The sequence below is a fragment of the Micromonospora coxensis genome (assembly GCF_900090295.1).
Lineage (GTDB): Bacteria > Actinomycetota > Actinomycetes > Mycobacteriales > Micromonosporaceae > Micromonospora > Micromonospora coxensis.
In genome coordinates, this window is sequence record NZ_LT607753.1 from 6,123,168 (window position 1) to 6,180,838 (window position 57,671).

General features: G+C 71.6%; 53 protein-coding genes (2 of these 53 cut by a window edge). 26 read left to right on the forward strand and 27 right to left on the reverse strand.

Annotation, left to right across the window (positions count from 1 at the left end; all coding sequences use genetic code 11):
• Together GA0070614_RS27940 and GA0070614_RS27945 are read right to left on the reverse strand one after the other, a co-directional pair.
• Positions 1–631, reverse strand: partial view of a GntR family transcriptional regulator gene (locus GA0070614_RS27940; RefSeq protein WP_088978748.1) — the 5' portion only. It extends 161 nt beyond the left edge of the window; only the first 631 of its 792 coding nucleotides appear in the window; its start codon is at positions 629–631; its stop codon lies beyond the left edge, outside the window.
• A gap of 180 nt (positions 632–811) precedes the next feature.
• Entirely contained in the window at positions 812–1,681 is an 870-nt protein-coding gene (locus GA0070614_RS27945) for a PAC2 family protein (RefSeq protein ID WP_088978749.1), read from the reverse strand.
• A 311-nt stretch (positions 1,682–1,992) separates the two neighbouring features.
• Between GA0070614_RS27945 and metH the strand changes: the two genes are divergently transcribed.
• Positions 1,993–5,508 carry a methionine synthase gene (gene metH / locus GA0070614_RS27950; RefSeq protein ID WP_172892520.1) on the forward strand — a complete coding sequence of 1,172 codons (3,516 nt, stop codon included), beginning with the start codon at positions 1,993–1,995 and terminating at the stop codon, positions 5,506–5,508.
• Between the two features lie 57 nt (positions 5,509–5,565).
• Here metH and GA0070614_RS27955 read toward each other — a convergent pair whose 3' ends face one another.
• The 3 genes from GA0070614_RS27955 to GA0070614_RS30375 all read right to left on the reverse strand — a co-directional run bounded on the left by GA0070614_RS27955 (position 5,566) and on the right by GA0070614_RS30375 (position 9,265).
• Positions 5,566–6,126: a tyrosine-type recombinase/integrase gene (locus GA0070614_RS27955; protein ID WP_331715120.1), complete on the reverse strand. Its 561-nt coding sequence runs from the start codon at positions 6,124–6,126 to the stop codon at positions 5,566–5,568.
• Between the two features lie 19 nt (positions 6,127–6,145).
• Entirely contained in the window at positions 6,146–6,700 is a 555-nt protein-coding gene (locus GA0070614_RS27960; protein ID WP_088978750.1) for an HD domain-containing protein, read from the reverse strand.
• A 96-nt stretch (positions 6,701–6,796) separates the two neighbouring features.
• Entirely contained in the window at positions 6,797–9,265 is a 2,469-nt protein-coding gene (locus GA0070614_RS30375) for a hypothetical protein (protein ID WP_157745105.1), read from the reverse strand.
• 557 nt (positions 9,266–9,822) lie between these two features.
• On the opposite strand from GA0070614_RS30375, the gene GA0070614_RS31325 reads away from it, so the two are divergent.
• Positions 9,823–10,683, forward strand: a complete 861-nt coding sequence (locus GA0070614_RS31325) for a hypothetical protein (RefSeq protein WP_231933413.1) — start codon at positions 9,823–9,825, stop codon at positions 10,681–10,683.
• 1,225 nt (positions 10,684–11,908) lie between these two features.
• On the opposite strand, the gene coaD is transcribed toward GA0070614_RS31325, so the two are convergent.
• The 5 genes from coaD to GA0070614_RS28000 all read right to left on the reverse strand — a co-directional run bounded on the left by coaD (position 11,909) and on the right by GA0070614_RS28000 (position 18,892).
• Positions 11,909–12,340 carry a pantetheine-phosphate adenylyltransferase gene (gene coaD, locus GA0070614_RS27980; protein WP_088978753.1) on the reverse strand — a complete coding sequence of 144 codons (432 nt, stop codon included), beginning with the start codon at positions 12,338–12,340 and terminating at the stop codon, positions 11,909–11,911.
• A 182-nt stretch (positions 12,341–12,522) separates the two neighbouring features.
• Positions 12,523–16,779, reverse strand: a complete 4,257-nt coding sequence (locus GA0070614_RS27985; RefSeq protein ID WP_088978754.1) for an nSTAND1 domain-containing NTPase — start codon at positions 16,777–16,779, stop codon at positions 12,523–12,525.
• Positions 16,769–17,080 (reverse strand): CU044_2847 family protein, encoded by a 312-nt coding sequence (locus tag GA0070614_RS27990; RefSeq protein ID WP_172892521.1) that lies wholly within the window; start codon positions 17,078–17,080, stop codon positions 16,769–16,771. The genes GA0070614_RS27985 and GA0070614_RS27990 overlap by 11 nt, the downstream gene beginning before the upstream one ends.
• A gap of 180 nt (positions 17,081–17,260) precedes the next feature.
• Complete coding sequence (locus GA0070614_RS30385) at positions 17,261–17,737, reverse strand: hypothetical protein (RefSeq protein ID WP_157745107.1); 477 nt, start codon at positions 17,735–17,737, stop codon at positions 17,261–17,263.
• A gap of 108 nt (positions 17,738–17,845) precedes the next feature.
• On the reverse strand, positions 17,846–18,892 hold the full coding sequence (locus GA0070614_RS28000) for a sigma-70 family RNA polymerase sigma factor (RefSeq protein ID WP_231933785.1): 1,047 nt from the start codon (positions 18,890–18,892) through the stop codon (positions 17,846–17,848).
• Positions 18,893–18,973: 81 nt separating this feature from the next.
• Between GA0070614_RS28000 and GA0070614_RS28005 the strand changes: the two genes are divergently transcribed.
• Positions 18,974–19,807: an alpha/beta fold hydrolase gene (locus GA0070614_RS28005; protein WP_088978758.1), complete on the forward strand. Its 834-nt coding sequence runs from the start codon at positions 18,974–18,976 to the stop codon at positions 19,805–19,807.
• 8 nt (positions 19,808–19,815) lie between these two features.
• Here GA0070614_RS28005 and GA0070614_RS28010 read toward each other — a convergent pair whose 3' ends face one another.
• From GA0070614_RS28010 to GA0070614_RS28020, 3 genes are all read right to left on the reverse strand, one after another.
• Positions 19,816–21,057 carry an RNA polymerase sigma factor gene (locus tag GA0070614_RS28010; RefSeq protein ID WP_088978759.1) on the reverse strand — a complete coding sequence of 414 codons (1,242 nt, stop codon included), beginning with the start codon at positions 21,055–21,057 and terminating at the stop codon, positions 19,816–19,818.
• The gene (locus GA0070614_RS28015) at positions 21,054–21,446 is read right to left on the reverse strand and encodes a YciI family protein (protein WP_231933786.1); all 393 of its coding nucleotides are present in this window, start codon (positions 21,444–21,446) and stop codon (positions 21,054–21,056) included. The genes GA0070614_RS28010 and GA0070614_RS28015 overlap by 4 nt, the downstream gene beginning before the upstream one ends.
• Positions 21,447–21,548: 102 nt before the next feature.
• Positions 21,549–22,358 (reverse strand): class I SAM-dependent methyltransferase, encoded by an 810-nt coding sequence (locus GA0070614_RS28020; RefSeq protein WP_088978761.1) that lies wholly within the window; start codon positions 22,356–22,358, stop codon positions 21,549–21,551.
• 38 nt (positions 22,359–22,396) lie between these two features.
• On the opposite strand from GA0070614_RS28020, the gene GA0070614_RS28025 reads away from it, so the two are divergent.
• The 3 genes from GA0070614_RS28025 to GA0070614_RS28035 all read left to right on the forward strand — a co-directional run bounded on the left by GA0070614_RS28025 (position 22,397) and on the right by GA0070614_RS28035 (position 24,432).
• Positions 22,397–22,597, forward strand: a complete 201-nt coding sequence (locus tag GA0070614_RS28025; protein ID WP_088978762.1) for a hypothetical protein — start codon at positions 22,397–22,399, stop codon at positions 22,595–22,597.
• Positions 22,598–22,906: 309 nt separating this feature from the next.
• Positions 22,907–23,662 (forward strand): neutral zinc metallopeptidase, encoded by a 756-nt coding sequence (locus GA0070614_RS28030; protein ID WP_088978763.1) that lies wholly within the window; start codon positions 22,907–22,909, stop codon positions 23,660–23,662.
• Positions 23,663–23,784: 122 nt separating this feature from the next.
• Complete coding sequence (locus GA0070614_RS28035; RefSeq protein WP_088978764.1) at positions 23,785–24,432, forward strand: HAD family hydrolase; 648 nt, start codon at positions 23,785–23,787, stop codon at positions 24,430–24,432.
• 54 nt (positions 24,433–24,486) lie between these two features.
• Here GA0070614_RS28035 and GA0070614_RS28040 read toward each other — a convergent pair whose 3' ends face one another.
• The 5 genes from GA0070614_RS28040 to GA0070614_RS28060 form a co-directional block, all read right to left on the reverse strand.
• Complete coding sequence (locus GA0070614_RS28040) at positions 24,487–27,036, reverse strand: ABC transporter permease (RefSeq protein ID WP_088978765.1); 2,550 nt, start codon at positions 27,034–27,036, stop codon at positions 24,487–24,489.
• Positions 27,036–27,803, reverse strand: a complete 768-nt coding sequence (locus GA0070614_RS28045) for an ABC transporter ATP-binding protein (protein WP_088978766.1) — start codon at positions 27,801–27,803, stop codon at positions 27,036–27,038. The genes GA0070614_RS28040 and GA0070614_RS28045 overlap by 1 nt, the downstream gene beginning before the upstream one ends.
• Positions 27,804–28,119: 316 nt before the next feature.
• Complete coding sequence (locus GA0070614_RS28050) at positions 28,120–28,806, reverse strand: response regulator (RefSeq protein ID WP_088978767.1); 687 nt, start codon at positions 28,804–28,806, stop codon at positions 28,120–28,122.
• A 52-nt stretch (positions 28,807–28,858) separates the two neighbouring features.
• Positions 28,859–30,052, reverse strand: coding sequence for a sensor histidine kinase (locus tag GA0070614_RS28055; protein ID WP_088978768.1), 1,194 nt, complete (start codon positions 30,050–30,052; stop codon positions 28,859–28,861).
• A gap of 95 nt (positions 30,053–30,147) precedes the next feature.
• On the reverse strand, positions 30,148–31,065 hold the full coding sequence (locus GA0070614_RS28060; protein WP_088978769.1) for a RecB family exonuclease: 918 nt from the start codon (positions 31,063–31,065) through the stop codon (positions 30,148–30,150).
• Between the two features lie 81 nt (positions 31,066–31,146).
• Between GA0070614_RS28060 and GA0070614_RS28065 the strand changes: the two genes are divergently transcribed.
• From GA0070614_RS28065 to GA0070614_RS28075, 3 genes are all read left to right on the forward strand, one after another.
• A complete protein-coding gene (locus GA0070614_RS28065; protein ID WP_408630717.1) occupies positions 31,147–32,301 on the forward strand; it encodes a site-2 protease family protein in 1,155 nt (384 codons plus the stop codon).
• Positions 32,298–33,311 (forward strand): tRNA (adenine-N1)-methyltransferase, encoded by a 1,014-nt coding sequence (locus tag GA0070614_RS28070; RefSeq protein ID WP_408630718.1) that lies wholly within the window; start codon positions 32,298–32,300, stop codon positions 33,309–33,311. The genes GA0070614_RS28065 and GA0070614_RS28070 overlap by 4 nt, the downstream gene beginning before the upstream one ends.
• Positions 33,312–33,392: 81 nt before the next feature.
• Positions 33,393–33,965 carry a hypothetical protein gene (locus GA0070614_RS28075; RefSeq protein WP_088978770.1) on the forward strand — a complete coding sequence of 191 codons (573 nt, stop codon included), beginning with the start codon at positions 33,393–33,395 and terminating at the stop codon, positions 33,963–33,965.
• A 63-nt stretch (positions 33,966–34,028) separates the two neighbouring features.
• Here the strand turns inward: GA0070614_RS28075 and GA0070614_RS28080 are convergent, their stop codons facing one another.
• Positions 34,029–34,325 carry a ferredoxin gene (locus GA0070614_RS28080; RefSeq protein WP_088978771.1) on the reverse strand — a complete coding sequence of 99 codons (297 nt, stop codon included), beginning with the start codon at positions 34,323–34,325 and terminating at the stop codon, positions 34,029–34,031.
• A 178-nt stretch (positions 34,326–34,503) separates the two neighbouring features.
• On the opposite strand from GA0070614_RS28080, the gene arc reads away from it, so the two are divergent.
• From arc to prcA, 7 genes are all read left to right on the forward strand, one after another.
• A complete protein-coding gene (arc, locus tag GA0070614_RS28085) occupies positions 34,504–36,285 on the forward strand; it encodes a proteasome ATPase (protein ID WP_088978772.1) in 1,782 nt (593 codons plus the stop codon).
• Positions 36,286–36,434: 149 nt separating this feature from the next.
• Positions 36,435–38,501, forward strand: coding sequence for a hypothetical protein (locus GA0070614_RS28090; protein WP_157745108.1), 2,067 nt, complete (start codon positions 36,435–36,437; stop codon positions 38,499–38,501).
• A gap of 60 nt (positions 38,502–38,561) precedes the next feature.
• Entirely contained in the window at positions 38,562–40,079 is a 1,518-nt protein-coding gene (gene dop, locus GA0070614_RS28095) for a depupylase/deamidase Dop (protein WP_088978773.1), read from the forward strand.
• 106 nt (positions 40,080–40,185) lie between these two features.
• The gene (locus GA0070614_RS28100) at positions 40,186–40,401 is read left to right on the forward strand and encodes a ubiquitin-like protein Pup (protein ID WP_036375672.1); all 216 of its coding nucleotides are present in this window, start codon (positions 40,186–40,188) and stop codon (positions 40,399–40,401) included.
• A gap of 211 nt (positions 40,402–40,612) precedes the next feature.
• Positions 40,613–40,915, forward strand: coding sequence for an endonuclease VII domain-containing protein (locus GA0070614_RS31330; protein ID WP_231933415.1), 303 nt, complete (start codon positions 40,613–40,615; stop codon positions 40,913–40,915).
• On the forward strand, positions 40,834–41,673 hold the full coding sequence (gene prcB / locus GA0070614_RS28110) for a proteasome subunit beta (protein ID WP_172892522.1): 840 nt from the start codon (positions 40,834–40,836) through the stop codon (positions 41,671–41,673). The genes GA0070614_RS31330 and prcB overlap by 82 nt, the downstream gene beginning before the upstream one ends.
• Positions 41,674–41,738: 65 nt before the next feature.
• Complete coding sequence (gene prcA / locus GA0070614_RS28115) at positions 41,739–42,572, forward strand: proteasome subunit alpha (RefSeq protein WP_088978775.1); 834 nt, start codon at positions 41,739–41,741, stop codon at positions 42,570–42,572.
• 358 nt (positions 42,573–42,930) lie between these two features.
• Here the strand turns inward: prcA and GA0070614_RS28120 are convergent, their stop codons facing one another.
• The 6 genes from GA0070614_RS28120 to rfbB are packed head-to-tail and all read right to left on the reverse strand — an operon-like array spanning position 42,931 to position 48,225.
• A complete protein-coding gene (locus GA0070614_RS28120) occupies positions 42,931–43,959 on the reverse strand; it encodes a glycosyltransferase family 2 protein (RefSeq protein ID WP_088978776.1) in 1,029 nt (342 codons plus the stop codon).
• A complete protein-coding gene (locus GA0070614_RS28125) occupies positions 43,956–45,263 on the reverse strand; it encodes a lipopolysaccharide biosynthesis protein (protein WP_231933416.1) in 1,308 nt (435 codons plus the stop codon). Before GA0070614_RS28125 ends, GA0070614_RS28120 begins: the two co-directional genes overlap by 4 nt.
• Positions 45,263–45,964, reverse strand: a complete 702-nt coding sequence (locus tag GA0070614_RS28130; RefSeq protein WP_088978777.1) for a glycosyltransferase family 2 protein — start codon at positions 45,962–45,964, stop codon at positions 45,263–45,265. The genes GA0070614_RS28125 and GA0070614_RS28130 overlap by 1 nt, the downstream gene beginning before the upstream one ends.
• Positions 45,957–46,343 (reverse strand): DUF2304 domain-containing protein, encoded by a 387-nt coding sequence (locus GA0070614_RS28135; RefSeq protein WP_088978778.1) that lies wholly within the window; start codon positions 46,341–46,343, stop codon positions 45,957–45,959. The genes GA0070614_RS28130 and GA0070614_RS28135 overlap by 8 nt, the downstream gene beginning before the upstream one ends.
• Entirely contained in the window at positions 46,340–47,227 is an 888-nt protein-coding gene (gene rfbD / locus GA0070614_RS28140; RefSeq protein WP_088978779.1) for a dTDP-4-dehydrorhamnose reductase, read from the reverse strand. Before rfbD ends, GA0070614_RS28135 begins: the two co-directional genes overlap by 4 nt.
• On the reverse strand, positions 47,224–48,225 hold the full coding sequence (gene rfbB / locus GA0070614_RS28145; protein WP_088978780.1) for a dTDP-glucose 4,6-dehydratase: 1,002 nt from the start codon (positions 48,223–48,225) through the stop codon (positions 47,224–47,226). The genes rfbD and rfbB overlap by 4 nt, the downstream gene beginning before the upstream one ends.
• A gap of 88 nt (positions 48,226–48,313) precedes the next feature.
• On the opposite strand from rfbB, the gene rfbA reads away from it, so the two are divergent.
• From rfbA to GA0070614_RS28170, 5 genes are all read left to right on the forward strand, one after another.
• Positions 48,314–49,198, forward strand: coding sequence for a glucose-1-phosphate thymidylyltransferase RfbA (rfbA, locus tag GA0070614_RS28150; RefSeq protein WP_088978781.1), 885 nt, complete (start codon positions 48,314–48,316; stop codon positions 49,196–49,198).
• Positions 49,199–49,253: 55 nt separating this feature from the next.
• Complete coding sequence (locus GA0070614_RS28155; protein WP_088978782.1) at positions 49,254–49,877, forward strand: dTDP-4-dehydrorhamnose 3,5-epimerase family protein; 624 nt, start codon at positions 49,254–49,256, stop codon at positions 49,875–49,877.
• Positions 49,878–49,945: 68 nt separating this feature from the next.
• Entirely contained in the window at positions 49,946–51,304 is a 1,359-nt protein-coding gene (gene pafA / locus GA0070614_RS28160) for a Pup--protein ligase (protein WP_088978783.1), read from the forward strand.
• A 62-nt stretch (positions 51,305–51,366) separates the two neighbouring features.
• Positions 51,367–51,564 (forward strand): hypothetical protein, encoded by a 198-nt coding sequence (locus GA0070614_RS28165; protein WP_088979720.1) that lies wholly within the window; start codon positions 51,367–51,369, stop codon positions 51,562–51,564.
• Positions 51,565–51,690: 126 nt separating this feature from the next.
• Positions 51,691–52,239 carry a carboxymuconolactone decarboxylase family protein gene (locus tag GA0070614_RS28170; RefSeq protein ID WP_088978784.1) on the forward strand — a complete coding sequence of 183 codons (549 nt, stop codon included), beginning with the start codon at positions 51,691–51,693 and terminating at the stop codon, positions 52,237–52,239.
• A gap of 22 nt (positions 52,240–52,261) precedes the next feature.
• Here the strand turns inward: GA0070614_RS28170 and GA0070614_RS28175 are convergent, their stop codons facing one another.
• Positions 52,262–53,347 (reverse strand): DUF3866 family protein, encoded by a 1,086-nt coding sequence (locus tag GA0070614_RS28175; RefSeq protein WP_088979721.1) that lies wholly within the window; start codon positions 53,345–53,347, stop codon positions 52,262–52,264.
• Between the two features lie 191 nt (positions 53,348–53,538).
• Here GA0070614_RS28175 and GA0070614_RS28180 point away from each other — a divergent pair, with 191 nt between their 5' ends.
• The 5 genes from GA0070614_RS28180 (at position 53,539) to tatC (ending at position 57,330) form a co-directional block, all read left to right on the forward strand.
• Positions 53,539–54,537 carry a helix-turn-helix transcriptional regulator gene (locus GA0070614_RS28180; protein ID WP_088978785.1) on the forward strand — a complete coding sequence of 333 codons (999 nt, stop codon included), beginning with the start codon at positions 53,539–53,541 and terminating at the stop codon, positions 54,535–54,537.
• Positions 54,534–55,553, forward strand: coding sequence for a helix-turn-helix transcriptional regulator (locus GA0070614_RS28185; RefSeq protein WP_088978786.1), 1,020 nt, complete (start codon positions 54,534–54,536; stop codon positions 55,551–55,553). Before GA0070614_RS28180 ends, GA0070614_RS28185 begins: the two co-directional genes overlap by 4 nt.
• A 10-nt stretch (positions 55,554–55,563) precedes the next feature.
• Positions 55,564–55,812: a hypothetical protein gene (locus GA0070614_RS28190; RefSeq protein WP_088978787.1), complete on the forward strand. Its 249-nt coding sequence runs from the start codon at positions 55,564–55,566 to the stop codon at positions 55,810–55,812.
• 213 nt (positions 55,813–56,025) lie between these two features.
• Positions 56,026–56,358 (forward strand): Sec-independent protein translocase subunit TatA, encoded by a 333-nt coding sequence (tatA, locus tag GA0070614_RS28195; protein ID WP_088978788.1) that lies wholly within the window; start codon positions 56,026–56,028, stop codon positions 56,356–56,358.
• 18 nt (positions 56,359–56,376) lie between these two features.
• Entirely contained in the window at positions 56,377–57,330 is a 954-nt protein-coding gene (gene tatC / locus GA0070614_RS28200; protein WP_088978789.1) for a twin-arginine translocase subunit TatC, read from the forward strand.
• A gap of 131 nt (positions 57,331–57,461) precedes the next feature.
• On the opposite strand, the gene GA0070614_RS28205 is transcribed toward tatC, so the two are convergent.
• On the reverse strand, positions 57,462–57,671 hold the 3' end of the coding sequence (locus GA0070614_RS28205; RefSeq protein WP_088978790.1) for a DUF2278 family protein. It continues 435 nt past the right edge of the window; only the last 210 of its 645 coding nucleotides appear in the window; the start codon falls outside the window, past its right edge; it ends in the stop codon at positions 57,462–57,464.

A 57,671-nucleotide genomic window follows, 5' to 3' on the forward strand; every position in this document is an offset into this window, starting at 1 on the left:
GGGTGTCCGGGCGGATCTGGAGGGTCTCGGCCTCCTCCCGGCTGGGCTGCCGGGCGCTGATGGTGTCGGTCGCCGAGACGTACCGCCGGCCGGTGGCCTCCTCGGCCTCCTGGTAGAGCGGCCGGCCGAACGCCTCGGCGCGCTCCAGCGAGGTGCCGGCGGTGTCCTTGGGCAGGAACCAGGAGGCGCCCACCTCCACCGGTGAGTCGTCGGTGCGTACCAGGTGCCGGCGGCAGAGCAGCTCGGTGCCGTCGGGTACGCCGAACGCGTCGGCCACCTCCGGCGGGGCCGGCGCGCGGCCGACCTGGACCAGCTGCTGCCGGTACCGGGCCGCCAGGTCGGTGTGGTAGCCGCGGAAGCCGCCGTACCGGCCACGGGAGAGCCGGTTGAGCCGGCGCCGGGTGCCCCGCACGTACGTCCCGGAGCCGGGCTTGGTGATCAGGATGCCCTCGACCCGCAGCTGGTCGACCGCGCGCTGCACGGTCTGCTTCGCCACGCCGAACATCTCGGCGATGGCCGGGATGGACGGCAGCCGCTCGCCCGGCGCCCAGTCGCCGCGGCGCACCTGGGCCTTGAGCTGCGCGGCGATCTGCCGGTGCGGGAACTCGGCGGCCCCCGGGTTGATCTGCACGCCCGCCTCCTCTTGACAGCTAGGTTCCTAGGATGCCCTAGAGGTGGCGACGCCGCCACCCCGGACACGCGCCCGCCCCGCCGACGAGGTCGGCGTGCGCGGGCAGCGACGCGGGGGCAGCGAAGGGAGCGGCCCCCGGACGGCGAGGCGTCCGGGGGCCGGGTCGGCGCGGGGGAGGAGCTACCAGGAGCCGGCGGTCGGGCCGGCCGAGCCGCCCCGGCGGCGCAGGTACTTTTCGAACTCCTGGGCGATCTCGTCGCCGGTCAGCGGCGTGATGCCGGCGTCGCCGACACGCTCCTCCAGCTCACGGACGTACTCGCCCAGCTCGGCGTCCTGCTCGGCCGCGCCCCGCACCCGCTGCTCCCACTCGGCGGCCTCCTCGGCCAGGTCGGCCATCGGTACCGGCAGGTCGAGCACGTCCTCCACCCGGTGCAGCAGGGCGAGGGTGGCCTTCGGGCAGGGCGGGTTGTTGGCGTAGTGCGGCACGTGCACCCAGAACGAGACGGCGTCCACCTCGGCGCGGATGCACGCGTCGTGCAGCACGCCGACGATGCCGGTCGGCCCGTCGTAGCGGGTGGGGGTGAGCTGGTAGCGCTCGGCGGCGGCCGCGTCGGAGGCGCTGCCGCTGATCGGCAACGGCCGGGTGTACGGCACGTCGGCCAGCAACGCGCCGAGCAGCACCACCCGTTCCACCTCCAGGCTGTGGCAGATCTCCAGCACCTGCTCGCAGAAGGTGCGCCAGCGCATGCTCGGCTCGATGCCCCGGATCAGCACCACGTCGCGCTCGGTGCCCTCCGGGCTGGCCACCATGAACCGGGTGGTGGGCCACTCGACCCGCCGGGTCTCGCCGTCGGCCATGCTGATCGTCGGCCGGCTGACCTGGAAGTCGTAGAAGTCCTCCGGGTCCAGCTCGGTGACCGGTCGGGCCTGCCAGACCTGCTCCAGGTGCTCCACGGCGGCGGTCGAGGCGTCCGCGGCGTCGTTCCAGCCCTCGAAGGCGGCGATCGCCACCGGGGACCGCAGCACCGGCAGCCCGTCGAACTCGGTCACGCCGTCACCTCACCCTGCTCGTGGCCGACGGCGCCGGGCGTCCGCCCGCTCGTCCGCCCGCCTACGACAACTCCGACCCGGCGCGTCTGACGCCGCGCCGCGACCTGGAGCTGTCGCACGGTCGCGTCGCTGATGTCCTTCACGTCCGCCAGCCTACGTGCCGACGCTGGACACGGCCCGTCGGCCGCGCCGGTCCGCCGATCGGCCGGCCGGGCGAACCAGTACGAATCGGAAGCGGTGCTCCGGCGGCAGCATGTGGGACCGCCAGCGGGTCGCAGCGGTCACCCGGATGATCGGATTAACCTGTGGGGGTGCGGACCTCGATGCTCGATGTGCTGGCCGACCGGATCCTCATCGCCGACGGCGCGATGGGGACGATGCTGCACGCCGCTGACCTGACCCTCGACGACTACGACGGCCTCGAAGGATGCAACGAGATCCTCAACGTCACCCGTCCCGACGTGGTGCGCGGGGTGCACGAGGCGTACCTGGCCGTCGGGGCGGACTGCGTCGAGACGAACACCTTCGGCGCCAACCTGGCCAACCTGGCCGAGTACGGCATCGAGGGGCGGATCCGGGAGCTGTCCGAGGCGGGCGCCCGGCTGGCCCGGGAGGCCGCCGACGCGTACGCCACGCCCGAGCAGCCCCGCTTCGTGCTCGGCTCGATCGGCCCGGGCACCAAGCTGCCCACCCTGGGCCACGCCGCGTACGCGACGCTGCGCGACGCGTACCAGGAGAACGCCGCCGGTCTGATCGCCGGCGGCGCGGACGCCCTGATCGTCGAAACCTGCCAGGATCTGCTCCAGGTCAAGGCCGCCGTGGTCGGGTCCAAGCGGGCGATGGCCGAGCTGGGCCAGCGGGTGCCGATCATCTGCCACGTCGCCGTCGAGACCACCGGCACCATGCTGCTGGGCAGCGAGATCGGCGCGGCGCTGACCGCCATCGAGCCGCTCGGGGTGGACCTGATCGGGCTCAACTGCTCCACCGGCCCGGCCGAGATGGGCGAGCACCTGCGCTACCTGTCGCAGAACTCCCGCATCCCGGTGTCGGTGATGCCGAACGCCGGCCTGCCCGTGCTGACCGCCGACGGGGCGTACTTCCCGCTCACCCCGGTCGAGATGGCCGACGCCCTGGAGCGCTTCGTCACCGAGTACGGCGTCTCGCTGGTGGGTGGCTGCTGCGGCAGCACCCCGGAGCACATCCGGGTGCTCGTCGAGCGGCTGCGCGGCGCGAGGCCGGTGGCCCGCGAGCCGCGGCCCGAGCCGGGCGTCTCCTCGATCTACCACCACGTGCCGTTCGCGCAGGACGCCAGCGTGCTGATGGTGGGGGAGCGGACCAACGCCAACGGCTCGAAGGCGTTCCGGGAGGCGATGCTCGCCGCCGACTGGCAGGCGTGCGTGGAGATCGCCCGCAGTCAGGCCCGCGACGGCTCGCACCTGCTCGATCTCTGCGTCGACTACGTCGGCCGGGACGGCACCACCGACATGCGCGAGCTGGCCGGCCGGTTCGCCACGGCGTCCACCCTGCCGATCATGCTGGACTCCACCGAGCCGGCCGTGGTCGAGGCCGGGCTGGAGATGCTCGGCGGCCGGTGCGTGGTCAACTCGGTCAACTTCGAGGACGGTGACGGCCCGGAGTCCCGCTACGCGCGGGTGATGCCGGTGGTCAAGGAGCACGGCGCGGCCGTGGTGGCGCTGCTCATCGACGAGGAGGGCCAGGCCCGCACCCGGGAGTGGAAGGTCCGTGTCGCCGCCCGGCTGATCGACGACCTGACCGGCCGGTGGGGGATGCGCCGCTCCGACATCCTCATCGACGCGCTGACCTTCCCCATCGCCACCGGGCAGGAGGAGACCCGCCGGGACGGCATCGAGACCATCGAGGCGATCCGGGAGATCGCCGCCCGGTACCCGGGGGTCAACTTCACCCTCGGCATCTCCAACGTCTCGTTCGGGCTCAACCCGGCCGCCCGGCAGGTGCTCAACTCGGTCTTCCTGCACGAGTGCGTGCAGGCGGGGCTCACCTCGGCGATCGTGCACGCCAGCAAGATCCTGCCGATGTCGAAGATCCCCGACGAGCAGCGCGAGATCGCGCTGGACCTGATCTACGACCGGCGCCGCGAGGGGTACGACCCGGTGCAGCGGTTCATCGAGGTCTTCGAGGGCGTCGACGCCGCCTCGGCGCGGGCCGGCCGGGCCGAGGAGTTGGCCGCGCTGCCGCTGGACGAGCGGCTGAAGCGGCGGATCATCGACGGCGAGCGCAACGGCCTGGAGGCCGACCTGGACACCGCGATGGCCGAGGGCCGTACGCCGCTGTCCATCATCAACGACATCCTGCTCGACGGGATGAAGGTCGTCGGTGAGCTGTTCGGCTCCGGGCAGATGCAGCTGCCGTTCGTGCTCCAGTCCGCCGAGGTGATGAAGACCGCGGTGGCGTACCTGGAACCGCACATGGACAAGGCCGACGACGGCGGCAAGGGCCGCATCGTGCTCGCCACGGTCAAGGGCGACGTGCACGACATCGGCAAGAACCTGGTCGACATCATCCTGTCCAACAACGGCTACGAGGTCGTCAACATCGGCATCAAGCAGCCGATCAACGCGATCCTCGACGCCGCCGAGGAGCACCGGGCCGACGCGATCGGCATGTCCGGGCTGCTGGTCAAGAGCACCGTGATCATGAAGGAGAACCTCGCCGAGATGGCCTCGCGCGGGGTCGCCGAGCGCTGGCCCGTGCTGCTCGGCGGGGCGGCGCTGACCCGCGCGTACGTCGAGGACGACCTGCGCAGCATGTTCCCCGGCCAGGTGCACTACGCCCGGGACGCCTTCGAGGGGCTGTCCCTGATGGACCGGGTGATGACCGCCAAGCGGGGCGGCGCGCCGGTGGTCGACCCCGAGCGGGAGGCGGCCCTGGCCGCGCGGCGGGCCCGCCGGGAGCGGCAGAAGGCGATGGTCAGCGAGGCGCTGCCCGAGCTGGACGACGCCTCGGTCCGCTCCGACGTGGCCACCGACGTGGAGGTGCCCACCCCGCCGTTCTTCGGCACCCGGGTGGTCAAGGGTGTGCCGCTGGCCGACTACTCGGCGCTGCTCGACGAGCGGGCCACCTTCCTCGGGCAGTGGGGGCTGCGGGGTTCGCGCGGCGGCCAGGGCCCGTCGTACGAGGAGCTGGTGGAGACCGAGGGTCGCCCCCGGCTGCGGTACTGGCTGGACCGGCTGATCGCCGACCAGGTCCTGGAGGCGGCCGTCGTCTACGGCTACTTCCCCGCGTACGCCGAGGGCAACGACCTGGTGGTGTTGGACGAGAACGCCAGCACCGAGCGGGCCCGGTTCTCCTTCCCCCGGCAGCGGCAGGAGCGCCGGCTCTGCCTGGCCGACTTCTTCCGGCCCAAGGGCGACCAGCTCGACGTGGTGGCGTTGCAGCTGGTCACCGTCGGGCAGCCGATCAGCGAGTACACCGCGAAGATGTTCGCCGCCAACGAGTACCGCGACTACCTGGAGGTGCACGGCCTGTCCGTGCAGCTCACCGAGGCGCTCGCCGAGTACTGGCACCGGCGCATCCGTAGCGAGCTGACCCTGCCCGGCGGTCGTACGGTCGCCAGCGACGACCCGGCGGACCTGGCCGGCCTGCTGCGTAACGACTACCGGGGCTGCCGGTACGCGTTCGGCTACCCGGCCTGCCCGGAGCTGGAGGACCGGGCGAAGATCGTGGAGCTGCTGGGCGCCGAGCGGATCGGGGTGCAGCTGTCGGAGGAGTTCCAGCTGGTGCCGGAGCAGGCCACCGACGCGATCGTGGTGCACCACCCGGAGGCGAACTACTTCAACGCCAAGTGATCGCGGCACCCGCTCTGACCTGCGGCGGAGCGCCCGGAACGGTCCTGATTTCCATGATCATGCCGTTTCCAGGCCGTCGGGGGTCTGCGGGTCGTCGGCGAAGGCGTGGTCGATCGCGCGGCGGGTGCGGTCCTCGCTGGCCGGTAGCAGGTGGGTGTAGATCCGGAGGGTGAAGCCGGGGTCGGAGTGCCCCAGGTACGCCGACAGGGCTTTGACGCTTTCGCCGGCGTCCAGCAGGACCGAGGCGTAGGTGTGCCGGAGCACGTGCATGCCGTTGTGCCGGTTGTCGGGGACGCCGGTCGCGCGGATGGCGCGCTTCCAGACGCCCGAGTTGAAGGCCGTCCGGCTCAGCGCCGTTCCGGCCGGGGTGGTGAGGTAGAGCGGCACGGTCCGCGGCTCGCCGGTCGAGGTGCCCCACGGAAGGGTGATGTCGACCGGCGGGTACCGCTTGGCGTGCTCGGCGAGCCTGCGCGACACCGACTCAGGCAACGGAACATCCCGGACCTTGCCGCCCTTGGGTGGCGCGAAGATCAGGCGCCCCCGGACGAGCTTGACCTGACGGGTGACGTGCAGGACGGGCCGGGCCGGGTCGACGTCGTCCGGGCTGACGCCACGGATTCGAGCACCGAGGGGATCCCTACATCGGTTGAGCGGCCATGCGAATCTCCGTCCGTCGCACGGCTTCCAGGAGTGGTGCCTCGGCCTTTCGCCAGAACCGCGTCACCAGATCCTCGGGCCCGTACCGCTCCCGAATTTCGGCTAGCCGTTCTGTGACTGTCAGGTCTTGGCCATCTGGACCAGTGGTCATATCCGCGAACCAGAGTGCATCAGAGGTCGGAGATTGCTCCTGCGGGAACTCCGCAGCGAGGAAATCGCCAAGACCGCGTTCGGCAGCCTCATATGAAGCGCAAGAGTGGTGGGCAACGAGCGCGGCTAGTCGGAGACTGAACCCGTGGCGCAGCATCCACCGCGCGCCGTCCAGAGAGTGAAAACCCGTTTCCACAATGCCGGGCGCGTAACCGATGTCATGGAGCCATGCGGTGGACAGGAGTGCCTCGGCATCGACAGCTGCCAGGCCGCCCAGCATCCGTGCCTTAGCCGCGACTGCTTGCACATGGCGCCAGCGTCGTGGCAGAGCAGCGGCAAGGTGCCGCTCTGCTACCTCCGCTGCATGATCGACCGTACTCACCATGACCGAGAGCCTAGGCTCGACGCGTCTATCCCGCCAGATCGCGGCGGTTAGGCATCGTGTGCGACCGTCAGCAGGACCTGGCAGCAGCAGTGGGGCCTACCTCCGGCGCCTCCGCTTCTTTCCAGGGTTCAGCCGGCGGGTGGGGCGACGTGCGGACGGTGGAGGGTTCCGGTCCATCTCCTGCACCGGTACGAGGCCCATCTCCAACCCGAGTTGATCGAGTTCCTCGTTAGGTTCCCAGGGATCGTTGTTGTAACCAGACCATGCAATATCGCCATCCTCGTTGAGGAGAACGGCTAGGGCTCGGTCGGCCCTTAGTTGGTGCTTCTTCGCAGCGGCGTAAATTTCCAGCCGCCCTCTTGCGCCCAGATTGCCGAATGGCTGGGTGCCGACGAAGAAGGCCGAATAGCCCCAAGGTGTCACAAGCGCCTCCGCCAAACTGTGGAAGCTTTTGTCCAGCCTCGTTAGTTCAATTATGCGTGTGATCTTGTTGGCGAGCTCTACCTGACCTGCCTCCGAGAGGTTGAAGAGGTCCGCGCCCACCCTGAGCCAACCTGATGCGTTTTCCGTTCGCAGCTTGTCGACAATCGACTGAAGGAGAGGATGCTCACGCCGCTGGGGCTTCGATGCAGGCGTCTGCGTTATTCCGTCTTCGTGGTACATCCAAGCATCGAGAGTATCTGTTAGTGTCCCGATGGTGGTGAAAGACTCTCTTTTGAACCGAGCGCGAGAGGCCCCTGTCGGCTTCGCCCCGGTCGGATAGCGACGGTACAGCTCGTCGGGGTCGGGATCGAAGTACAGTCCTCCTTGCACGAACCACATCAGCACATCCAGCTCGTCTACCGCTTCGAACATTCTTGCGGCCTGCGGTTCGGTGCGGCGGCGAAGGTATAGCAGGAACGACTCGGGGGTCTCAAGCAGTTTGGTGGCAATTTCGAGGTCGTGAAGCGATATGATCCACGGCAAAGTTGTTCCGCCGATCATATTTGCTCGCACAAGGGTGTCGGCTGCGATCGCTAGTGGACCGAAATCGTCGAGGCATGCAACTACTGTCCGAACTTCCCGAACTCCGGCCAGATCCAGCCACTTGCCGCTCTCCTGCCAGAGTCCGCCGTGCGTCAATATCAGTTGTTCGAGGCGCTGAGCTTGGGTAGTCGCCTCGCCAATGGTTTTGCGCAGGTCCTGGGCTACGCGCTGAACGTTTCCAGAGCGTGCCTTGTCGGTGATAGACCCAGCTTTGACTTCCATGCAAATTGCAACGTCATCGACTATGAAAAGAGAGTCTCCTTCCACGACACGGGCCAGCTGTTTCGGGTTACTTGCGTTGCGGCTCAGGTCGTAACCCGGATCGTCCTTCGGAGGTGCCAGATACTTCAAGCCCGTGTGCTGTGGCGAAGGTACGCCGAGGGCCTTGGCCATGAGCTCGGCAGCCTTCTTCTCCGCAAAACTGTCCCGCTGCTTGCTGTACCGATCCCAAGCCTTGCTGTCGCCGAGAGACTTGACACGCAAGTCGATAACGCGGCGAATCTGGTCATCCGGGATGCCGCTCTGCAGCAGCAGATAGTTACCACGACCATCGTGGACTAGGTCTTTCCCTGCTAAAGGGTTCTTGCCGTTGCAGAAAGACTCAACCAGCGCAATCGGATTTGCTAACGGCATGGAGATGCTAAAGGTGTCTAACACTGCGCTAACAGTCGCAGGTTCGAGGCCGGAGCTAGCTGCAATTTCGGCAGCAGTGAAAGCTGACGCGGGCCCCGGATGGACGAATAGCCTGTCGAAGGATTCTTGTGCCGCTTCTAATTGGCCGGCGTGGGGCTCGAATCCCTCGGACGTCCGCTTAGCAGTGCGGCCAAGCGCGTCAAGGTCAACGATTTTGGCCTGCTGATATCCCAGGGTTATCGCCTCGGAAACCCGCAGTACGTCTTCGTAGGTGAAGCCCAGCTTAGCTGCGAGGAGCTTGTCGTTGCCGGGCGGACCCAGTACCCCTTCATTCAGCCCGCGGCCCACCGAAAGATAGTGCTTGTTCCTGATCATGATCTCGGCAAGCCTTAGCTGGGCTGCAAGCGGAGTAAGAGCGGTATCGGCAGGGGATCCTTCGATTGTGAAACTCAGCACTCCAGCTAGGTCAACAAGCGTGCGCGCGTGGGTGCAAAGTTCCTCGATTACTGTATTCGCGTACGGAACATCGGTTTGCGGCAGCGCCTCCACCACACGTGCGCCCATCCCCACCGCGACAAGCGCGACGATGTCGACCACAGCTGCCAACCCTTCCGATTGGCTCTCCCGATACCCTTCTAGGGTGAAGGGAACTTCGTGCTGCCGCGTCAGCTCGATGATGTCAAATACGTCCTGCCCTTGAAAGAGCCTCTCCATCTCTGCTACATGGTGCCTAATGATGTGCGGCGCCTGGTGGCGAACATCGTTCCAGCTCTCCGCGGGCTCCAGCTTGCCTGCCAGCCTGGAGACTTGTTCGATCAGCCTGCTGACTCCTTCGTCGCCGTCCGTAAGGAGGCGACGTTGCTGACGAGGGGCAGCGGGTTTGCTCTTCGCCACCTTCTTACCCACGGAGTGGGCTCCCTTCTCGGGGCCGTCGGATGTCTCATCTGGCTCGTCCGACACTAGTCCTGTCGTGTCCTGTGAGGAATTTCTGTACGGGATCAAGGCGGCCCGCGTCGCGGGCCGCTCGCGCCGCCGAACCTGGGCCGGGCCGATGGCCCGCCGCCGCGCCTCTGGCCTTCGGCCGCCAGCGCGTCGGTCTTAGCCCGCCGGCGGCGCGACATACGACGGAGCCCCGGGCCGCCATGGGTACTGGCAGATCCGGGGCTTCGGTGTTGACAAGAGCAGTGCCTCCGGCGGGGTCCTCGGGCACTCCGGGATGGTGACGCCATCCCGACAACCTTCGTTCGGGCAGAGCCGAGTGGGTGGGGCCTGCCTGGTCAAGGTCGTTCAGACGGCAGTGTGCTCCACCTTGACCAGGCAGGCCCCACCCACTCCACAGTGTGCGGACGAAGGCCGACGGGATGGCGGGATGACGTCCGACGAGCCGGAGGGACTGTCGGGGGCGGTGCGGACGACGGGGCAGCGCCACATGAGGCGCCCCACGAGTACGTACGATGTGGAGCGTGAAGGAGCAGCCGGAGGCAATCTCAACTCATGCAGTAGCGAAAATGCCGTCGGCTCGGTTGAGTTTGGCGGACCTCGAATTTATCGCGAGTTCCATGGGGGAAGTGCGACGAGTAGCGCTAACCTGGTCCAGTCGCGAAATGTATACGGTGACGGCTTCGAATTTCTCCGGACAAAGCCCTTCGGTCAAGGTCGTCCGCACCTTCAAGGCGAACTCCGTTGCCGAATTTGCGACGCAAGCACCGCGAGGAAGGATCTATATTCTGGAGGCTCGCTTCGAGTCGCCCGGCGGTGCGGCGGTCCTCACCTTGGGTAAGGATCGCGACCTTAGTCGTGATCTGGTGCTGAGTTTCGAGGGGGCCGAAGAGGGCGTACCCTCTTGGTTTGACGACATCGTCAGAGGGATGATTTCTGCGAAGTTGTTCAACGCTGGCCAGCGCGAGATATACCTGCTGGGTTTGGCTTGGGCGCCTGTCTTCTTGCCTCCCATCGCAGTACCGTGGGCGATCGCTACCGGGCGCTTGTCAAGTATGGGAATAAGCGCAGTGCTTTGGTTTGGAGGGTTCGCCTGGCTCGCATACGCGGTGTTCGCTCCAACGATTGCGCGGTTTATCCGCGCCAGCAGTTTACGAGTGACCCCTCTCTTCGCCGCTGTCCCGTGGCCGCAGCCAGCTAATGTCACCTCTCCTTTCCGGCTTATTCCGCTTCGCCTCAGAGAGTTTCGGACGGAAGTAAAGATTGCGTTCAAAAGCGGCTGGTTGGCGTTCAGGCAAAGCGACCATCAATTCAATGCAGTCTTGGTTTCCCTTGTAGCATTGGTAGTTGCGTTAGTGTCCCTGATCGTTGACGTTTCCAAGTAGGCTGCCCTGCCCGCTACCAGGGGACCGGCCGCACGAACGAGAACCCCGATGGGGGTCATCAGGGTTCCGTGCCGGCCGCGCGCTGCACTGGGGTGAGGGGCAGACCGCCGCAAGCGCTCGCTGCTCTGGATTGGTGCCGGCGGTATGGCTACCGTGGCTTCCGTGATGAGGGAGACCGAGTCGGAGGTGCGACGTCTTCGGGACCAGGCGCTGACGAGCGTGGGTCGTTCATCTGCCCGGACCCCGATCCGTTCCGCCCTGTACCACTTGACGCGCGGGCGGATTGACAAGCGCCCACGCTACACCGTAGGCCAGCTTCCGAGGCTCGGGACGCCCTGGCAGGACACCGTCTCCGGTCGGTACTTCGGATGGCGATGTAGAGAGGCGCACCTGGGGGACCGGTTTGCCTTCGCAGTCGAGTATGTCGTGTGCCCGTACTGCCGGATGGCATGGGTGGACAAGCCGTATACGGCTGAGGAGTACCAGCGGAACGGCCTTGCTTCAGCCGCCTTGAGGGCGCTTCGAGAGGAGAACCCTGGGCTGACGTGGTTCACGGGCAGCGGGCACATGAGAGACGCAAGAGCCTTCTGGGCGGCTGTGGGCTTGGGGGTTGCTGGCGGGTACGAGCAGCGAGAGTTGTGCGAGCACATCGACCGGCATGGGGGCTTGAAACCGCGTTGGTTGCTCAGGCGGCAGCTGCGAATCGGTGCCGAATGATCGCCGACTCCATGGCTGATTGGGGAAGCGGCTACAAGCCGGGCGGCCCGGAGAGCACCATCAAGATCATGCCGTCCGTGGGCCGTCTGAGGTGAACCAAAGGCCACCAAAGATGACAAGCGTCGGCAGAGCCCGGCGCAGGTCAGACGCTGTTCCGTCCGATTGAGGTTGGTACGCCGGCAGCCTTCCACATTGCAACGCCAAGTGACGCCGTAGCACCTCCGGCCTGCGCGAACACCATCCGGGCGCCTGCCCGGCCGGTTCAGGCAGTAGTGAGGAGCATTCGGTCGTGGCCGAGGGCCGTGTCGATCACGCGGCCTTCGGTCCTCGCTCCGCGTCACCGGACATCGGGTTGCCTGGTCGCCACGCCTGCGGAAGCCGCAGCCGGCGCCAGCACGGCGGTGACCCGGTCCCGGTCGGGCGCCGGCGCGGAGGCGGGCGCGTAGGTCGTTCGGCCAGGGGATCACCTTCGACGCTCGGTGCTGTCGTCCTGGCCGCACGGAAGGAGTCACCCTCGCCCGAGCAGACGGACCGCAGTCGAGGAGATCGGGGCCAGGTGTGGCCTGGCCGGCAGAAGCACGGTCGTTGTCCCCAGGCTCTCGTTCATGCCTGCCAGTTCGTATTCGTACTGGATGTCCGCGACGCTGCGTACGCCTCGCACGATGACCCGCACGTCGTTCTCGGCGCAGTAGGTGGCGGTGAGTCCTTCCCAGGGCGTCACGTCGACGTCGTCCCAGTCATTCGGGAGCGCTTCGCGGATCGCCGCCGCTCTGGCCGCCGGTGCCATGGCGGGCGTCTTGGCTCGGTTGCTGGCGACGAGCACAGTGACGTGCCCGAACAGCCGGCGTGCCCGATCGATGATGTCGAGGTGACCGGGCGTGAGCGGGTCGAAGGTGCCGGGATAGACCGCTCGGCCGCCGAGCGCGGACCGGGTTGTCACGCGTCGAAGCCTAGAGGATCAACGGGAAGCGGGAACTGCGGCTCGCCGCGCTGGCCGGGGCCGGGCAGGCCTTCGGTGCCCAGGTGGCGGACCGATCATCTGCGGGTGACCGGACCGATCAGGCCGCCACCACCGCCTGCTCGGGCGGCTGGTGGGCAGGCAGGGATGCCGCGCACCACAACTCAGCATCGTGGGGCCTGGTCCGGATCATTGCCGGTGGCTTTCCACGCCTCGGCAACCGTCTGCGTGCCACGCAACGCGGAGCAGGCGTCGGACACCACCCGATCGGGGTCGGGATCCACAATGTTGATCTGCGAATGCACCCCGGCCATGGCGATCAGTCCGGTACCGGGTTGCACGGCAAGACCGTCCAGCGAGGTGGGTGTGCGCACCGTCGCCAAGATTTTTTGTGTCGATACGTCCCACAGTCGCAGCGACATGTCATAGTCGCTGACCGAGGCGAGCGTGTCGCCGTCCGGCAGGAAACCCACTCCCCTGATGGTGCCACCATGCCCGCTCAACGCACCGCCGAGCTCTTTTCTGCTGGCGACATCCCACAGTCGCAGGGTTCGGTCGCTGCCCCCGCTCGCGAGGATTGTGCCGTCCTGGTTGAACGCCACCGCGGTGGCAAGTCCATGGCGGCCGTCCAGGGTGTCAACCAAATCACCGGTACGCGGATCGCGAAGCTCGATCGTCCCGTTGCTCAACGGGACGGCGATCAAACTCCCATCCGGGGAGAACGCGATCTGGCCTCCTGGATATGGGTCGCGCGTCACGTCCTCGGGTTCATAGGTTACCCGAACCGGCGGAGAGTCCGGATTGGAGAGGTCCCAACGCATCAGCCGAAAACGTATAACTTTGGCGTCGCCCGAGTCTATCGCCTCCCGAGACGGGCCACCGTGCGCAACCACAGCCCTGCTGTCCGGACTGTACCGGACCGAGTAGGGCACCATGCCATCTCCGATGGCTCCGGGCCTGCCCGCTTGCCCGGTCGCGATGTTCCACAGACGCACAGTTCCGTCGGCGCCTGCCGTCGCCAGTTCGCCACTGTCCGGCCTGAAAGAAAGAGAATTGACCACCCCGGTGGCCAATTCACGAACCACGGACCGTGTGGTCATGTCCCACAGCGTCACCACGTTGCCTCTCGGGAAGGCCAGCAGACGCCGGTCCGGACTGAACGCCACGACAGTGGGTGCGTGGGACTGGTCGAGAACATTTGTCTGCGCTCGCCACAGGATCGCCGAGCGGTCGAGGCTGCCGCTGAGCACGGCATGGCCGTCCCGGCTGAATCCGACTGACGTGACGCCTTCGGTGTGTCCGACGAAGGAGCGGACGGTGGCACCGTCGACAACCCGCCACCACTGGACGCTCTTGCTCCTGCTCAGACCGGCGATCACGTGTCGCCCGTCGGGGCTGAACTCCGCCTCCTTGATGAACTCGTTTCCGCCGGGTGGGCGCAGTATCGGAACGCCCGCAGCTCGGCCGTTGCGCACGTCCCACAACCGCACCGTCCCGTCGGCGCTGCCACTGGCCAGCAGCCGGCCATTCGGACTGAAATCCGTGCTCATGACGTATTTCTCGTGGCCGGCCAGAATCGCCACCCGGCGTCCCGTGGCGGTCTGCCAGACCTGCACGCTGTTGTTTCCGCCACCTGCCGCGAGCAGCGAGCCATCCGGGCTCAACGCGACTCCGAACGCTGCGCCGCCCTTGTCGTACGAGCGCACCCGCCGTCCGCTCGTCACCTCCCACAACACAATGGTGGGCTCGTTCCTGGATGCGGTGGCGAGGGAGGTCCCGTCCTGGCTGAATGCCATACTGACGGCGTCACCGGGCAAGCTGCGAATGAGTTTGCGCGTGCGTACGTCCCACAGCCGCAGCCGGTGCTCGGCGCGTTCAGTGGAATGGGCGGTGCCGAGTATGTTTCCGTCCGGGCTGAACTCGACGATCGGCAGCCCGCCATCCGTGCCGGTCAACGTGGCTACCTGACGATGGCTCTCGGTGTCCCACAGCGTAACTGAGCCGTCGGTGGCCGCCAGCGCGGCGAGCGTGCCGTCGGGACTGAGAGCCGTATCGAACAGCCGGGCCTCGACGGGGCCGAGCACGCCCCGGTAGGGAATGCTCTGCGCACTCAGGATGGCACCGCGCGACTCCTCGGTCGGCGCGGCCTGCCAGGCTGCTATCGCCAGCAACAGTGACCGGTGTGGATCGGCGTCGCGTGCGGTCAGCGACTCCGACGAGTAGAGCCGCGACACGGCGACGGCACGCTGCTGCTCGGCCCGGTGTCTCTGCCCGTCCGCTACCCGCTGCTGCCACACCGCGAGCCCGCCCGCCACCACGGCGGCAACGAGCAGAAACGCGAGCGCCACCACCCCGCGACGCAGTCGCCGGTTGTTGCGCCGGACGGTCTCGTGCGCCGATTCCTCCGCAGCCTCGCTTGCCGCGACGAACTCGCGTTCCGCGTCGGTGAGGTTGGCCACGCGGTCGTTCCGCTCGTCCAACCACGCCCGGAGGACGGCCAGCCGAGCGCCCTGATACAGGCTGCCGTCATCCCGATCCAGGTTGAGCCAGTCGTTCGTCGCATCGGTGAGCCTGCGGTGTACGACGAGGCCGGTCCGGTCCTCGCTCAGCCAGGAGGTCAACCGTGGCCACGCACGCAACAGTGCTTCGTGGGCGATCTCGACGGTGTCCTTGTCCACGGCCACCAGCCGGGTGGCGACCAACCGGTTCAGCACGGTCACCGAGTCGTCGTCACCACCGGTCAGTTCCGACTTCGGTACCCTGCGGCGAGTGTCATCGACACCGTCGCCGACCGCCACCATCGCCAGCAACAACCGCCGTACGATGTGTTGCTCCGGCTCGGACATCGAGGTGAACAGCTTCTCCGCCGCCTCGCTGATCGCGCCCCGAACGCCACCGGACTCCTGGTAACTGGCCAGGGCCATGGTGTTGCCTCGCCGCTTGTTCCAGGTAGCCGCCAACGCATACGCAAGCAGCGGCAGGGTGCCCGGTTGATGCCCGGCGGCGTCGACGACGTCCTCCAGCACCCGATCGACCAAGCCCCGCTCAACGTCGAGACCGACGACGGCTGCGGGTCCTTCCACGACGCTCCGCAGTTCGGAGATTCTCATCGGGCCGACCAGATACTGGTTGTCCTGCAGGATCTCGGCCAGGCCCGGTTCCTCGGCGCAGGAGGAGAAGAAATCTGTCCGCAGGCTGGCGAGCACCAGCGCGCTCGGGGTGGTCTCGTCGCCGGCGACGCTGACGGCTGCCGCACGGAGGGCCGCGATGAACGCTGCCCGTTCGGCGGCGTCCCTGCAGAGCGTGAAGATCTCTTCGAACTGGTCGACGATCAACACCACCGGCCCGGCAACGTCGAGTCCCTTCCTACCTGCGTCCGCGAGCGCCGCCTGGCGGGCAAGCGCTGCGAACCGAACCGGATCGTCCCGTACCTCGTCCACCGAGGTCCCGACCGAACTGCCCGCCAGAACCGCCAGGTGGCTGACCAACTCGGTCAGCGGCCTCGAGCCGGGTGTCAGCCGGACCTGCGGCCAGTCGGCGGAACCGGGAATCGGGAGGTCACCACGCGCCAACGCGGGCACGAGACCGGCCCGCAACAAGGACGACTTGCCGGAGCCGGATACGCCTACCACCAGCAACGGCAATCCGCGATCCTTGGCCGCGACCAGTCGGTCGACCAGTTTCGCGGTCAGCTCCTCGCGGCCGAAGAACCACTCGGCCTGGCCCGCGGCGAACGCGGACAAGCCTGGATAAGGGCAAATGCCTGGTACGGGCGGTTCGACGTACTCGGCCTTCTCCCACGCCCGCAGCTCGACACCGACGTCGCGCAGCAGGGGTGCCAGGTCCTCTGTTCGCGCGACCCACACCGTGTCCCGGCCCCAGCTGTCGTTGGTGTTGTACCTGGCCGACACGACACCCACGACCGTGCCGTCGGCACCCCGCACCGGGGCACCCGACATTCCCCGCATCACCGCGCTCGCCGTCAACCGACCCAGCCGCACCCCATCCCGGGTCGTACCACCCGCCCAGTGCCCTGGCGCGTCCAGGAAGCGATACTCCTGGAAGTCCGGCAGATCCACCGAACCTGTGACCACCACCTCGGCCCTGAGCCCGACGCCATCCGTGGCCGCCACGCCCGGCACGACCGCGGGAAGGCTGCTCTCTGCGCGCAACACCGCGAGGTCGTGCACCCGGTCAACGTTGATGATCCGCGCGGGGAAACCGCCCCCACCGGCCAACGGATCGACCCGCACCACACCGTCGATGTCTCCTGCGTGTGCGGTGCCCGCGTCAACGTTCCGCAGCACGTGCCACGCCGTCACGAACACGCCAGGCGCCACCTGAAAACATGTGCCTTCGGGGCGGCCCGCCGCATCGAGAACCCGGCCGAGAAACCCCGGAACCCGTTCGTCAGGCGCCATCAGGGAAGTGCCCCGCCGCAGCGCGGTAGGTCAGTGCCACCTCGATGGTCGCCTCGCTCGACACACCCGCGACGATCACGGTGCCCTTCGCCGAGAACTTCAACCCGAACTTGACCTGAACTTCGTCGGGCCGCAGCGACTGCTTGCCCAGTTGCGCAATGGTGCCCACGGTCGACGCCGCCACCGCGACAATCGCCTCCTGGGCGCGATCGAACGCGTCCGTCACCGTGTCGCGTACCATCTCCCCGCGCCCGGTCTCCTCTGAGCCGACCGGGCGGGCCACCTCGACCTCAAGGCCCACACCCGCCACGGAGACGGGAAGTACCACCGAACGACCAGTCAACAATGCCTCCCCAGGCCAATGGCACTTCCCCGAACCCGATCGCCCTTGTGACGGACCGACTACGGCCACACCACGATCGGTAGCACACGGGCGCAACGGCCACCGTCAACGGCCTTTTGACGATCCCGGGGCGGCCGGCTACGTCGCCCCGGCGACCGGCCGCCGGACCGCCCGGACGGACGCGGCGCGCAGCGCCACCGCGACGAGCCCGGCGCCGACGAGCCAACTCGTCGGCGGGGTCCACGCCGCGACCCAGCCCGCCTGGTCCGCCGCGCCGAGGGGCGCCTGCCGTCCGGGCCCGGTCAGCGCGAGGGTGGCGTAGCCGGCTGCCGCGACGAGGCACCCGACGGTGGCCGGGACGCGGCGGCACACGGTCGCCGTGAGCAGGGCGGTGGTGAGGCAGAGCGAGGCTCCGGAGAGCAGCGCGGCGGCGCTGGTGGCCTGGTCCTGCGGTGACGGTGGCTCGCCGAAGGACGGGGCGGCGGCGATGGCGGCGTCGTACGCCGACCAGGCGACGCCGGGCAGGGCCAGCGCCAGCAGCAGCCAGGGCCACAGCACGTGTCCGCACGGGTCGTCCGGCTGTTCGTGCTGGTCGACGTCGTCGGGGTGGGGCATGGTGACGATCCTCGTCGCGCGGCGCCCCGGACACCTGAGTCGCGGTACTCAATCCGGTGCGGCGACGAGCGCGGGGCCGGCGCGACGGACGCGGGCAGTCGGAGACGGTCAGGCCGGCAGCGACGCGGGCAGGCCGAACGCGATGACGTGGTCGGGCCCGACGAACGAGGTGACCTCGCTGATCCGGTCGTCGCGCACCGTCAGTACGTTCACCGACCAGGCCAGGAACGGGCCGTCCGTGCCCCGGCGCAGGTAGCAGGCCAGCGCCGGTTGACCGTTGGCGCTGGTGGGCAGGTGCCGCCACTGCCCGCACCGGGTCAGCGGCACCTCGCGGGCGAAGTCGACGACCGCGTCGAGGCCCCGGTACCAGTGCGGCATCGGCGGCATGGACCAGGTGACGTCCTCGGTGAGCAGGGCGACGAGCGCCTCGGCGTCGCCGTTCTCCAGGGCGGTGGCGTAGCCGTCGACGAGCCGGCGCAGGCGGGCGTCGTCCAGCCGCCGCAGGGTGCGGTGCTGGCTGGGCGCGGGAACCCGGTCGGCCACCACCCGGCGGGCCCGGGCCAGGGCGGAGTTCACCGAGGTCACCGAGGTCGCCATCATGGTGGCGATCTCGGCGGCGGAGAAGCCCAGCACCTCGAAGAGCAGCAGCGCGGCCCGCTGGTTGCCGGGCAGGTGTTGCAGGGCGGCGACGAACGCCAGTTCGACGGCCTCGCGTTGCTCGTATCGGGCGTGCGGGGCGGCGGGGGAGTCGGGCAGGCCGGCGTCGGGGTAGGGGCCGAGCCAGGCGACGTCGGTGGCCGGGGCGTCGTCGCGTACCGCCCGGTCGCTGGCCGGGCTCAGGTCGACCGGCAGCGCCCGCCGGTTGCGGCCGGCCAGCAGGTCCAGGCAGGTGCGGGTGGAGACCGTGTACAGCCAGGACCGCAGCGAGCTGCGCCCCTCGAAGCGGGGCAGGCCCCGCCAGGCGCGCAGCAGCGCCTCCTGCAGGGCGTCGTCGGCGTCGTGGGTGGAGCCGAGCATCCGGTAGCAGTGCGCGTGCAGTTCCCGGCGCAGTGGGGCCACCAGCTCGGTGAACGCCCGCGCGTCGCCGTCGCGGGCCCGCGCCAGGCCCGGCTCGGCGGCGTCGTCGGCCGCCCGCCCGTCACGTTCCGCCGGAATCACCCTCACGAGCGACGATTCTGCCGTACGACGGGAGTCTCGACTGCGTACGCACACGCGTCACGACTCGGGAGGACCCTGATGAGCACCACTTCCACCGATAACGTCACCGTCGGCGCCCTGGCGGTTCCCGACGGTCTGCTGCACTACGAGGTACGCGGACACGGCCCGCTGGTGGCGCTGGTGGCCGCCCCGATGGACGCCGGGGCGTTCGTGCCGTTGGCCGAGTTGCTGGCCGTCGACCACACGGTGCTGACCACCGACCCGCGGGGCATCAACCGCAGTCGGCTGCACGACCCGCACCAGGACTCGACGCCGCAGTTGCGCGCCGAGGACCTGGCCCGGCTGGTCGCCCACCTCGACGCCGGTCCGGCCGCCGTGCTCGGTTCCAGCGGCGGCGCGGTGACCGTGCTGGCGTTGGCCCAGGCCCACCCGGAGGCGGCGCACACGGTGATCGCCCACGAGCCGCCCCTGGTGGCGATCCTCGACGACGCCGAGGAACTGCTGGCTCGGGAGGAGGACATGATCGCCACGTACCTCTCCGGGGACCGCCTGGGCGCGGGCCGCAAGTTCCTCGCCATCGCCAACATCGCGCTGCCCGAGGAGGTCGTGCTGGGCATGTTCGGCGGCGAGCCGGAGCCGCAGGCCGCCGCCGACGAGCACTTCCAGTACGTGCACATGGTCCGGGGCACGATCCAGTTCCGGCCGGACGTGGCGGCGCTGCGCGCCGGCCCGACCCGGGTCGTCGTCGGCATCGGCGAGGACTCGACCGGCGAGATCTGCGACCGGACGTCCCGGGCGCTGGCCGCGTCGCTGGGCGTCGCCCCGACGATGTTCCCCGGCGGGCACATCGGCTTCGTCGAGGACCCGGGCACGTTCGCCGTCCGGCTGCGCGAGGTCCTCGCGCAGGGCTGACGGCCGGGTCAGTCCGGCGTGGCGAGGCGGGCGGCGCGGCCGTACAGGTAGCGCTGCTGCGGCAGGTTCATGGACCGCCGGGCCGCCCGCTCGTACGCCGCCCGGGCCGCGTCGAGCCGGCCGGCCCGCTCCCACAGGTGCGCGCGGGCGGCGTGCAGCCGGGGGTCGTCGGCGATCCGGGGGTCGGCAGCCAGCCCGTCGAGCAGGTCGAGCCCGGCCGCCTCGCCCGTGGTCATGGCCACGGCCACGGCGTGGTTCAGCGCCACCACCGGGTTGTCGGAGAGCCGGTTCAACAGCCCGTAGAGCGCCGCGATCTGCGGCCAGTCGGTCTGCTCGGTGCTGGGGGCCTCGTCGTGCAGCGCGGCGATCGCCGCCTGGAGCTGGTACGGCCCGACGTCGCCGCGCGGCAGCGCCGTCTCGACCAGGGCGACGCCCTCGGCGATCTGGTCCGCGCGCCAGAGCCGGCGGTCCTGCTCGGCCATCGGCACCAGCTCGCCGCCGGGGCCCACCCGGGCCGGGCCCCGGGCGTCGGTGAGCAGCATCAACGCCAGCAGCCCGGTCGTCTCGGGGTCGTCGGGCAGGGCCCGGCGCAGCATCCGGGTGAGCCGGATCGCCTCGCTGCTGAGGTCCACCCGGCGCAGCCGGGGGCCGGCGGTGCTGGCGTACCCCTCGTTGAAGATCAGGTAGAGCACGTGCCGGACGGCGTCGAGGCGGGCCTCGCGCTCGGCGCGGGCCGGCAGGGCGAACGGCACGCCGCTGTCGCGGATGCGCTGCTTGGCGCGGCTGATCCGGCGGGTCATGGTGCCCTCGGGCACCAGGAAGGCCCGGGCCACCTCGGCGGTGCTGAGGCCGCCGACGGCGCGCAGGGTCAGCGCGATCTGCCCGGCCGGTGGGAGCCGCGGGTGGCAGCAGAGGAAGAGCAGCACCAGGCTGTCGTCGGCCGGTTCCGGCCGGTCCGGCGGGTCGGCGAGCCACTGTCCGGGTGGCAGCCGCCGGGCGGCGTCGTCCTCGCGCCGCCGCCGGGCCTGCTCGCTGCGCAGCAGGTCGGTGAGGCGACGGGCCGCCACGGTGATCAGCCAGGCGCGCGGGTCGTCCGGCACACCGTCGACCGGCCACCGGGTCGCCGCCGCCAGCAGCGCCTCCTGGGTGGCGTCCTCGGCGAGGGCGAAGTTGCCGTAGCGGCGGACCACCGCGCCGAGGACCTGCGGCGCGTGCCGGCGCAGCAGGTCCTCGACAGCGGGCGGGCTCAGTGCAGGTCCTCGATGCCCTCGGCGACCGGCCGCACGTCGACGTACTCGCCCTCGGCGTCGGGGTTGACGAACCGGGCGGCGATCTCGGTGGCCCGGTCGAAGCTGTCGCAGTCGACGATCGTGAAGCCGGCCAGCACCTCCTGCGTCTCCGGGTACGGCCCGTCGGTGACCACGGGCGCGCCCCGACGCAGCCGGATCCGCCGGGCGTGCACGGGGGCGGTGAGGCCGTGCCCCTCGACCAGCTCGCCGGACTCGGCGATCTCGGCGTGCACGGCCTCCATGTGGGCGTGCATCGCGGCGACCTGCTCCGGCGTCATCGGCGGCGGGTCGTCACCGGGACGGCCCGCCATCGCGTCGTAGTCGCGCTGCGACCCGTACAGCATGATCATGTACTTCACGTGTCACTCCTCTCGGCCGGCCCCGGACGGGCCTTCACCGGGGACGTCGGAGCCGCCCGGGCACACCGGACACGTGCCGAGGGTAGGACAGGATCAGCCGACGGTGGCGCAGGCGAGCAGCGCGGCGGTGGGCAGCGCGAGCAGCCCGTCCGGGTCCCGGTACCGCGCGCAGAGTTCGTCGTAGCGCCGGCGCAGCGCATCGCGCACCGGCGGCGACTGGCGTCCCAGCAGCAGACCCGGCAGCCCCAGCCCGCCGGCCGGTCCGGCCCACCAGTCGTCCGGGTCGGCCCGGTGGGTCCACGCCAGCGTCACGCACCGCACACCGGTCAGCCCGGCTCCGGCGAGCAGGGCGGTCAGCCCCTCCTCGGTGCGCGGGAAGTCGTTGCCGGTCGGCACCCGGGGCAGCGGCACATCTGCGGACACCTCGGCGAACACCTCGCCCCAGAGCCGTTGCAGGGGCGGCTGCGGCCACGGCCAGACGGTGACCGCGAGCCGACCGCCGGGACGTACCGTGCGGCGCAGCTCGGCCACCGCGGCGCCCGGGTCACCGACGTGGTTGAGCACGAAGTTCGCCACGGCGGCGTCCACACCGCCGGTGACCACCGGCAGGTGCGGCAGCGCGGCCCGGACCAGCCGCGCCGCCGGCACGGCTTCCCGGGCGACCGCCAGCATCGACGCCTCGGCGTCCACCGCCACCACCGCCGCGCCCCGCTCGGCCGCCGACGCCGCCACCGTGCCCGGGCCGGTGCCCGCGTCGAGCAGCCGCACGCCGGCCCCGACGCCCGCCGCGTCCAGCAGCGCCCCGACCGGGTACGCGCACAACTCTGCGAAGCTGCGCGTGTACGCCGCCGCGCGCCCCGCCCACCGCTGGCGCTCGTACGCGTCGAAGCCGGTCGTCGTCATGGCGGCGTAGCCTAGCCTGCCGCGCCTACTCTGGACCCATGACACTGTGGGTGGTGCTCGGGATCGCCGGCGCGGTGGTGGCGGGATCCGTCGGCTGGGTCGCCTGGCGCGACCGGGAACGCGCGTCGTCCGCCGAGGACGGCCGGGCCGTAGCGGCGGCGTTGGACGACCAGCAGCGGTACGAGGCGGGTCGGCACGTCTCGCAGAGCACCGTCGTCCAGTGGGGCCAGCACCAGTGACGACCGTGATGCTCCGAGGTCGATGACGGCGTAGGTGGCCGCCGGCCGACGCCGGGGATGTACGAGGGGCGGTCACCGTGCGTGCCGGACGGTGTGCGCCAGCGGCACCGCCATCGGGCCGACGACGCCGCCACCGGGCGGGGCGGCGGCGGCCTCACCAGGGCCCGGGCACCGGGCGGCCCTACCCGTCCGGTGGACCACCTGAACCCGCGCCGTCCGGGCCATGGCGACGGCGACCTCCGACCGGCATGATCGACATACGGTCCGGGTACTGCGACCGCATCGGCAGGCACGCCAGGGGAGGCACGGGTGACCGCACGCTCGGGACGCAGGCCGCGAGGGTCGCTGGCCGCCACGCTGGCCGCCCTGGTCGCGGTCGGCTGCGCGGTCGGCGGGGTGGGCGACGGTGGACCGCAGGAGCCGGCCGCGCCCCGCCCGCAGCAGTCCGGGCAGGCGGCCCCACCCGACCCGGGGACGACCCGGGCCGACGGCACCACCAGCGTGGCGGAGTTCAAGGGCGACATCGAGGACGCCGTCGACATCGCCGAGCGCTACTGGGCGGCCCAGTTCCAGACCTCCGGCCAGCGGTTCAGCCCGGTCCGCCGGGTCGTGCCCTACCAGCGGGAGGGCGAACTCTCCTGCGGCGGTCAGCCCCTGCCGCGCAACAACGCGGTCTACTGCTCCCAGGGCGACTTCATCGCCTACGACGTCAACTGGTCGGTGGCCGCGTTCCGCCAGGTCGGCGACGCATTCGTGTTCTACCTGCTGGGCCACGAGTACGCCCACGGCGTCCAGGTGCGCCTGGGCATCCGCTACAGCTTCACGATCCAGCAGGAACTCCAGGCCGACTGCATGGCGGGGGCGTACCTCGGCGACTCGGTGCGCGACGGCACCCTCACCCTCGACAAGGGCGACCTCGACGAGTTCCGCGACGGGCTGCTCGCCGTCGGCGACGACCCCGACCAGCCGTGGTTCGCCGAGGGCTCGCACGGCACCGCCGAGCAGCGCACCGACTCGTTCTTCCGGGGCTACCGCAACTCGTTGAAGGCCTGTGACCTGAGCTGAGCGTCGGCTGCGTCACCTTCCGGCCGGGACGGCGGGCGGCGGGGCGGATGCGGCTGAGAGGATCCGGCGCAGACCCGTCCGCGTCCGAGGAGGCCCCGCTGAGCAGCACACACCCCGCCGCCGTGCTCTTCGACATGGACGGCACCCTGGTCGACAGCGAGAAGCTGTGGGACGTCGCGCTGCGCGAGCTGGCGCAGGAGTACGGGGCCGTCCTGTCCGACTCCGCCCGCCGCGCGGTGATCGGCACCAGCATGGCCGAGGCGATGCGGATCGTGCACGACGACTTCGGTCAGCCCCACCGCGACCCTGCCGTCAGCGCCGCCTGGATCGACGCGCGGATCCTGGAGTTGTTCCGCTCCGGCCTGCGCTGGCGGCCCGGCGCGCTGACCCTGCTGCGGGCGGTGCGCGCCGCCGGCATCCCCACCGCGCTGGTCACCTCCAGCGGACGCGCGCTGGTGGAGGTGGCCCTGGACACCCTGGGGCGGGACAGCTTCGACGCGGTGGTCTGCGGCGACGAGGTGGACTCCACCAAACCGCACCCGGAGCCGTACCTGACCGCCGCCCGGCTGTTGGACGTGCCGATCGCCCGGTGCGTGGCGATCGAGGACTCGCCGACCGGGGTGGCCAGCGCGCTCGCCGCCGGGGCGGCGGTGCTGGCGGTGCCGGCGGAGGTGCCGCTCGCGCCGACCGACGGCGTACACCTGCTGGAGAGCCTGACCGGGGCGGACCTGGAGCTGCTGGCGGCGCTGCTCGGCGAGCCGCCGGCCTGACCGGAACGACGAGGGGCCCCGCCGGTGACGGCGGGGCCCCTCGCTTTGCTCGGGTCAGTCGTGCGCGATCGCGCCGAGCACGTTGATCCGGGCGGCCCGCACGGCGGGCAGCACCGCGGCGATCACCCCGATGATCGCGGCCAGGCCGAGGAAGGCCGCCATCTGGCCCCAGGGCAGGACCAGCTCGGTGATGCCCTCGTCCTTGAGCGCCTCGACGACCGCCGCGCCCAGGCCGGTGCCGACCACCACGCCGAGCAGGGCGCCGAAGATCGAGATCACCACGGCCTCGACGGTGATCATCCGCATGGTCTGCGCCCGGCGCAGCCCGATCGCCCGCAGCAGGCCCAGTTCCCGGGTCCGCTCCAGCACCGACAGCGCCAGGGTGTTGATGATGCCCAGCACCGCGATGACGATGGCCAACGCCAGCAGGATCTGGATCATGGTGAGCAGGGTGTCCACCTGGCTGGTCTGCTGCTTGATGAAGGCGTCCCGGTCGGCCACCGACACCTCGGGGCTGTCGGCGAGCAGTCGCTCGAGCTGCGGCTGCACGTCGGCGACCCGGGCCCCCGGCGCGAGCTGCACGAAGCCCTGGATCGGCTGCGGGACGGCGAAGTCCTTCGTCGCCTGCTGCGGCAGCACGGCCGGGTTGGTCAGCTGGGAGCTCTCGTAGATGCCGCTGACCGTGTACCGCTTCGCCTCGCCCCGGGACAGCTGGACGGTGACCTGCGAACCGACCGACAGGTTGCGGGACGTCGCGGCGTCGGAGCTGAACAACATCTGGTCCGGCCCGAGCCGGCTGATGTCACCGGCGACGGCCTTCGCGCCGAACATCCGCTCCAGCGCCGTGACGTCGCTCGACGCCCCCACCCAGGTGCGCTCCCCGTCGATGCTGGCCATGTCGCCGTACTCGCCGTCGACCAGCTGCACGCCGGGGATCCGGGCCGCCTGCTCCAGCACCGCCGGGTCGAAGCTCGGCGGACGCGGGCCGGACTGCGCCCCGGAGATCACCAGTTCCGCCTTGACCCGGTCCTCCACCAGGGCGCTGAGGCTGCCCTTGGCCGAGTCCAGGATCACCGTCACGCCGGTGACCAGCGCGATGCCGACCATCAACGCCGCCGCCGTGATCGCGGTGCGGCGCGGGTTGCGCCCGGAGTTGAGCCGGCCCAGCTTGCCCGGCACCGACCAGGCGAAGATCGCCCCGAGCAGGGAGACCACCGGGCGGCTGATCAGCGGGGTCAGCAGCGCCACCCCGATGAAGGCGAACAGCACGCCGCCGAGGATGGTGGACAGGGTGTTGCCGCCGGCGTTGCCGCTGAGCCCGAGGAAGAGCAGCGCCGCCCCGATCGCGGTGACGACCGCCCCGCCCACGGTCACCTTGGTCAACGGGCGGTCCGGGGTGGCCACGTCCTGCATGGCGGCGATCGGCGGGATCCGCGACGCCCGCAGCGCGGGCAGCAGCGCCGCGACCACCGTGATCACCAGACCGACGGCGAACGCCCCGATGACCGCCGCCGCCGGCACGCCGAGCCCGGCCAGGGTGAGCCCACCGGCCAGGTTGCCGAAGACGTACGCCAGCAGCGCGCCGACCCCGATGCCGGCGGCCAGCCCCAGCACCGAGGCGATCAGGCCGACGGCCACCGCCTCCAGCACCACCGAGCCGATGATCTGCCGGCCGCTGGCCCCGATGGCCCGCATCAGGGCCAGCTCCCGGGTCCGCTGCGCCACGATGATCGAGAAGGTGTTGAGGATGAGGAAGGTGCCGACCAGCAGCGCCACCGCCGCGAAGCCGAGCAGGATCTTGTTGAAGAAGGAGAGCCCCTCCTTCAGCCCCGCCGCCGCGTCGGCCGACATCTGCTCACCGGTCTTGACCTCGAAGCCGGCGCCCAGGGCGCGGGCCACGTCGTCGCGCAGCGTCTCGTCGTCGACGCCGTCGGCGGCCGTGACGTTGACGTTGCTGAACACGTCCGGTTCGCCGAGCATCAGCCGCTGCGCCACCGGGGTGGTGAAGGCGATCTCGTTCGCCCCGCCGATCGAGTCCCGGTCACCGCTGTAACCGAAGACGCCGACCAGGGTGAACTCCTTCTTCGGCTCCAGGGTCAGCACCCCGACCCGGTCACCGACCTTCACCTTCGCCGCCTGGGCCAGCGCCGCGTTGACGACGATCTCGTCGTCGGCGCGCGGCTCCCGGCCCTCGCGCAGCTTCACCAGGTCGCTCTCGCCGAGCCAGTTCTCGCCCAGCTGCGGCGGCCCGAACGAGGTGACCACCTTGCCGTTGCTGCCGATCAGCCGGGCCCCGTCGGCGGCCACCACGCCGGTGGCCTCGGCCACCCCGGGCACCGCGCGCACCCTCTCCACCGTCGCCGCCGGCACCGGCGCGCCGACCTGCTCACCCTCCATCTCGCTGAGGGCGACCTTCGGCTCGGCGGCCACGTTGACGTCGACACCCTCGTACGCGTCGGCGAAGACCTGGTCGAAGGAGCGGCCGAGCGTGTCGGTGAGCACGAACGCGCCGGAGACGAACATGACGCCCAGCACCACCGCCAGGCCGGAGAGGATGAGGCGCACCTTGCGCGCCAGCAGGCTCTTCCACGTCGCGCGGAACATCAGCGCGCCACCTCGGCGGGCGTGTCGAGCTTCTTCATGGTGTCCAGCACCGTGTCGGCGGTCGGCTCGATCAGCTCCGAGACGATCTGCCCGTCGGCGAGGAAGATGACCCGGTCGGCGTACGCGGCGGCGGTCGGGTCGTGGGTGACCATGACGATGGTCTGGCCGTGCTCGCGTACCGAGTTGCGCAGGAAGTTGAGCACCTCCGCGCCGGACCGCGAGTCCAGGTTGCCGGTCGGCTCGTCCGCGAAGATCACCTCGGGGCGGGCGACCAGCGCCCGCGCGCACGCCACCCGCTGCTGCTGGCCGCCGGAGAGCTGCGCCGGGCGGTGCCCCAACCGGTCGCGCAGACCGACCGTGTCGATCACCGTGTCGTACCAGGCCGGGTCGGGCTTGCGGCCGGCGATCGACAGCGGCAGCAGGATGTTCTCCTGCGCGGTCAGCGTCGGCAGCAGGTTGAACTGCTGGAAGATGAAGCCGACCTTGTCCCGGCGCAGCGTGGTCAGACCGGCGTCGTTGAGCCCGGTCACCGTGGTCTCGCCGATCGACACCGTGCCCCGGGTGACCGAGTCCAGCCCGGCCAGGCAGTGCATCAGCGTCGACTTGCCCGAGCCCGACGGGCCCATGATCGCGGTGAACCGGCCGCGCTCGAACTCGGCGCTCACCCCCCGCAGCGCGACGACCTGAGCCTCACCGCTGCCGTACACCTTCCACACGTCGTTGGCCCGAGCCGCGGCCTGGGCCTGGCGGCCTACCGTCGCCGTCACGTCATCTACCTCTTCCGTCTGCCTGCGATGTCCCCACCGCCCCCGCTGGTCGGTGGGGCTGTTCCATCCTCGCCGCGCCGCGCCGCGGATCCGTCCGCCCGGGGACTGATCCGCGGCGGATTTCCCGCTGCGGGTCGGCCCCGATGCCGTCTCAGGGTTGTCCCCGATCCGCCTGCCCGCCGGCCCGGCCGGCCGACGCTACGGCCTCACGCCACGTCATGGTCAACCCCGCCACGCCGCCTTTCGTCACGGTAGGTGACGACGGCAACCACGCCGTCGTCGCGCCGGCGCCCCCGGCGTACGCGGCACGGCGTGGTCACGCCTTCGGGCGCACCAGCCCGGTCTCGTACGCCAGCACCACGGCCTGCACCCGGTCGCGCAGCCCCAGCTTGGTCAGCACGTGCCCGACGTGGGTCTTGATGGTGGTCTCGCTGACCGACAGTTCGGCGGCGATCTCGGCGTTGGACAGGCCCCGGGCCACCTGGACCAGCACCTCCCGCTCCCGTTCGGTCAGCGTGCTCAGCGCGCGCGGCGGGACCGCCGCCGGATCGGGCAGCACGTCGGCGAAGCGGTCCAGCAGCCGCTTGAGGATCCGGGGCGCCACCACCGCCTCCCCGGCGGCGACGGTGCGGATCGCGGTGACCAGGTCCTCCGCCGGCACGTCCTTGGCCAGGAAGCCGCTGGCCCCGGCGCGCAGCGCGCCCACCACGTACTCGTCGAGGTCGAAGGTGGTCAGGATGAGCACCCGCACCGGCAGCCGGGCGTCGACGATGGCGCGGGTGGCCGCCACCCCGTCCATCCGTGGCATCCGGATGTCCATCAGCACCACGTCGGGCAGCAGCCGGCGGGACAACTCCACGGCCTCCTGGCCGTCGCCCGCCTCGGCCACGATGTCCAGGTCCTCCTCGGTGCCCAGCACCATCCGGAAGCCGGTGCGCAGCAGCGGCTGGTCGTCGGCGAGCAGGATCCGTACCGGCCGGGCCGGCGCCGCGCCGTCGCTCATGAGTTCTCCCCGTCGTCGCTGGTGCTGCCGTACGGCCCGCGGGTGGTCCCGGTCACGCCGGCACCGTCCCCGCCGGCTCCACCGGGATCCGGGCCGACACCCGGAAACCGCCGCCCGGGCGGGCGCCGGTGCGCAGTGTCCCACCGTAGAGGGCCACCCGTTCGCGCATGCCGACAAGTCCGTGCCCGATCCGGTCGGGTCCCGGCGAGGGGCCACGGCCGGTGTCCTCGACCTCCACCGTCAGGTACCCGCCGTCGACGCGGACCCGCACCTGCGCGGTCGCCACCCCGGCGTGCTTGAGGGCGTTGGTCAGCGCCTCCTGCACGATCCGGTAGCTGGTCAACGACACGCCCTCCTCCACCCGGCCGGGATCGCCCTCGACGTGCAGGCTGACCGGCAGCCCCGCCTCGCGTACCTGCTCGACCAGCGCCTCGATCCCGGCCAGGCCGGGCTGCGGGGTCAGGTCGGCGGCCGGTTCGGCGTCGGTGCGCAGCACGTCCAGCAGCCGGCGCATCTCCCGCAGGGTCACCCGGCTGGTGTCCTCGATGGTGGCCAGGGCCTCGTCGGCGGTGCCCGGGTCGCGCCGCAGCACCCGGCGCGCCCCGGTCGCCAGCACGCCCATCACGCTCACGTGGTGGGCGACCACGTCGTGCAGTTCCCGGGCGATGCGGCGGCGCTCGTCGGCGACCGCCTGCTCGGCCAGGGAACGCTGGTTCTCCTCGGCGACCCGGGCCCGCTCCCGCAGCGCCTCGGTGGTGGCCCGGCGCGCCTGCACCGCCCGCCCCACCGCGTACGACAGCAGCCCGGTGAGCAGGTTGTTCAACACCAGGTACGCGGGCCCGACCTGCAACCCGCTCTCGACCGGGGCGAGCACGTTCGCCGCCGCCACCGGCACCCAGAGCAGCACCGCCGCGACCGCCGCCGGCCGGGCCGGCCGGTGCGCCGCCATCGTGTAGGTGAGCACCACGAAGGTCAGGCTCTGGCTGGCCGGGGCCTGGTCGAGGAAGGCCGGAATGGCCAGGGTGGCCACCGCGAGGCCCACCGCCGGCCAGGGTGCCACCCGGCGCAGCGCCACCGGCGCGGCGCACAGCACGCTCCAGGCCAGCCCGAGCGGCAGCCGGCTCGGCCAGAACTCGCGCGGGGTGAGCAGCGTGAACACGACCTCCACCAGCACCAGGGCGGCGGCGAAGAGGACGTCCCGGACGAGCGGGCGGTCCCGCCACCGGCGGGTGGGTGGATCGGTCATACCGCGACGCTAGCCGCCGGCCCCCGCGCGACCGGTCGTCGCCGACGGTGATCCGGTGCTCCTCCTCAGGGAGGAGGCCCCTCCACCGGACGGTCTCACTCGTCGGCGCCGGGGGTCACCGGGCCGGAGCGGGCGTCCCGCAGCGGGTCCGCCGCCGCCGAGGAGTCCGGGAACGGCGGCGGGGTCCCGCCGAAGCTCGGGCAGAGCGCCTGGTGGCTGCACCAGTCGCAGAGCCGGCTCGGCCGGGGGCGGAAGTCCTGCCGCGCGGTGGCCTGCTCGATCGCCCGCCAGAGCGCCACCACCGTGCGCTCGAAGCGCAGCAGCTCGTCGGCGTCGGGGGAGTAGTCGCAGACCTCGGCGTCCTTGAGGTAGAGCAGGCGCAGCACCCGGGGCACCACGCCCCGGGTGCGCCACAGCACCAGGGCGTAGAACTTGAGCTGGAACAGGGCCCGGGCCTCGAACGCCTCCCGGGGCGCCCCGCCGGTCTTGTAGTCGACGACCCGCAGCGCGCCGTCCGGGGCGACGTCGAGCCGGTCGAGGTAGCCCCGGATGAGCAGCTCGTCGTCGACGACCGCCGAGATCAGGCTCTCCCGCTCGGCCGGCTCCAGCCGGCGCGGGTCCTCCACCGCGAAGTAGCCCTGCAACAGCGCCGCCGCCGAGCGCAGGAACTCGGCCGTGCCCACCTCGTCGCCGGGGTCGAAGAGGCCGGCCAGCTCGGGCTGCTCGGTGACCAGCCGGTCCCACTGCGGGGCGACCAGGTCACCGGCGGCGTCCGGGGTGCGCCCGGTCGACGGAAGGTCGAACAGCCGCTCCAGCACGGCGTGCACCAGGGTGCCGCGGGCCTGCTCGACGGTGGGGCGCTCGGGCAGCCGGTCGATGCTGCGGAAACGGTAGAGCAACGGGCAGGTCTTGAAGTCCGCCGCCCGCGACGGCGACAGCGACGCCCGGACGGTGGCCGGCAGCGCGACCGCCCCGGGAGTGCCCTGCTGGTCGATCACCGGTTCCGCCGTCATGCCCCGAAGGTTAGGGCACCGGTGTGACAGGCCGGTGATCGCCGCACCGGAGCATGATCCGCGACGCGTAGCATCGGGGCGGTGAACTCCCCGACCCCAGCTCCGCGTCGCGCCGGCCGGCGCGCCGGCCTGACCGTGGGCCGGGTGTTCGGGGTGCCGCTGCGCGTCGACGTCTCGATGCTGCTGCTGACCCTGCTCATCACCGTCATGTACGCGCAGTTCGCCCGGGACCGGCTCGACCTGCCCCCGCTCGGCGGCTACCTGATCGGTCTCGGCTTCGTGGTGTCGCTGCTCGGCTCGGTGCTGCTGCACGAGCTGGGCCACGCGCTCACCGCCCGCCGCCACGGCATCGGTGTGCGCGGGATCACCCTGGAACTGCTCGGCGGCTACACCGAGATGGACTCCGACGCCCCCAGCCCGCGGGTGGAGCTGCTGGTCTCCCTGGCCGGGCCGGCGGTCTCCGCGGTGCTCGGCGCGGTCGGCGTCGGCCTCACCCTGGCGCTGCCCGCCGGCACCCTGGCCCACCAGCTCGCCCTGCAACTGGCGTTGAGCAACGTCGTCGTCGCGATCTTCAACCTGCTGCCCGGGCTGCCGCTGGACGGCGGCCGGGCGTTGCGCGCCGCCGTCTGGGCGGCCACCCGCGACCGGCACCGCGCCACCGAGGTCGCCGGCTGGGTGGGCCGGGCGGTCGCCGTCGGCACCGCCGGGCTGGTCGTCCTGCTCACCGTCGAGCGGCTCCTGGTGCCCCTGGCGCTGCCGCTGATGCTGCTGGTCGCCGTCACGCTGTGGCGCGGCGCCGGCCAGTCCATCCGGTACGCCCGGATCAGCCGCCGGGTGCCGTCGATCGACCTGGCCCGGCTCACCCGCCCCGTCTTCGGCGTGCCCACCGGCACCCCGCTGGCCGAGGCGCAGCGCCGCCACGCCGAGCAGGCGCCGCCGGGCGCGGCCGTGACCGTGCTCGACTCCACCGGCCGCACGCTCGCCCTGCTCGACCCGGCCGCGGCCGACGCCGTACCCGTGCCGCGGCGGCCCTGGCTGGCGGTGGACGCGGTGGCCCGGCCGCTGGCGCAGCTGCCGACCCTGCCGGCGGGGCTCGACGGCGAGCGGGTGCTGGAGGTCGTCCAGGCGCACCCGGCCGCACGGTACGTGGTGACGGCAGGCGAAGATGTCGTCGGCGTTCTGCACATCGCGGATCTGGCACAGGTCCTCGAACCCACACGGAAGATGAACAGGTGACCGCACACTCCTCCGCCCTCCCGGCCGAGCCCGGCACACGCACCGTCGTCCCGGAGCTGCCTCCGGTGCACCGGGGGCCGTTCCGCCCCGGCGACCGGGTCCAGCTGACCGACCCGAAGGGGCGGATGCACACGCTCGTCCTGGAGCCCGGCAAGGAGTTCCACACCCACCGCGGGATCCTCAAGCACGAGGCGCTGATCGGGCAGCCCGACGGCAGCGTGGTGACCACCTCCGGCGGCGGCACCGCGTTCCTCGCGCTGCGTCCGCTGCTGTCGGACTACGTGCTGTCCATGCCGCGCGGCGCCCAGGTGATCTACCCGAAGGACTCGGCGCAGATCGTGGCCATGGGCGACATCTTCCCCGGCGCGAAGGTGCTCGAGGCCGGCGCCGGTTCCGGCGCGCTGAGCTGCTCGCTGCTGCGCGCCGTCGGCACCGGCGGCGAGCTGCACTCGTACGAGATGCGCGACGACTTCGCGCAGATCGCCAAGCGCAACGTCGAGGCGTTCTTCGGCGCGCCGCACCCGGCGTGGCGGCTGCACGTGGGCGACGTCGCCGACTGCCCGGAGACCGGCTTCGACCGGATCATCCTGGACATGCTCACCCCGTGGGAGACCCTCGACATGGTCGAGCGGGCGCTGCTGCCCGGCGGCGTGTTCATCGGCTACGTGGCCACCACCCCGCAGCTGTCCGAGCTGGTGGAGGCGCTGCGCGAGCGCGGCGGCTGGACCGAGCCGCGGGCCTGGGAGTCGCTGGTGCGCGACTGGCACGCCGAGGGGCTGGCCGTGCGCCCGGACCACCGGATGATCGCGCACACCGCGTTCCTGGTGTCCGCGCGTAAGCTCGCTCCGGGCGTCACCGCCCCGCCGCGGCGCCGCAAGCCCAGCAAGGGCGCCGAGGCGTACGCCGAGCGCAAGCAGGCGCTGCGCGAGGCGGCAGCCGCCCGCCAGGCGGCGGCCGCGCAGGCCGCCGGGGTCGAACCGACCACGACGGGTGAGGTGGACCGGCCGTGACGGTGCGCCGGGGCGGCGGGGAGTGATCGGGCGGATTCCGCCGGCCGGTGCGGGTCGGCGGCACGACCTGGGGGAGATGGCATGAGTCGGCCGGGTTTCGGCGGTGGTGAACTGCCGGCCGTGTTCCCGGACTGGTCGCCCTACACCGACCTGGAGTCCGCCGCGCGGGCGTACCTGCGCGATCCGGACATCGCGCTCGAGGCCCTGCACGGGGTGCTGCGCGGGGCGTCGGTGCTCGGCTTCACGCTGGAACGCTTCGTCAACGAGGTCAACGGGGTCTGGCAGGAGGTCGTCGTCTGCGACGGCAGCCGGCTGGTGCTGTGGCACGGCGAGGACGTGCCGCCGGGGGAGGGGCCGCCCGGCTCGATGACCTCCTCGCTGCGGGTGGTGCCGGTCTCGACGGTCACCGAGGTCGGCTGCCGGCGGCGGCTGACCCGCGCCGACAACGGCGAGGTCCGGGTCGACAGCATCGACGTCTACCTGCTGCTCACCTCGCTGGACGAGGCGCCGCCGGGCGACGAGGTGGTCGGCGCGCCCCGGCACGACGCGCTGCGCTTCGGCAAGACGCTCGACGACGGCGGGGCCGGGCAGATCGCCCGGCTGGAGGAGTTCGCCCGGCTGGTCGCCTCGGTGGTCGGGCGCCCGGTGCTCTGAGTACGCGAGAGCCGCGGACGACACCTGGTCGTCCGCGGCCCCGTACCGCCGCGCGGGGGCGGCTCAGTCGTCCTCGGCCTCCGGGCCGGCCACCTCGACCCCGTCGCTGCCGCGCACCACGTGGATGCACTCGCCCGGGCACTCCTTCGCGGAGTCGATCACCTCGAGGCGCAGGTGCTCCGGCACGTCGACGCGGGCGCCCGGCGCCTGCCGCAGCTCGCCGTCGGGGCCCTTGACGTACGCCAGGCCGTCGACGTCGAACTCGAAGACCTCCGGCGCGTACTGCACGCAGAGCCCGTCGCCCGTGCAGAGGTCCTGATCCACCCAGACCTGAAGCTGGTCCGTCGCGACCTCCGCCACCGGTGCACCCCCCATGTTCTCCCGTCCCACGCCTCGACGGTACCCGAACGCCCGGACCTGCCCCTCAGGCGTCCCTTCGCGATCAAGGTTCGGTGACGAGGGCGTTGCGTAGGACCGAATCGGCCTCATAGCGGCTAGTGTTAGGGCAGAACGTTCAAGCCCCCCGGGGAGGTGGGACGTGGCACGCAGCGACGACGCGGACTCGCGCGCCGCACGGTGGGAGAAGGAAGCCCACGATCTCTCCACGCAGGTCGCGTTCCTGCAAGAGGAACTCGCTCTGGTGCGGCGCAAGTTGACCGAAAGCCCCCGACACGTCCGGCAGCTCGAAGAGCGGCTGGCGGCCACCCAGGCACAGTTGGCGCGGCTCACCGAGAACAACGACCGGCTCGTGAGCACCCTCAAGGAGGCTCGCGCGCAGATCGTGACGCTCAAGGAGGAGATCGACCGCCTGGCACAGCCGCCGAGCGGTTACGGCGTCTTCCTCGCGCGGCACGACGACGGCACGGTGGACATCTTCACCGGCGGGCGCAAGCTCCGCGTGGCCGTATCACCCTCGCTGGACGCCGCCGAGCTGCGGCGTGGCCAGGAGGTCCTGCTCAACGACGCGCTCAACGTGGTCGACGCGTTCGGCTACGAGCGGGTCGGCGAGGTGGTGATGCTCAAGGAGATCCTCGCCGGTCCCGACGGCACACCGGGCGACCGGGCGCTGGTGGTGTCGCACTCCGACGAGGAGCGCATCGTGCACCTCGCCGAGACCCTGATCGGCACGTCGATCCGGGCCGGCGACTCGCTGATGATCGAGCCCCGCTCGGCGTACGCGTACGAGCGGATCCCGAAGAGCGAGGTCGAGGAGCTGGTCCTGGAGGAGGTGCCCGACGTCGACTACACCGACATCGGTGGCCTCCAGGCGCAGATCGAGCAGATCCGCGACGCGGTGGAGCTGCCCTTCCTGCACGCCGACCTGTTCCGTGAGCACCAGCTGCGCCCGCCCAAGGGCATCCTGCTGTACGGCCCGCCGGGCTGCGGCAAGACGCTCATCGCCAAGGCGGTGGCCAACTCGCTGGCCAAGAAGATCGCCGAGCGGCAGGGCAAGGAGAAGCACACCAGCTTCTTCCTGAACATCAAGGGCCCGGAGCTGCTCAACAAGTACGTCGGCGAGACCGAGCGGCACATCCGGCTGATCTTCCAGCGCGCCCGGGAGAAGGCCGGCGAGGGCACCCCGGTGATCGTGTTCTTCGACGAGATGGACTCGATCTTCCGGACCCGTGGCTCCGGTGTCTCCTCGGACGTGGAGAACACCATCGTCCCGCAGTTGCTCAGCGAGATCGACGGCGTGGAGGGCCTGGAGAACGTCATCGTGATCGGCGCCTCCAACCGGGAGGACATGATCGACCCGGCCATCCTGCGCCCCGGCCGGCTCGACGTGAAGATCAAGATCGAGCGTCCGGACGCCGAGGCGGCCAAGGACATCTTCTCCAAGTACATCCTCTCCGGCCTGCCGCTGCACCCCGACGACCTGGCCGAGCACGGCGGCGACGCCCAGGCCACCGTGGCCGCGATGATCGACGCGGTGGTGCTGCGGATGTACTCCGAGACCGAGGAGAACCGCTTCCTGGAGGTCACCTACGCCAACGGTGACAAGGAGGTCCTCTACTTCAAGGACTTCAACTCCGGCGCGATGATCCAGAACATCGTCGACCGCGGCAAGAAGATGGCGATCAAGGAGTTCCTCACCTCCGGGCGCAAGGGGCTGCGGCTGCAGCACCTGCTCGACGCCTGCGTCGACGAGTTCCGCGAGAACGAGGACCTGCCCAACACCACCAACCCGGACGACTGGGCCCGTATCTCCGGCAAGAAGGGCGAGCGGATCGTCTACATCCGCACGCTCGTCTCCGGCGGCAAGGGCGCGGAGGCCGGCCGCTCCATCGAGACCGCCAGCAACACCGGCCAGTACCTCTGACCGGATCGCGTCGGAAGGGCCTGCGGGACACCCCGCAGGCCCTTCCCGCATGTCACGACACGTTCACCGGGGTGACGCCCACCCGGCGGGCGGAATGCCGGACTCGTCGCTAGAATTCCCACACCGCCGTCGACTTGCCGAGGAGTCTCGTGCCGCCCGAGCTCACCGTCGTCGAGCCGCCCACCCGCACGGCGGTCGAGGACCAGCAGCCACCAGCGCCCACCCGACGCCGTCGCCGACGCGCGCTCGTGGCGGTGCTGGCCGGGCTCACGCTCGCCTGGCTCGCCCCCCTCGCCGCGCACGCCCTGCACCGCGAGTGGCTGCTGCTCCCGCTGGTGCTGCTCGCCACGGCCAGCGTGCTGCGCGGTGGGCGTACCCTGCTCGACCGGCTGCTGCTCGCCCTCGCGCTGCTGCTCGGCGCCGCCACCGCCGGCGGCCTGCTCTTCGCGGTCTGGCCCTGGGGCATGCGGCCGGTGCCGCTGGCCGGGCTCGCCCTCACCACGGTCGTGCTCACCGCGGCGGCGCTGCGGCGGCGACCCCGGCTGCCCCGCCCCGGCTGGGCCGACCTGTTCCCCGTCGCCGCCACCGCCGCGATGACGATCTACCTCAGTGGGCCCTGGCGGCGCGCGAGCGACCTCGCCGACCAGCTGAGCATCCTCGCCCGGGGCGAGGACAACTGGCGTCACCTGGCCATGTTCGACGTCATCGGCCGCCTCGGCGGGTACGCCTTCGTCGACCCCGCCGCCAAGGACCAGATCCTCTCCCAGCTCATGTACTACCCCCAGGGCTGGCACCTGCTGGCCGCCATGCTCGACGGCTTCCTCGTGCCCGTCGGCGCCGGCCCCCGGGGCCCCGACGCGGTCACCCACTACGCCGGCTGGACCCTCGCCGGCTTCGGCCTGTTCGTGCTCGCGGTGAACTGGGCCGCGCAGCGGATCTCCGGCCCCATCCACCTGCTGCACCGTGCCGCCCTCACCGTGGTGGTCTGCGCGCTCCTGCTCGGCACCCAACTGCCCCGGCTGCTGCTCTCCGGCTACCCGACCGAGGTCCTCGGGCTCACCCTCACCGTGCTGCTCGCCGCCCTCGTCGGCCGTCCCGTCGTGGGCACCCGCGAGCAGTTCGTACTGATGGTCGCCCTGCTCGTCGGCGTCGGCTTCACCTACTACCTCTTCCTCCCGCCCGCCGCCGTGCTGGTGCTCTGCTGGGTCCTCGGGCACTGGCGGGAGGCGCTGCGCCGCTGGCCCACCGTGCTCGCCGTCGGCCTCGCCGGCACCGCGCTCGCCCTCGTCGCGCCCCTGCTCGGCGTGCTGCGCGCCGAGCAGACCGAGGCGCTGGACGTCGGCGGCGGCATCGGCGCCCGCACCGAGGCCTGGCGGGCCCTGATCTGGCTCGGCGGGATCGTCGGCGTCGCCCTGCTCGTGCAGATCCGCCGCGCCGACCCCGCCTGGCGGCGCTGGCTGCTCGTCTGCGCCGTCGGCGTCGCCCTGCCGCTGGGCATCGCCCGGTACAACGCCACCTCCGGCGTCGAGCCCGGCTACTACTTCATCAAGTCCACCCACCTGGCCACCGCGCTGCTCATCGTCGGCGCCGCGGCCGTCGTCCGGCTGCTGCCCGCACCCCGCCTCGGCCGGTCCTGGCGCGCGGTCACCGCCAGCGCCACCGGCGTCCTCGGCGCGCTGCTCGTGGCGACCCTCGCCGTCACCCTGGGCGGGGTCACCGGATGGCACCACAGCCTGCTCGTCGCCCACCCCCAGACCTGGACCCAGCGCTGGGTCCACCAGGACCTGAGCCTGCCGGCCAGAGTGGCCTGGGTCTGCGCCGAGGCCCAGCGGCGCTACCCCGACCAGCCCGGCGTCACGACCATCGTGCTCGACCGCGGCGCCTACCGGGCGTACGTGGAGACGCTCTGCCTCTCCGCCCTGCACGGCACCACCGCCCGCACCGAGCCCGGCGTCTACGACATCGTCTTCGACGAACCGGACCGCACCCACGAGATGGCCCGGCGGGTCAGCGGGCCGATCCGGTTCGTCGTCGCCGACTGGCGCGCCCAGCGGCGCGTGCACTGGATGCTGGTCAACGACCCGGCGCTGCGGGAACGGGTCGTCTGGGTGCCCCTGGCCGTGCCCGAGTGCGACGTGCTCCCCTCCGACCCGCCACCGCCGCCGGGCACCCCGCAGACGACGCCGGCCGTGCCGGCGTGCCCCTCCACGCCCTGAGGGCGACTACGCTCGACGTGGACGGGGGACCGGGTTGGGCCGAGCGGAGCAGGTAGGTCGATGAGCGTCAGACGAATCATGGGCACCGAGGTCGAGTACGGCATCTCCGTGCCCGGCCACGCCGGAGCCAACCCCATGGTCACCTCCTCCCAGGTGGTCAACGCCTACGGGGCGCGTCCGGAACTCAACCGGGGCGGTCGCGCCCGCTGGGACTACGAGGAGGAGTCGCCGCTGCGCGACGCGCGCGGCTTCACCTACTCCGGCGCCGCGTACGACCCCGCCGAGGCGCTCGCCGACGAGGACCTCGGCCTGGCCAACGTGATACTCACCAACGGCGCGCGGCTCTACGTCGACCACGCGCACCCGGAGTACTCCACTCCCGAGGTGACCAACCCGCTGGACCTGGTCCGCTGGGACAAGGCCGGCGAGCGGGTGATGGCCGAGGCGGCCCGCCGCGCCGCCACCATCCCCGGCACCCAGCCGATCCACCTCTACAAGAACAACACCGACAACAAGGGCGCCAGCTACGGCGCGCACGAGAACTACCTCATGCGGCGGCAGACCCCGTTCGCCGACATCGTGGCGTACCTGACGCCGTTCTTCGTCACCCGGCAGATCGTCTGCGGCGCCGGTCGCGTCGGCATCGGCCAGGACGGCGGCGCCAGCGGCTTCCAGATCTCCCAGCGGGCGGACTTCTTCGAGGTCGAGGTGGGGTTGGAGACCACCCTCAAGCGGCCCATCATCAACACCCGCGACGAGCCGCACGCCGACGCCGACAAGTACCGCCGGCTGCACGTCATCATCGGTGACGCCAACCTGTCGGAGATCTCCACCTACCTGAAGGTCGGCACCACGGCGCTGATCCTCACCATGATCGAGGAGAAGGCGCTCGGGGCCGACCTCGGCATCGCCGACCCGGTCGGCGAGTTGCGCGCGGTCAGCCACGACCCGTCGCTCAAGCACCTCATGCGGATGCGTGACGGCCGCCGGCTGACCGCCCTGGACGTGCAGTGGGCGTACCTGGAGCGGGTCCGGTCCTTCGTGGACGACCGGTACGGCGACGACGTCGACGAGCAGACCGTGGACGTGCTGGACCGCTGGGAGAGCGTGCTGGACCGGCTCGGCCGCGACGCGTTCCTCTGCGCCGACGAGCTGGACTGGGTGGCCAAGCTGCGGCTGCTGGAGGGCTACCGGGAGCGGGAGAAGCTGGGCTGGGGCTCGCACAAGCTCCAACTGGTCGACCTGCAGTACTCCGACGTCCGCCCGGAGAAGGGCCTCTACCACCGGCTGGTCTCGCGCGGCTCGATGAAGACGCTGCTCGACGACGAGCAGACCCGTACCGCGATGGTGGAGCCGCCGGAGGACACCCGGGCCTACTTCCGGGGCCGCTGCCTGGCCCAGTACGCCTCCGAGGTGGTGGCGGCGAGCTGGGACTCGGTGATCTTCGACATCGGCCGCGAGTCGCTGGTGCGGGTGCCGATGATGGAGCCGGAGCGGGGCACCCGCAAGCACGTCGGCGCCCTCTTCGACCGCTGCGAGAGCGCCAAGGACCTGCTGGAGACGCTGACCGGCGGCTGACCGGCCGCCGATCAGGGCCCGTCGGGCGCCGCGAGCCGGCGCGCGACGGGCCTTTCGTCGCTCAGGCGAGGTAAGTTCATCGGAGACGATCGTGGAGGAGGCAGCCATGGCCACTCGTGACAGCGGCGGGCAGTCGCAGTCGGGCAAGGCCCGTCAGGGCGAGGAGATCGAGGACGTCACCACCGAGGCGAACCCGGAGGTCGCCGAGCGGCACGCCGAGATCACCGAGGACGTCGACGACCTGCTCGACGAGATCGACTCCGTCCTGGAGGAGAACGCCGAGGAATTCGTGAGAGGATACGTCCAGAAGGGCGGAGAATAGGGCATATGCCCGGTTCGCCTCAGGCGTCGGACAAGCTGTGCCCGCCGTGCCGGCGGCTGCTCCCGCCCACCGATTTTCACCGTCGCCGGGCGGACGGGCTCGCCTTCTACTGCAAGGCGTGTGCGGCCGCCCGCTCCGAGACCAGGCGGCGCAGGCGGGGCATCGCTTCACAGCGCAGGTCTCTGGTGTCGGTGGCGGACGGTCTCCAGTGGTGCCCCGACCGTGGGCAGATCGACCCGCTGCGGGGGTCCTGGCCGAGCCGGGTGGCGTCTGCGCGATCTGCGGCGGGGAAGATCCCCAACATCTGGACCACGATCATCGCACCGGGTGGGTGCGCGGGATACTCTGCTTCAACTGCAACGGTGGTCCTGGCCGGTCCCGTGACAGTCCCACGAGGCTGGCCAGGGCGATCACGTACCTGAGAGGAACCACGTGGCAGCGGGTTTTGATCCATCCGGGCGTCTACCAGATGTGTTCACCAACGCGGGGACGTCCTCCTTCACTACGTTCCTGAGTCAGGTGGCCCCCGAGATGCTGCCCGGCCGTCGGCCGCTGCCGCCGGGCATGGCCGCCGACATGGCACCGCACGCGACGACCATCGTGGCCATCTCGGCCGCCGGCGGCGTGGTGATGGCCGGCGACCGGCGGGCCACCATGGGCAACCTCATCGCTCAGCGCGACATCGAGAAGGTGCACCCGGCCGACGCGTACTCGCTGGTCGGCATCGCGGGCACCGCCGGCATCGGCATCGAGCTGATGCGACTGTTCCAGGTGGAGCTGGAGCACTACGAGAAGATCGAGGGCGCGATGCTCTCGCTCGACGGCAAGGCCAACCGGCTCGCCTCGATGATCCGGGGCAACCTCGGCGCGGCCATGCAGGGCCTCGCGGTGATCCCGCTCTTCGCCGGCTTCGACCTGGCCGCGAAGGACCCGGCCCGGGCGGGCCGGATCTTCAGCTTCGACGTGACCGGCGGCCCGTACGAGGAGACCGGCTACGACGCGATCGGCTCCGGTTCGCTCTTCGCCAAGTCGGCGCTGAAGAAGCGGTTCCGCGCGGGGCTGTCGATCGACGACGCGACCCGGCTGGCCGTCGAGGCGCTCTACGACGCCGCCGACGACGACACCGCCACCGGTGGGCCGGATCTGACCCGCCGGATCTACCCGGTGGTGATGACGGCGACGGCCGAGGGCACCCACCGGCTCACCGACGCCCAGACGGCGTCGATCGCCGAGGCGGTCGTCGCCGCGCGGATGGAGAACCCGGGCGGCTGACCCCGCTCCCACCCCACCCAGCAGTCAGCAGTCGTCAGCACAGCGCCCGAAGGAGAACCGCCGCCGTGGCCATGCAGTTCTACGCCTCGCCCGAGCAGATCATGCGCGACCGCTCCGAGCTGGCCCGCAAGGGCGTGGCCCGGGGCCGTAGCGCGGTGGTCCTGAGCTACGCCGGCGGGGTGCTCTTCGTCGCGGAGAACCTCTCCAGCGCCCTGCACAAGGTCAGCGAGATCTACGACCGGATCGGCTTCGCCGCCGTCGGCCGGTACAACGAGTTCGAGAACCTGCGCCGGGCCGGCGTGCGGATGGCCGACCTCAACGGCCTGAGCTACGACCGGCGCGACGTGACCGGCCGTGCCCTGGCCAACGCGTTCGCGCAGACCCTCGGCGCGATCTTCACCGAGCAGTCCAAGCCGTTCGAGGTGGAGATCTGCGTGGCGCAGGTCGGCGCCACGTCCGAGGAGGACGAGCTGTACCGCATCACGTACGACGGTTCGGTCAACGACGAGCCGGGCCGGATGGCGATGGGCGGGCAGGCCGAGGCGATCACCAACGTCCTCAAGTCCGACCACCGGCCGGAGATGACGCTCAGCGAGGCGGTGCGGGTGGCCGTGCGGGCGCTGAGCAGCGTCGGCGGTGAGGGCGGCGCCGCCCGGACCATCGCGGCCAACCAGCTGGAGGTGGCGGTCCTGGACCGCGCCCGGGTGGGCCGTACCTTCCGGCGGATCACCGGTGCGGCGCTGACCGCCCTGCTGGACGGCGACGCCTCCGGTGACGCCGCGCCGGCCGGCGGCCGGGCCAAGACGCCGACCGTGCCGACGGAGGAGGCGCACAAGCCGACCACGTCCGCCGGCTCGGCGGACCTGGAGGGCCAGCAGGACACGCCGCCGGAGGCGTAAGGGACTCAGGTCGCAGGGGTCGGGGATCTCCCCCCGGCCCCTGCGGCGTCTCCGGACCAGCGCGCCGTCGGCCCGCGTCCACGCCGCCGGCCCCACACCCACGTCCGCGCCAGCCCCCGACCACCCGCGCACCCGCGCACCCCGCCGTTCCACGCACTTTCACGGAATGAGTGGCTATCCTGCGCGGAACAGCCACTCATTCCGTGAAAGTGCAGCCAACGGGGAGGTGTGGCGGGGGAGCGGGTGCTCGTCAATGGGCGGACGGTGGCCTGACGGGGTTCGGCGGGGGGTGTGGTCGTGGGCCCGAGACGCCGAACGGCCGCCCGGATCGTGCGGGCGGCCGTTCGCGCGGGTACGGTCAGCGCTTGCGCAGCAGCGGGCGGGCCAGGGCCCAGTAGCCGGCGGCGACGGCGTTGAAGACGCCCATGCCGGGCGGCGAGTCGACGTTGGACGGGGCCACCTTCGCGGTCATCAGCTCGGCGATGATCCCGTCTGGCACGGTCCGCTCGGCCTGCAGTTGCCGGCGGCGGGCGCGCAGCCAGGCCCGGTTGGTCCAGAGCCAGCCCCAGCCCTTGAACTTCTGCTTCGACCAGCCGCCGGCGAGCGAGGCGGCGAGCATGGCGACCTCGGTGAGCAGCAGGACGGGCGCGAGCACGACCAGGGTACGGGTCTCGTACGCGGTGAGCAGGGTGACCAGCCGGTTGCGTTCGACCAGGTAGAGCTTGAGCGCGTTGCGGGAGAACTCGTAGTGGTGCCGCACGACGGCGTCCGGGACGTACTCCAGCCGCAGGTTGCGCTGCCAGAGCCGCAGGCTCAGCTCGGTGTCCTCGTGGTAGGCGAAGTACTCGGCGGCGAAGCCGTCCAGCTCCCGCCAGAGCGCCCGGTTGATGACGAAGCAGCAGCCGCTCAGCGACGGCACCGTGGTGCGGACGGCGTGAGCGCTGGCCGGCTCGCCGTTGCCGCCGGCCCAGGACAGGCCGGTGAAGTGCAGCGGGTTGCCGGAGGTGTTGATCAGCTCGGGGTCGTCGGCGAGCCGGATCGAGGCCATCGCCGCGCCGACGCCCGGCTCGCCGGCCACCGCGACGACCTTGGCCAGCGCGTCGGGGGCGACGACCGCGTCGGAGTTGACGAACGCGAGCCACTCGCCGGTCGCCTCGGCGGCGCCGACCCGGCAACCACCGGAGTAGCCGGTGTTCTCCTCGGGGCGGATCACCCGTACGCCGGGGAAGCCCTTGACGATGTCGATGCCGTCGCCGGTGCAGCCGTTGTCGACCACGATCAGCTCGATCTCGACGTCGGTGCTGTCCAGTACGGCGCGGGCGGCGTCGACCAGGTACGGCTCGGCGCCGTAGGCCAACATCACCGCGGAGACCTGCGGGCGGGTCATCGGATGCCTCCGGAAACTCCGGTCGCCACGGCCTCGTCGAGGGGCCGGGCCGGGACGGGGTGGGGACGGTTGCCACGGCGCAGCAGCAGCGCCATGGTGGCGGCCACCACGACGGAACCGACGGCGTAGGCGAGTTCGACGCGCAGCGCGACCGACATCGGGGTGAGCGTCACGACGAGCAGGGCGGCCACGCCGATCGTCCAGGCGACGGCCTGCGCCCGGTGCCGGTCGAGGGCCAGCAGCCCCTGGCCGAGCACCATCGCCCACAGGTAGGCCAGGGTGGCCACGGCCAGCCAGGCGAAGTCGCCGTGGCCGAGCACGTCGGAGGCGTCGAAGAGGACGCCGACCAGCCACGGGCCGAGGGCGACCGCGCCGACCGCGCCGAGCACGCCCAGGGCGGTGACGATGCCGAGCGCCCGGCGCAGCAGGTTGTGGAAGCCGCCGAGGTCGCCGGTGCTGGCCGAGGTGGCCAGGCCGGGCAGCAGGGACGCCTGCAGGGAGGCGAAGACGAACAGTGGGATGCGGACCAGCACCAGCGCGGAGAGCAGCGCCCCGGCGGTGGCGACGTCGGACGGGTCGAGCAGCCGGACGTTGATCACGCCGACGTTGACCACGACCTGGGAGAGCAGGCTGGAGACGGTGAGCAGGCCGAGGCCGCGCAGCAGCGCGCCCCAGGCCACCGGCACGCCGCCACCGACGGCGCGCAGCACCGGCGGCAGGGTGAGCAGCACCCCGACCAGCGGGGCGATCACCAGGACCAGCCCGTACCACAGCGGCGAGGTGACGCCGGTGAGCCCGAGCAGGGCGACCATGGCGATGCGCAGGCCGCCGTCGACGCCGAGCTGGCCGCCGTACCAGGGGAAGAGTTGCAGGCCGGAGAGGATGCCCCGGGTGGTGTAGGCCACGGCCATGGCGGCCAGCGACCCGATGAGCACCCACACCATCGCGCCGTCGCCGGCGAAGAGCCGGTCGGCGAGCAGGTCGTGCCCGGCGAGCAGGACCACCACCATGAGCGCGAGCACGCCGACGGCGAGGATGCCGCCGCGGGTCAGCACCGGCCCCGGCGGCAGCCCCTGGCTGCGGCGGGTGGCGACGACCCGGGCGATCTCCTGCTCGACGGGGAGGAACACGCCGATGCCGAGGGTGAAGACGATCGACCAGAGCACCGACAGGGAGGAGTAGTCGGCCTCGGTGAGGCTGTGTCCGGCCACGGCGAGGTGGACGTAGGAGGCCAGCCCGAGCAACGCCAGCCCGGCACCCACCGCGAGGGTGCCGGGCGGGACGAGGTTGAGCAGGCGCCGCATCACCGGCGGATGAGCGCGAGCGTCAGGACGGCGAAGGCGCGGCCCAGGTAGATCATGGCCTTGGCGGGGGAGTGGCTGGGGGTGCCGGCCATCCGCTTGCGCATGGCGACCGGAACCTGGCGGATCGTGTAGCCGCGCCGGGCGGTGTGCACCAGCGTCTCGACGGTGTCGCCGAGGTACTCGGCCGGGTACCAGCCGGCGAACATCTCGATGACCCGCCGGTTGGCGGCCCGGAAGCCGGAAGTGGTGTCGGTGAGCTTGGTCCTGGCGACCCTGGACAGCACCAGCGACAGCATGACCATCGCCCAGCGGCGCGGGCCACGGACGCTGTAGTCGCCCTCGCCGGCGAACCGGGCGCCGATGACCAGGTCGACCTCGTCGAGCAGGTCGACCAGCTTCGGCACGTAGCGCGGGTCGTGCTGGCCGTCGGCGTCGATCTGGATGGCGACGTCGTAGCCGTTGTCCCGGGCGTACCGGTAGCCGAGCCGCATGGCCCCGCCGACGCCGAGGTTGTACGGCAGCTTCGCCACCCGCGCGCCGGCGGCGGCGGCCACGGCGGCGGTGCGGTCGGTGGAGCCGTCGTCGACGACCAGCACGTCGACGCCGGGCAGCTCGCCGCGGACCTCGCCCACGACGTCGGCGATCGAGCCGGACTCGTTGAGCGCGGGGATGATGATCAGTACGCGCTTGCCGTTAACCATCGTGGGACACCAGTTCGTCTCGGGCGGATGCGGTCCGGGCCGCCCGCTCCGCCTCCACCTCGGCGCGGAGCAGGGCGAAGTCCTCGGCCAGGGTGCGGGTCTCCTCCTCCAGGGCGCTGACCTCCCAGCTCAGGTGCACGCAGACCAGCAGCAGGAAGACGATGCCGAGGAAGAGCACGAGGCTGACGCCGGAGGCGACGCCGAGCGTGCCGGCCACGTTGTCCAGCAGCCGGGGGAACAGCGACAGCGGGATGACGATCAACAGCACGGCGAGCCAGAGCATGCCGTACTTCTCGCGCAGTTGCCGGCGACGCAGCAGCTCGACGATGGTGACGAGCAGGATCAGGCCGGTCAGGCCGGTGACCAGGGTGAGCTTCATGCGACCTTCCACGGGGCGGGTGGAGTGGGGGAGTCGAACGCGTCGGACAGCGTGTCGTGCCAGTCCGGCAGTGGCGGCAGACCTGCCACCGCCCAGCGGTCGTGCCCTAGCACACTGTACGCCGGTCGGGGGGCGGGACGCGGATACCGGTCGCTGGTGGTGGGTCGGATCCGCTCCGGGTCGAGCCCGGCGAGGGCGAACGCGGCCCGGGCCAGGCCGTACCAGGTGGTGCGGCCGGAACAGGTGCCGTGGTAGATCCCGGCGGGGGCCCGCCCGGCCAGCGCCGCGTCGGCGAGCGCCACCAGCTGGGTGGCCAGGGCGTACGACCAGGTGGGCTGGCCCTGCTGGTCGTCGACCACGTCGAGGTGCTCGCGCTGCCCGGCCAGGCGCAGCATGGTGGCCACGAAGTTCGGCCCGTGCGCGCCGTAGAGCCACGCGGTGCGTACCACGTAGCCGGTTTCGGGGAGAAATCGGACGACGGCCCGCTCCCCGGCCAGCTTGCTGCGCCCGTACGCGTTGATCGGGTCGGTCGGTGCGTCCTCGGCGTACGGGGCGTCGGCGTTGCCGGGGAAGACGTAGTCGGTGGAGACGTGCACCAGGCGGGCCCCGGTGTCGGCGCAGGCCCGGGCGAGGTGCGCCACGCCGTCGCCGTTGACCGCCGTGGCGGCGGCCTCGGCCTGCTCCGCGCCGTCGACGTCGGTCCAGGCGGCGGTGTTGAACACCACGTCGTGCCCGGCGACGGCGGCGCGGACGGCCCCGGCGTCGGTGATGTCCAGTTCGGCGCGGGTGGCGGCGCTCACCGTGAGGTCGGGCCGGCTGGCCAGCACGGCCAGCAGGTCCTGCCCGAGCATGCCGCCCGCGCCGGTGACGAGGACGCGCGTCATGCGGCCTTGGCCGCCTTCAGCGGCTCCCACCAGGCCCGGTTGTCGCGGTACCACTGCACCGTCTCGGCGAGGCCCCGGTCGAGGTCGATGCTCGGGGCGTACCCCAGCTCGGCGTTGATCTTGCTGATGTCCAGCGAGTAGCGGCGGTCGTGGCCCTTGCGGTCGGCGACCGGGACGACCCGGTCCCAGTCCGCGCCGCAGGCCTCCAGCAGCCGGCCGGTGAGCTCCTTGTTGGTCAGCTCGGTGCCGCCGCCGATGTTGTAGACCTCACCGGCGCGGCCCTTGTGCGCGACCATGGCGATGCCCCGGCAGTGGTCGTGCACGTGCAGCCAGTCGCGGACGTTGCCGCCGTCGCCGTAGAGCGGGACGGTGCCGCCGTCGAGCAGGTTGGTCACGAACAGCGGGATGACCTTCTCCGGGAACTGGTACGGCCCGTAGTTGTTGGAGCAACGGGTCACCACCACGTCGATCCCGTGGGTGCGGTGGTACGCCAGGGCGAGCAGGTCCGAGCCGGCCTTGGAGGCCGAGTACGGGGAGTTCGGCGCCAGCGGCCAGGTCTCCGTCCAGGACCCCTCGTCGATCGAGCCGTACACCTCGTCGGTGGAGACGTGCACGAAGCGGCCGGCGCCGTGGCGCAGGGCGGCGTCGAGCAGCGTCTGGGTGCCCAGCACGTTGGTGGTGACGAACGGCGCGGCACCCTCGATCGAGCGGTCGACGTGCGATTCGGCGGCGAAGTGCACGATCACGTCGTGACCGGCGACGACCTCGTCGACCAGCTTCGGGTCGCAGATGTCGCCCTGCACGAAGCGCAGCCGCGCATCGTCGCGCACCGGGGCGAGGTTGTCCAGGTTGCCGGAGTAGGTCAACTTGTCCAGCACGGTCACCGCGGCCGGTTCGACGGCGGGCACCCCGGACGCGTCGCCGCCGGGCACGCCCAGCAGCATCCGTACGTACTCCGACCCGATGAATCCGGCTCCGCCGGTGACGAGAATCCTCACGGGTCCGGAAGTGTACGCGAATCCGCAGGAAGGCCGGGGGACGGCGACCCCGGTGTCCGGTTCACACCGGTGCAGGTAGTCTCCCCGGGTGCGTGGAATCCTTCTCGCTGGTGGCACCGGGTCCCGGCTCTGGCCGATCACCCGGGCGGTCTCCAAGCAGCTGATGCCGATCTTCGACAAGCCGATGGTCTACTACCCGCTGTCGACGCTGGTGATGTCCGGGGTGCGCGAGATCCTGGTGATCACCACGCCGGAGGACCAGGCCCAGTTCCAGCGGCTGCTCGGTGACGGCAGCCAGTGGGGCCTGCGGCTGGAGTACGTCACGCAGGCCCGCCCGGAGGGCATCGCGCAGGCGTTCGTGCTGGGCGCGGACTTCATCGGCGACGAGTCGGTGGCGCTGGTCCTGGGCGACAACATCTTCCACGGCGCCGGCCTGGGCCGGCAGTTGGCCGCCGGCGGCGACCCGGTGGGCGGCCGGGTGTTCGCGTACCCGGTGGCCAACCCGGAGGCGTACGGCGTGGTCGACTTCGACGCCGACGGCCGGGTGCTGTCGATCGAGGAGAAGCCGGAGAAGCCGAAGTCCCGCTACGCCGTGCCGGGGCTGTACTTCTACGACAACCGGGTGGTCGGGATCGCCCGCGACCTCAGGCCCAGCGCCCGGGGCGAGCTGGAGATCACCGCCGTCAACGAGGCGTACCGGCTGGCCGGCGAGCTGTCGGTGACCGTGCTGGACCGGGGCACCGCCTGGCTGGACACCGGCACCTTCACCTCGATGATGCAGGCCGGTGAGTTCGTCCGGGTGATCGAGGAACGCCAGGGTATGAAGATCGGGTGTGTCGAGGAGGTCTGCTGGCGGGCCGGTCTGATCGACGACGACCGGCTGCGCGAGCTGGCCGAGCCGCTGACCAAGAGCGGCTACGGCGACTACCTGCTCGGCCTGCTGGCGGAGAAGGACGAGGTGGCGGGACGATGAGCGCGGGCGACACGCCGGCTCGGCGGGCCCCCCGGTCGGGAACGGAGGTGGCGACGTGAAGATGCGTGAGCTGGGCATCGAGGGCGCCTGGGAGATCACCCCGCAGCAGCACGGCGACCCGCGCGGGTTGTTCATGGAGTGGTACCGCTTCGACCGCCTCGCCGAGACGGTGGGGCACCCGCTGCGCCTGGCGCAGGGCAACCTGTCGGTCTCGGCCCGGGGTGTGGTGCGCGGCATCCACTTCGCCGACGTGCCGCCCGGGCAGGCGAAGTACATCACCTGCGTCCGGGGCGCGGTGCTCGACGTGGTGGTGGACCTGCGGGTCGGCTCGCCGACGTTCGGCCGCTGGGACAGCGTCCGCCTCGACGACGTCGACCGGCGGGCGGTGTACCTCAGCGAGGGGCTGGGGCACGGCTTCTGCGCGCTGACCGACGACGCGACGCTGAGCTACCTCTGCTCGACCACCTACAACCCGACCGGCGAGCACGGGGTGCACCCGCTCGACGCGGAGCTGGGCATCGAGTGGCCGGTCGGGTCGCCGCGGCTGTCGGCCAAGGACGCCGACGCCCCGACGCTGGCGCAGGCGCGCGAGGCCGGCCTGCTGCCGGACTACCAGACCTGCCGGACGTACGTGGCGAGTCTGGGCACCGACGGTTTGTCGTACTCGGACGGGATTTGATCGACCGGAGCGCACGAGCTGTGCTGTGACAGTGACGTTCGGGGCCTCCGGGCGGCTAATGTCACATCATGGAGCGGCGAATCTTCGGCCTCGAGACCGAGTACGGCGTCACCTGTACCTACCGTGGGCAGCGTCGGCTGTCCCCTGACGAGGTCGCCCGGTACCTCTTCCGCCGCGTCGTGTCGTGGGGCCGGTCGAGCAACGTGTTCCTGCGCAACGGGGCCCGGCTCTACCTGGACGTGGGCTCGCACCCCGAGTACGCCACCCCGGAGTGCGACTCGGTCACCGACCTGGTCGCCCACGACCGTGCCGGTGAGCGGATCCTGGAGGGTCTGCTCATCGACGCTGAGAAGCGGCTGCACGACGAGGGCATCGCCGGGGAGATCTACCTGTTCAAGAACAACACCGACTCGGCCGGCAACTCGTACGGCTGCCACGAGAACTACCTGGTCTCCCGGCACGGGGAGTTCGGCCGGCTCGCCGACGTGCTCATCCCGTTCCTGGTCACCCGGCAGTTGATCTGCGGCGCGGGCAAGGTGCTGCAGACCCCGCGCGGGGCGGTCTACTGCCTGTCCCAGCGGGCCGAGCACATCTGGGAGGGCGTCTCCTCGGCGACCACCCGCAGCCGTCCGATCATCAACACCCGGGACGAGCCGCACGCCGACGCCGAGCGGTACCGGCGGCTGCACGTCATCGTCGGCGACTCCAACATGAACGAGGTCACCACGCTGCTCAAGGTCGGCAGCGCCGACATCGTGCTGCGGATGATCGAGGCCGGGGTGGTGATGCGGGACCTGACGCTGGAGAACCCGATCCGGGCGATCCGCGAGGTGTCGCACGACATCACCGGGCGGCGCAAGGTCCGGCTCGCCTCCGGCAAGGAGGTCAGCGCGCTGGAGATCCAGCAGGAGTACCTGGCGAAGGCGACCGAGTTCGTCGAGCGCCGCGGCGGCGACCAGACCGCCAAGCGGGTGGTGGAGCTGTGGGGCCGGGTGCTGCGCGCGGTCGAGACCGGCGACCTGGACCCGGTGGCCCGGGAGATCGACTGGGTGAGCAAGCTGCGGCTGATCGAGCGCTACCAGCGCAAGCACGACCTGCCGCTGTCGCACCCCCGGGTCGCCCAGATGGACCTGGCCTACCACGACCTGCGGCGCGGCCGTGGCCTGTACGGCCTGCTGGAGCGGCGTGGCCAGGTCGACCGGGTGGCCACCGACCCGGAGATCTTCGAGGCGAAGGAGACCCCGCCGCAGACCACCCGGGCCCGGCTGCGTGGCGAGTTCATCCGGCACGCCCAGGAGAAGCGGCGCGACTTCACCGTCGACTGGGTGCACCTGAAGCTCAACGACCAGGCGCAGCGCACCGTGCTCTGCAAGGACCCGTTCCGGGCCTACGACGAGCGGGTCGAGCGGCTGATCGCCAGCATGTGAGACGCCCCGGCGGCCGGTGCGCGGCGCACCGGCCGCCGCCGCACCGGTACGCTGGCGTCGCGATGATGACCTCCGACCCGGCCGACCGCGAGCGCGGCGGCACCGAGAAGCTGAACTGGATCGAGCGGCGCCGCGAGAAGATCCGCGCCGAAGTCGAGCGCAACCGCCGGGGCGAGTACACCGTGCCGACCTGGGTGCTCGCGGTCGCGTTGATCGCCATCGTCGGCGGCTGGCTGGCGTTGATCTTCCTGCTCGGCTGAGTCCCGCTCCCGCCGTCGTCGAAACAGCGCACGTACGGAGTTGGGCCGCGCGCCCGGCGCGTGCCAGCGTGACCATCCACGAGTCGGTGGCCGCCCGCAGCGGCCCTGTCCAGGGATGGTGACGTCATCGCCCACATCGACCTCGGCCTCGACGAGAAGCGGCACCCCGGCATCACCGGGCCCATGATCTACCGCCCGGAGACCGCCAAACCCCTCAACGCCCTGGCGGAGGCGCTGCTGCGCGCGCCGCACCCCACGCTGAGCCCCGGCGAGCGGGAGCTGATCGCCGCCTACGTCTCCGGACTCAACGAGTGCCACTTCTGCTGCTCGTCGCACTCGGCGATCGCCGCCGCGCAGCTGCCCGAGGGCGCCGACCTGGTCGACCGGGTCCGCGCCGACCCGGAGACCGCCCCGATCGGGGCGAAGCTGCGCGCCCTGCTGCGGGTCGCCGCCGCCGTGCAGCGCGGCGGGCGGTCCGTCACCGGTGAACTGGTCGACGATGCCCGCCGCGAGGGCGCCACCGACCTGGAGATCCACGACACGGTGCTGATCGCCGCCGCGTTCTGCATGTACAACCGGTACGTCGACGGCCTGGGCACCTTCGCCCCGCAGGACGGGCAGGCGTACGAGAACTCGGCCCGGCACATCGTCGCCCACGGCTACGGCGCGTTCTGAGCCGACCGACCAGGGCCGGGGCTCAGGGCACGAGCCGCGCCGCGTGACGTCCGGCCGCCGCGGCGGCGAGGAAGTAGGCGTGGTCGGCGTCCAGGCCCCGGCCCATGGTCGACAGCGTCACCGGCAGGGCGCGCAGCGCCGCGTCCAGCCCGTCGGTGGGCACCGTCACGAGGGTGTGCCGCGCCGCGAGGGGCGCCAGCGCGGCGTCCACGTCGGCGGCCAGGGCCGCGTCCAGGCCGGCGGGGACGACCAGCTCCGCCGGGGCGAGGGCCACCCGGCCGTACGCGGTGAGGCTGTGGTGCGACACGCCCCGGTGCCGGGGGCGCGGGTCGGCGTCGGAGATCCGCAGCGAGCCGACCGGCCGCCCGCCCAGCGCGGCGACCGCGTTGACCGCCTCGCCCACGCCGACTCCGGAGAAGCCCCAGCGGGTGCCGGTGCCCAGGTTGCCGGGGCCCTGGGCGACGATCGCGACGTCGGCGCGCAGCACGTGCCGGGCGGCGAGCAGGCCGCTGTGCACGGTGGTGGCCTCCAGGTCGCCGCCGAACGCCTGGCCGACGCTGACCGTGCCGACGAGCCGGTCGCGCAGCCCGTCGAGGGTGCGGGAGAACCAGGCCGGCAGCGCCCCGCCGTCGGTGAGCACGTACGCCACCCGGGCCCGGGGCGCGTCGGCGTGCACGCCGGCCACGATCGCCGGCAGCGCCGAGTGCAGGTCGGCGGTGACCACCGGCAGGCCGTCCAGACTCTCCGCGCCGGCCAGCAACTCGTGGTGCGGGGACGCCTCCTCGTCCACCCCGAGCATGATCGCCTGCAACGGGGTGTAGCGGGCCTTGACCAGGTGCCCGGCGTCGCGGCTGTCGCCGGCCTGCGGCGGGTCCGGCGGAAGCCGGTCGGGCAGCGCCACGACCAGGGCGTAGCCGCCGGTGCCGAGCCCCATCAGCAGCGCGCCCGCGTTGAGCAGCACCCGGTCGCCGGGCTGCGGGTCGCCGACCAGCGCGGGGTAGGCCAGGGCCCGCATGACGGACCCGTCGGGCAGGTCGACGTCCAGTTCCGCCGCGCCGGCCCACCGTCGCCGTACCGCCGCCACCGTCCCGGACCGCCATCGCACCATGCCCGGCACGCTATCGGCGCGGCGGTCGCCGTCCACGCCCGGGGCCACCGCCGTGCCGACCTCGGTCCGCGCCCCGGGTCTCACCGTGGGTCGAGCCGGTCGACACGCTGCGGCGCGGCGGGTGGTGTCGGGCGGCACGACGCGCCCGCGCGGGTGCACGGCGCGTCCGCGCGGGCTGCTAGCGTTCACCCGTGTCGCGGAACCGCACCGAACGCCTGGTCAACCTGGTGATCTGTCTGCTGTCCACACGACGGTTCCTGACCGCCGCGCAGATCGCCGCGACCGTGCCCGGCTACGAGCACGATCCGGACGACCCCAAGGAGCACGAGGCCTTCCAGCGCAAGTTCGAGCGGGACAAGGCCGAGCTGCGGGAACTGGGCGTCCCGCTGGAGACCGGGACGGCGAGCGTCTTCGACGCCGAGCCGGGGTACCGGATCGCCCACCGCGAGTACGCGCTGCCCGACATCCCGCTCGAACCGGACGAGGCCGCCGCCGTCGGCATCGCGGCGCGGCTCTGGCAGCACGCCGGGCTGGCCGCCGCCGCCTCCTCCGGGCTGGCCAAGCTGCGCGCCGCGGGGGTGGACGTCGACCCGCAGGCCACCCTCGGCCTGGAGCCGATGGTGACGGTCGACCCGGCGTTCGCGCCGCTGACCGCCGCCGCCCGTGACCGGCGGCAGGTCACCTTCGACTACCGGGTGCCCGACCGGGACGCCCCCACCCGCCGCCGGCTGCAGCCGTGGGGCGTGGTCTGCTGGCGTGGCCGGTGGTACGTGGTCGGCCACGACCTGGACCGCGACGCCACCCGCTGCTTCCGGCTGTCCCGGGTGGTCGGCGCGGTGCGGGCGACCGGCGAGCCGGCGAGTTTCGACCCCCCGCCCGGGGTGGACCTGATCAGCCACGTGGCCCGCTGGTCCGGGCCGGTGGAACGGACCGGCCGGGCTACCGTGCTGGCCGCCCCGGGCCGGGCCGCCGGCCTGCGCCGCTGGGCGGTGCACACCGTGCCGGATCCGGCCGGGGACCGGCTGACCCTGCCGTACGCCGACCCGGACTACCTCGCCGGTCAGCTCGTCGGGTACGGCCCGGACGTGCGGGTGCTGGATCCGCCGGAGGTGCGCGACGCGGTGATCCAACGGCTCAAGGAGATCGCCGCCCGGCACGAGGACCTGGCCGTGGCCGGGGGTGCCCGGTGACCCGCCCGGCCGCCAGGGGCGGCTCACGCGCCTCCGCCGACCGGCTCGCCCGGCTGCTCAACCTGGTGCCGTACCTGCTGGCCCGCCCCGGCATCGAGATCGCCGAGGCCGCCGGGGACCTGGGTGTCACCGAGCGGCAGTTGCGCGAGGACCTGGAACTGCTCTGGGTCTGCGGGCTGCCCGGGTACGGCCCCGGTGACCTGATCGACATGGCCTTCGACGGTGACCGGGTGACCATCACCTACGACGCGGGCATCGACCGGCCGTTGCGGCTCACCCCGGACGAGGCGCTCGCCTTGGTGGTGGCCCTGCGGATGCTCGCGGAGACCCCCGGGGTGGCCAACCGGGAGGCCGTCGAACGGGCCCTGGCGAAGATCGAGAGCGCGGCCGGTGACCTGGTGGGCGCGCCGGTGGCGGTGCGGCTGCCGGGCGACACCGAGCGGGTGCGCGAGCTGAGCGCCGCCGTGGAGCGCGGCCGGGCGCTGCGGATCACCTACTACACCGCGGCCCGGGACGAGACCACCGAGCGGACCATCGACCCGCTGCGGATGCTCGTGGTCGGCGGCCGGGCGTACGTGGAGGCGTGGTGCCGGCGGGCGGAGGGGGTACGGCTGTTCCGCGCCGACCGCATCGACGCGGTCACCGAACTCGACGAGGCGGCCGTGGTGCCGCCGCAGGCCCGCCGGCACGACCTCAGCGACGGGGTGTTCCGCCCCTCGCCGGACCTGCCCCTGATCACCCTGCGGATCGGTCGGGGCGACCGGTGGATCACCGAGTACTACCCGTGCGAGCGGGTGGAGGTCGACGGCGACCACTGGCTGGTGTCGCTGCGGGTGACCGACCTGGGCTGGGCCCGCCGGTTCGTGCTGGGGCTCGGGCCCGACGTCACCGTGGTCGCCCCGGTCGAGCTGGCCGAGCAGGTCCGCGCCCAGGCCGCCGCCGCGCTGGCGGCGTACGCCACCCCGGCCGGCGCGGCGCCGTCGGCCGACCCGGCGGTGGGAGCCGTCACCCAGTAGGCTGACCGCCGTGGTGAAGTGGATCGTGCTCGCGGTGGTGCTGTTCGCGCTCGTCGTGCTGGCCCTGGCGGTGCGGCCGGTCGTGGCGCGGCTGCCCCGGCTGCAACGGGCGGCGGTGGCCCTGCAACGCCGCCAGGCCGACGCGGAGGCGCTGCGCGAGGCCGCCGAGGAGCTCCAGGCGCGGGCGGAGGCGTTGCAGCAGCGCGCCGAACTCGCCCAGGACCGGATCGAGCTGATCAAGGCCAAGCGCGGTCGGTGATCGACAGCGGTCGGTGAATCGCGCGAGATCTGCGCGATCGGCCTCCGTTTCGCGCAGCAGTGAGCGCCGGTAGGTGGTTGACGGGACACTCGGCGGTGGTCAAGACTTCACCGGCCGGCCGCGTCACCAGTGGCCCGGCGGGTGGCAGCGGCCCGAGACGCACGTACGATGGGCGGCGACACACCCTTCGACTCAGAGCGACTGGAGCTTCCCATGGGTGCCCTCAAGCCGTGGCACATCGCCGTACTCGTGGTCGTGCTGATCCTGCTCTTCGGCGCGAAGCGGCTCCCCGACGCGGCCCGCTCGCTGGGCCGTTCGCTGCGGATCATCAAGGCGGAGACCAAGAGCCTGCACGACGACGACAAGGACCTGGCCGAGAAGGCCGACGCCCAGGCCGGCTACCAGCCGCTGCCGCCGCAGGCTCCGCAGCAGCAGTACGTGCAGCAGCAGTACGCCCAGCCGCAGCAGCAGTACGCCCCGCAGCAGGCCCCGCAGCAGCCGGTCGCCCCGCCGGTCGACCCGGTGCAGCGCGTCCGCGACAACTGACCGAAGGGCCCGAACACCGTGGCCTTCGCGCTCCGCAAGCGCGGCCCGAGCAACTTCGACCGGGCCGCCGACGGGTCGATGACGCTCATGGAGCACATCCGTGAGCTGCGTAACCGCCTGTTCCGCGCCTCGCTGGCGATCCTGGTCGGCTTCGGCTTCGGCATCTGGCTCTCCGGCCCGGTGCTGCACCTGTTGCAGCAGCCGTACTGCGACCTGCCGAAGGCGCGGCTGGTCAACGGGTCCTGCAACTTCGTCCAGCTCGGCCCGGCGGACCTGTTCCTGCTCCAGCTGAAGGTCGGTCTCTGGGTCGGCCTGATCATCGCCGCGCCGGTCTGGCTCTACCAGCTCTGGGCGTTCATCGCCCCGGGCCTGCACCGGCACGAGCGGCGGTACGCGTACTTCTTCACCGCGCTGGCCGCCCCGCTCTTCGCCGCCGGCGCGGTGCTGGCGTACTTCGTCACCGCAAAGGGGCTGGAGTTCCTGCTCAACATCTCCGGCGGCGGTGACATCACCACCACGCTGGACATCACCCGGTACATCTCGTTCGTCACCAACCTGATCATGTTGTTCGGGGTGGCGTTCGAGTTCCCGCTGGTGGTGCTGATGCTCAACTTCGTCGGCCTGGCCAGCGGACGGAAGCTGCTGAGCTGGTGGCGGGTGGCGGTCTTCGTGTTCTTCGCCTTCGCGGCGGTGGTCACCCCGACCCCGGACCCGTTCGGCATGACCGCCCTGGCGATCTGCCTCTCCGCGCTCTACTTCGCCGCGGTCGGCGTCGCCTTCCTCAACGACAAGCGTCGTGGGCGGGGCAAGGAGGTCTACGCCGGCATCGCCGACGACGAGGTCTCGCCGTTGCAGCTCGACGACGAGCCGGTGACCGCCACGCCGGAGCTGAGCCACTCCGGGCCGATCGGCGCGCCGGAGCCGGTCGCCGCGCCCGCGCCGATCGACCGCCGCTACGACGACATGACCTGACCCGGTCGCGTCCGTTCCGTCCGCCGATGCCGTCCCCGTCCCACGGGGGCGGCATCGGCCGTTCGCGCCGGCCGGTGCGGTTGTGGCACCGGGTGCCGGCCGGCACGGCAGCGCGGAGGGCGGCCCCTGCCCTACCGTGGATGCCCCGCGTCGTCGGTCTCGTACGACTGCGAGGTGAACTTCGACAGGAACACGTCGTAGCGGCCGTCCGGCCGGAACACCACGGTGGCCCCGTCCTGCCAGGTGCCGTTCTCCGCCCACCACTGCGAGCCGGCCGGGTCACCCTGGTTCTGGTGGATGTTGTGCATGCCCAGTCCGCGCTCGAACGGCTCGCCGAAGAT

What these genes read in the sequence shown, in the direction of transcription:
- GA0070614_RS27960 (WP_088978750.1), bottom strand. Translation starts at nt 6,700, where the DNA reads ATGGTGAGTACGGTCGATCATGCAGCGGAGGTAGCAGAGCGGCACCTT.
- GA0070614_RS27985 (WP_088978754.1), bottom strand. Translation starts at nt 16,779, where the DNA reads ATGGCGCCTGACGAACGGGTTCCGGGGTTTCTCGGCCGGGTTCTCGAT.
- GA0070614_RS30385 (WP_157745107.1), bottom strand. Translation starts at nt 17,737, where the DNA reads ATGCCCCACCCCGACGACGTCGACCAGCACGAACAGCCGGACGACCCG.
- GA0070614_RS28005 (WP_088978758.1), top strand. Translation starts at nt 18,974, where the DNA reads ATGAGCACCACTTCCACCGATAACGTCACCGTCGGCGCCCTGGCGGTT.
- GA0070614_RS28015 (WP_231933786.1), bottom strand. Translation starts at nt 21,446, where the DNA reads ATGATCATGCTGTACGGGTCGCAGCGCGACTACGACGCGATGGCGGGC.
- GA0070614_RS28020 (WP_088978761.1), bottom strand. Translation starts at nt 22,358, where the DNA reads ATGACGACGACCGGCTTCGACGCGTACGAGCGCCAGCGGTGGGCGGGG.
- GA0070614_RS28025 (WP_088978762.1), top strand. Translation starts at nt 22,397, where the DNA reads ATGACACTGTGGGTGGTGCTCGGGATCGCCGGCGCGGTGGTGGCGGGA.
- GA0070614_RS28040 (WP_088978765.1), bottom strand. Translation starts at nt 27,036, where the DNA reads ATGTTCCGCGCGACGTGGAAGAGCCTGCTGGCGCGCAAGGTGCGCCTC.
- GA0070614_RS28050 (WP_088978767.1), bottom strand. Translation starts at nt 28,806, where the DNA reads ATGAGCGACGGCGCGGCGCCGGCCCGGCCGGTACGGATCCTGCTCGCC.
- GA0070614_RS28055 (WP_088978768.1), bottom strand. Translation starts at nt 30,052, where the DNA reads ATGACCGATCCACCCACCCGCCGGTGGCGGGACCGCCCGCTCGTCCGG.
- GA0070614_RS28060 (WP_088978769.1), bottom strand. Translation starts at nt 31,065, where the DNA reads ATGACGGCGGAACCGGTGATCGACCAGCAGGGCACTCCCGGGGCGGTC.
- GA0070614_RS28075 (WP_088978770.1), top strand. Translation starts at nt 33,393, where the DNA reads ATGAGTCGGCCGGGTTTCGGCGGTGGTGAACTGCCGGCCGTGTTCCCG.
- dop (WP_088978773.1), top strand. Translation starts at nt 38,562, where the DNA reads ATGAGCGTCAGACGAATCATGGGCACCGAGGTCGAGTACGGCATCTCC.
- GA0070614_RS28100 (WP_036375672.1), top strand. Translation starts at nt 40,186, where the DNA reads ATGGCCACTCGTGACAGCGGCGGGCAGTCGCAGTCGGGCAAGGCCCGT.
- GA0070614_RS28120 (WP_088978776.1), bottom strand. Translation starts at nt 43,959, where the DNA reads ATGACCCGCCCGCAGGTCTCCGCGGTGATGTTGGCCTACGGCGCCGAG.
- GA0070614_RS28125 (WP_231933416.1), bottom strand. Translation starts at nt 45,263, where the DNA reads ATGCGGCGCCTGCTCAACCTCGTCCCGCCCGGCACCCTCGCGGTGGGT.
- GA0070614_RS28130 (WP_088978777.1), bottom strand. Translation starts at nt 45,964, where the DNA reads ATGGTTAACGGCAAGCGCGTACTGATCATCATCCCCGCGCTCAACGAG.
- GA0070614_RS28135 (WP_088978778.1), bottom strand. Translation starts at nt 46,343, where the DNA reads ATGAAGCTCACCCTGGTCACCGGCCTGACCGGCCTGATCCTGCTCGTC.
- rfbD (WP_088978779.1), bottom strand. Translation starts at nt 47,227, where the DNA reads ATGACGCGCGTCCTCGTCACCGGCGCGGGCGGCATGCTCGGGCAGGAC.
- pafA (WP_088978783.1), top strand. Translation starts at nt 49,946, where the DNA reads ATGGAGCGGCGAATCTTCGGCCTCGAGACCGAGTACGGCGTCACCTGT.
- GA0070614_RS28165 (WP_088979720.1), top strand. Translation starts at nt 51,367, where the DNA reads ATGATGACCTCCGACCCGGCCGACCGCGAGCGCGGCGGCACCGAGAAG.
- GA0070614_RS28175 (WP_088979721.1), bottom strand. Translation starts at nt 53,347, where the DNA reads ATGGTGCGATGGCGGTCCGGGACGGTGGCGGCGGTACGGCGACGGTGG.
- tatA (WP_088978788.1), top strand. Translation starts at nt 56,026, where the DNA reads ATGGGTGCCCTCAAGCCGTGGCACATCGCCGTACTCGTGGTCGTGCTG.